The 57,671-nt window shown below is 54.4% G+C and carries 47 protein-coding genes (2 of these 47 running past the window's edge); 29 read left to right on the plus strand and 18 right to left on the minus strand.

Annotated features, from left to right (window positions below):
- The 4 genes from HG66A1_RS22885 to HG66A1_RS22900 form a co-directional block, all read right to left on the minus strand.
- Window positions 1-633: the 5' portion of a zinc ribbon domain-containing protein gene (locus tag HG66A1_RS22885; RefSeq protein WP_145189547.1), read on the minus strand. The gene continues 78 nt to the left of window position 1, outside the view; only the first 633 of its 711 coding nucleotides appear in the window; it begins with the start codon at window positions 631-633; its stop codon lies off the left edge, out of view.
- A gap of 224 nt (window positions 634-857) precedes the next feature.
- Window positions 858-2,540 carry an RNA polymerase sigma factor RpoD gene (rpoD, locus tag HG66A1_RS32675; protein ID WP_145189550.1) on the minus strand — a complete coding sequence of 561 codons (1,683 nt, stop codon included), beginning with the start codon at window positions 2,538-2,540 and terminating at the stop codon, window positions 858-860.
- A 25-nt stretch (window positions 2,541-2,565) separates the two neighbouring features.
- Window positions 2,566-4,482: a DNA primase gene (dnaG, locus tag HG66A1_RS22895; protein WP_197996758.1), complete on the minus strand. Its 1,917-nt coding sequence runs from the start codon at window positions 4,480-4,482 to the stop codon at window positions 2,566-2,568.
- A 461-nt stretch (window positions 4,483-4,943) separates the two neighbouring features.
- On the minus strand, window positions 4,944-6,584 hold the full coding sequence (locus HG66A1_RS22900; protein ID WP_145189556.1) for a hypothetical protein: 1,641 nt from the start codon (window positions 6,582-6,584) through the stop codon (window positions 4,944-4,946).
- A gap of 563 nt (window positions 6,585-7,147) precedes the next feature.
- On the opposite strand from HG66A1_RS22900, the gene HG66A1_RS22905 reads away from it, so the two are divergent.
- The 4 genes from HG66A1_RS22905 to HG66A1_RS22920 all read left to right on the plus strand — a co-directional run bounded on the left by HG66A1_RS22905 (window position 7,148) and on the right by HG66A1_RS22920 (window position 12,440).
- Entirely contained in the window at window positions 7,148-8,044 is an 897-nt protein-coding gene (locus HG66A1_RS22905; RefSeq protein WP_145189560.1) for a DUF58 domain-containing protein, read from the plus strand.
- A gap of 433 nt (window positions 8,045-8,477) precedes the next feature.
- The gene (locus tag HG66A1_RS22910) at window positions 8,478-9,383 is read left to right on the plus strand and encodes an ABC transporter ATP-binding protein (RefSeq protein ID WP_145042727.1); all 906 of its coding nucleotides are present in this window, start codon (window positions 8,478-8,480) and stop codon (window positions 9,381-9,383) included.
- Window positions 9,384-9,495: 112 nt separating this feature from the next.
- Window positions 9,496-11,118 (plus strand): ABC transporter permease, encoded by a 1,623-nt coding sequence (locus HG66A1_RS22915; protein ID WP_145189563.1) that lies wholly within the window; start codon window positions 9,496-9,498, stop codon window positions 11,116-11,118.
- Window positions 11,115-12,440, plus strand: coding sequence for a hypothetical protein (locus HG66A1_RS22920; RefSeq protein WP_145189566.1), 1,326 nt, complete (start codon window positions 11,115-11,117; stop codon window positions 12,438-12,440). Before HG66A1_RS22915 ends, HG66A1_RS22920 begins: the two co-directional genes overlap by 4 nt.
- 100 nt (window positions 12,441-12,540) lie before the next feature.
- Here HG66A1_RS22920 and HG66A1_RS22925 read toward each other — a convergent pair whose 3' ends face one another.
- The 3 genes from HG66A1_RS22925 to HG66A1_RS22935 form a co-directional block, all read right to left on the minus strand.
- Window positions 12,541-14,196 carry a LamG-like jellyroll fold domain-containing protein gene (locus HG66A1_RS22925; RefSeq protein ID WP_145189569.1) on the minus strand — a complete coding sequence of 552 codons (1,656 nt, stop codon included), beginning with the start codon at window positions 14,194-14,196 and terminating at the stop codon, window positions 12,541-12,543.
- A gap of 95 nt (window positions 14,197-14,291) precedes the next feature.
- The gene (locus HG66A1_RS22930) at window positions 14,292-16,259 is read right to left on the minus strand and encodes a DUF1549 and DUF1553 domain-containing protein (RefSeq protein WP_145189572.1); all 1,968 of its coding nucleotides are present in this window, start codon (window positions 16,257-16,259) and stop codon (window positions 14,292-14,294) included.
- Window positions 16,256-17,656: a DUF1501 domain-containing protein gene (locus tag HG66A1_RS22935; protein WP_145193878.1), complete on the minus strand. Its 1,401-nt coding sequence runs from the start codon at window positions 17,654-17,656 to the stop codon at window positions 16,256-16,258. The genes HG66A1_RS22930 and HG66A1_RS22935 overlap by 4 nt, the downstream gene beginning before the upstream one ends.
- Window positions 17,657-18,283: 627 nt before the next feature.
- Between HG66A1_RS22935 and HG66A1_RS22940 the strand changes: the two genes are divergently transcribed.
- The 9 genes from HG66A1_RS22940 to HG66A1_RS22980 all read left to right on the plus strand — a co-directional run bounded on the left by HG66A1_RS22940 (window position 18,284) and on the right by HG66A1_RS22980 (window position 26,530).
- Entirely contained in the window at window positions 18,284-20,023 is a 1,740-nt protein-coding gene (locus HG66A1_RS22940) for a DUF3300 domain-containing protein (RefSeq protein WP_197996760.1), read from the plus strand.
- Window positions 20,024-20,245: 222 nt separating this feature from the next.
- The gene (locus HG66A1_RS22945) at window positions 20,246-20,998 is read left to right on the plus strand and encodes a DUF1559 domain-containing protein (protein WP_145189577.1); all 753 of its coding nucleotides are present in this window, start codon (window positions 20,246-20,248) and stop codon (window positions 20,996-20,998) included.
- Between the two features lie 115 nt (window positions 20,999-21,113).
- The gene (locus HG66A1_RS22950; RefSeq protein WP_145189580.1) at window positions 21,114-22,475 is read left to right on the plus strand and encodes a radical SAM protein; all 1,362 of its coding nucleotides are present in this window, start codon (window positions 21,114-21,116) and stop codon (window positions 22,473-22,475) included.
- Window positions 22,472-23,437, plus strand: a complete 966-nt coding sequence (locus HG66A1_RS22955; protein WP_145189583.1) for an aminotransferase class I/II-fold pyridoxal phosphate-dependent enzyme — start codon at window positions 22,472-22,474, stop codon at window positions 23,435-23,437. Before HG66A1_RS22950 ends, HG66A1_RS22955 begins: the two co-directional genes overlap by 4 nt.
- The gene (locus HG66A1_RS22960; RefSeq protein WP_145189586.1) at window positions 23,430-24,209 is read left to right on the plus strand and encodes a class I SAM-dependent DNA methyltransferase; all 780 of its coding nucleotides are present in this window, start codon (window positions 23,430-23,432) and stop codon (window positions 24,207-24,209) included. The genes HG66A1_RS22955 and HG66A1_RS22960 overlap by 8 nt, the downstream gene beginning before the upstream one ends.
- A gap of 168 nt (window positions 24,210-24,377) precedes the next feature.
- Complete coding sequence (locus HG66A1_RS22965; RefSeq protein WP_145189589.1) at window positions 24,378-24,701, plus strand: hypothetical protein; 324 nt, start codon at window positions 24,378-24,380, stop codon at window positions 24,699-24,701.
- Between the two features lie 15 nt (window positions 24,702-24,716).
- Complete coding sequence (locus HG66A1_RS22970; RefSeq protein WP_145189592.1) at window positions 24,717-25,838, plus strand: hypothetical protein; 1,122 nt, start codon at window positions 24,717-24,719, stop codon at window positions 25,836-25,838.
- A 54-nt stretch (window positions 25,839-25,892) separates the two neighbouring features.
- A complete protein-coding gene (locus HG66A1_RS22975; protein ID WP_145189595.1) occupies window positions 25,893-26,201 on the plus strand; it encodes a hypothetical protein in 309 nt (102 codons plus the stop codon).
- A 20-nt stretch (window positions 26,202-26,221) separates the two neighbouring features.
- Entirely contained in the window at window positions 26,222-26,530 is a 309-nt protein-coding gene (locus tag HG66A1_RS22980) for a hypothetical protein (RefSeq protein ID WP_145189598.1), read from the plus strand.
- A gap of 75 nt (window positions 26,531-26,605) precedes the next feature.
- Here the strand turns inward: HG66A1_RS22980 and HG66A1_RS22985 are convergent, their stop codons facing one another.
- Window positions 26,606-28,879 (minus strand): bifunctional SulP family inorganic anion transporter/carbonic anhydrase, encoded by a 2,274-nt coding sequence (locus HG66A1_RS22985; protein WP_145189600.1) that lies wholly within the window; start codon window positions 28,877-28,879, stop codon window positions 26,606-26,608.
- Window positions 28,880-29,315: 436 nt separating this feature from the next.
- Here HG66A1_RS22985 and HG66A1_RS22990 point away from each other — a divergent pair, with 436 nt between their 5' ends.
- The 3 genes from HG66A1_RS22990 to HG66A1_RS23000 all read left to right on the plus strand — a co-directional run bounded on the left by HG66A1_RS22990 (window position 29,316) and on the right by HG66A1_RS23000 (window position 32,955).
- Window positions 29,316-30,569 carry a PQQ-binding-like beta-propeller repeat protein gene (locus HG66A1_RS22990; protein WP_232106651.1) on the plus strand — a complete coding sequence of 418 codons (1,254 nt, stop codon included), beginning with the start codon at window positions 29,316-29,318 and terminating at the stop codon, window positions 30,567-30,569.
- 27 nt (window positions 30,570-30,596) lie between these two features.
- A complete protein-coding gene (locus HG66A1_RS22995; protein ID WP_145189603.1) occupies window positions 30,597-32,090 on the plus strand; it encodes an FAD-binding domain-containing protein in 1,494 nt (497 codons plus the stop codon).
- Between the two features lie 85 nt (window positions 32,091-32,175).
- Window positions 32,176-32,955 (plus strand): class I SAM-dependent methyltransferase, encoded by a 780-nt coding sequence (locus HG66A1_RS23000; RefSeq protein ID WP_197996761.1) that lies wholly within the window; start codon window positions 32,176-32,178, stop codon window positions 32,953-32,955.
- A 3-nt stretch (window positions 32,956-32,958) separates the two neighbouring features.
- Here HG66A1_RS23000 and HG66A1_RS23005 read toward each other — a convergent pair whose 3' ends face one another.
- From HG66A1_RS23005 to HG66A1_RS23025, 5 genes are all read right to left on the minus strand, one after another.
- Window positions 32,959-33,423 carry a hypothetical protein gene (locus HG66A1_RS23005; protein ID WP_145189609.1) on the minus strand — a complete coding sequence of 155 codons (465 nt, stop codon included), beginning with the start codon at window positions 33,421-33,423 and terminating at the stop codon, window positions 32,959-32,961.
- A 99-nt stretch (window positions 33,424-33,522) separates the two neighbouring features.
- Window positions 33,523-33,933: a VOC family protein gene (locus tag HG66A1_RS23010; RefSeq protein WP_145189612.1), complete on the minus strand. Its 411-nt coding sequence runs from the start codon at window positions 33,931-33,933 to the stop codon at window positions 33,523-33,525.
- Window positions 33,934-33,947: 14 nt separating this feature from the next.
- Window positions 33,948-34,172, minus strand: coding sequence for a helix-turn-helix domain-containing protein (locus HG66A1_RS23015; protein WP_145042764.1), 225 nt, complete (start codon window positions 34,170-34,172; stop codon window positions 33,948-33,950).
- 79 nt (window positions 34,173-34,251) lie between these two features.
- Window positions 34,252-34,785, minus strand: a complete 534-nt coding sequence (locus tag HG66A1_RS23020; protein WP_145042766.1) for a DUF2975 domain-containing protein — start codon at window positions 34,783-34,785, stop codon at window positions 34,252-34,254.
- 114 nt (window positions 34,786-34,899) lie between these two features.
- Window positions 34,900-36,345, minus strand: a complete 1,446-nt coding sequence (locus tag HG66A1_RS23025) for a sulfatase-like hydrolase/transferase (protein ID WP_145189615.1) — start codon at window positions 36,343-36,345, stop codon at window positions 34,900-34,902.
- Window positions 36,346-36,594: 249 nt separating this feature from the next.
- Here HG66A1_RS23025 and HG66A1_RS23030 point away from each other — a divergent pair, with 249 nt between their 5' ends.
- Together HG66A1_RS23030 and HG66A1_RS23035 are read left to right on the plus strand one after the other, a co-directional pair.
- Window positions 36,595-38,781 (plus strand): hypothetical protein, encoded by a 2,187-nt coding sequence (locus HG66A1_RS23030; RefSeq protein ID WP_145189618.1) that lies wholly within the window; start codon window positions 36,595-36,597, stop codon window positions 38,779-38,781.
- A 168-nt stretch (window positions 38,782-38,949) separates the two neighbouring features.
- Window positions 38,950-39,411: a hypothetical protein gene (locus HG66A1_RS23035; RefSeq protein WP_145189621.1), complete on the plus strand. Its 462-nt coding sequence runs from the start codon at window positions 38,950-38,952 to the stop codon at window positions 39,409-39,411.
- 84 nt (window positions 39,412-39,495) lie between these two features.
- On the opposite strand, the gene HG66A1_RS23040 is transcribed toward HG66A1_RS23035, so the two are convergent.
- The 4 genes from HG66A1_RS23040 to HG66A1_RS23050 form a co-directional block, all read right to left on the minus strand.
- Window positions 39,496-41,121 carry a calcineurin-like phosphoesterase C-terminal domain-containing protein gene (locus HG66A1_RS23040; RefSeq protein WP_145189625.1) on the minus strand — a complete coding sequence of 542 codons (1,626 nt, stop codon included), beginning with the start codon at window positions 41,119-41,121 and terminating at the stop codon, window positions 39,496-39,498.
- Between the two features lie 222 nt (window positions 41,122-41,343).
- Window positions 41,344-42,321 carry a DUF1559 domain-containing protein gene (locus HG66A1_RS23045; protein ID WP_145189628.1) on the minus strand — a complete coding sequence of 326 codons (978 nt, stop codon included), beginning with the start codon at window positions 42,319-42,321 and terminating at the stop codon, window positions 41,344-41,346.
- A gap of 84 nt (window positions 42,322-42,405) precedes the next feature.
- On the minus strand, window positions 42,406-42,534 hold the full coding sequence (locus HG66A1_RS32680) for a hypothetical protein (protein WP_261344694.1): 129 nt from the start codon (window positions 42,532-42,534) through the stop codon (window positions 42,406-42,408).
- 106 nt (window positions 42,535-42,640) lie between these two features.
- Window positions 42,641-43,630 (minus strand): DUF1559 domain-containing protein, encoded by a 990-nt coding sequence (locus HG66A1_RS23050; protein ID WP_145189631.1) that lies wholly within the window; start codon window positions 43,628-43,630, stop codon window positions 42,641-42,643.
- 434 nt (window positions 43,631-44,064) lie between these two features.
- Here HG66A1_RS23050 and HG66A1_RS23055 point away from each other — a divergent pair, with 434 nt between their 5' ends.
- The 7 genes from HG66A1_RS23055 (at window position 44,065) to HG66A1_RS23085 (ending at window position 52,429) form a co-directional block, all read left to right on the plus strand.
- The gene (locus tag HG66A1_RS23055; protein WP_145189634.1) at window positions 44,065-44,907 is read left to right on the plus strand and encodes an endonuclease/exonuclease/phosphatase family protein; all 843 of its coding nucleotides are present in this window, start codon (window positions 44,065-44,067) and stop codon (window positions 44,905-44,907) included.
- Between the two features lie 4 nt (window positions 44,908-44,911).
- Window positions 44,912-47,389, plus strand: coding sequence for a c-type cytochrome (locus HG66A1_RS23060; RefSeq protein WP_145189637.1), 2,478 nt, complete (start codon window positions 44,912-44,914; stop codon window positions 47,387-47,389).
- A 23-nt stretch (window positions 47,390-47,412) separates the two neighbouring features.
- On the plus strand, window positions 47,413-48,282 hold the full coding sequence (locus tag HG66A1_RS23065; RefSeq protein ID WP_145189640.1) for a hypothetical protein: 870 nt from the start codon (window positions 47,413-47,415) through the stop codon (window positions 48,280-48,282).
- A gap of 26 nt (window positions 48,283-48,308) precedes the next feature.
- On the plus strand, window positions 48,309-49,427 hold the full coding sequence (locus HG66A1_RS23070; RefSeq protein ID WP_232106652.1) for a hypothetical protein: 1,119 nt from the start codon (window positions 48,309-48,311) through the stop codon (window positions 49,425-49,427).
- Between the two features lie 91 nt (window positions 49,428-49,518).
- Complete coding sequence (gene yaaA / locus HG66A1_RS23075) at window positions 49,519-50,310, plus strand: peroxide stress protein YaaA (protein WP_145189643.1); 792 nt, start codon at window positions 49,519-49,521, stop codon at window positions 50,308-50,310.
- A gap of 27 nt (window positions 50,311-50,337) precedes the next feature.
- Window positions 50,338-51,345, plus strand: coding sequence for a methyltransferase (locus HG66A1_RS23080; RefSeq protein ID WP_145189647.1), 1,008 nt, complete (start codon window positions 50,338-50,340; stop codon window positions 51,343-51,345).
- A 76-nt stretch (window positions 51,346-51,421) separates the two neighbouring features.
- The gene (locus tag HG66A1_RS23085) at window positions 51,422-52,429 is read left to right on the plus strand and encodes a methyltransferase (protein WP_145189650.1); all 1,008 of its coding nucleotides are present in this window, start codon (window positions 51,422-51,424) and stop codon (window positions 52,427-52,429) included.
- A 17-nt stretch (window positions 52,430-52,446) separates the two neighbouring features.
- On the opposite strand, the gene HG66A1_RS23090 is transcribed toward HG66A1_RS23085, so the two are convergent.
- Complete coding sequence (locus HG66A1_RS23090; RefSeq protein WP_197996762.1) at window positions 52,447-53,406, minus strand: transporter; 960 nt, start codon at window positions 53,404-53,406, stop codon at window positions 52,447-52,449.
- 841 nt (window positions 53,407-54,247) lie between these two features.
- Here HG66A1_RS23090 and HG66A1_RS23095 point away from each other — a divergent pair.
- The 4 genes from HG66A1_RS23095 to ectB all read left to right on the plus strand — a co-directional run.
- The gene (locus HG66A1_RS23095) at window positions 54,248-55,057 is read left to right on the plus strand and encodes a glycerophosphodiester phosphodiesterase (protein ID WP_145189656.1); all 810 of its coding nucleotides are present in this window, start codon (window positions 54,248-54,250) and stop codon (window positions 55,055-55,057) included.
- Window positions 55,058-55,234: 177 nt separating this feature from the next.
- Window positions 55,235-55,780 carry a MarR family winged helix-turn-helix transcriptional regulator gene (locus tag HG66A1_RS23100; protein WP_145189660.1) on the plus strand — a complete coding sequence of 182 codons (546 nt, stop codon included), beginning with the start codon at window positions 55,235-55,237 and terminating at the stop codon, window positions 55,778-55,780.
- A gap of 462 nt (window positions 55,781-56,242) precedes the next feature.
- Window positions 56,243-56,776, plus strand: a complete 534-nt coding sequence (gene ectA / locus HG66A1_RS23105; RefSeq protein WP_145189663.1) for a diaminobutyrate acetyltransferase — start codon at window positions 56,243-56,245, stop codon at window positions 56,774-56,776.
- On the plus strand, window positions 56,773-57,671 hold the 5' portion of the coding sequence (ectB, locus tag HG66A1_RS23110) for a diaminobutyrate--2-oxoglutarate transaminase (RefSeq protein ID WP_145189666.1). It continues 397 nt past the right edge of the window; only the first 899 of its 1,296 coding nucleotides appear in the window; it begins with the start codon at window positions 56,773-56,775; its stop codon lies off the right edge, out of view. Before ectA ends, ectB begins: the two co-directional genes overlap by 4 nt.

The following is a 57,671-nucleotide window of genomic DNA, read 5'->3' on the forward strand; positions in this document are numbered from 1 at the left end:
CCGCAGCTGAGGCTCGATCATGACATTACAGGCAGAACAGAACTTGCCTGCCACATTTGCCAATGCACCTGCACCGTGAGAGCGAGTCAGACGGGAAAACTGAACTTTGAGATCAGCGGGGATAATCTGCTCGGCATCGGTGATCGCTGCCTGGCATTCCTTGATTTCTTCATCGAGCGATGCTTTGGCAGATTCAAAGTCCTGTTCGACTTTTTTGGCATCAGCGTAAGCAGTTTTGATTTTCGCTTCCCAGTCTTTCGCTTCCTGATCTTTCGCGTCGATTTTATCCATCAGTTCGAGGATTTCATCTTCCAGTACGCTGTTTGCCATCTGGTCAGCGGCGATCTGCCCTTTAATAATGTCAAACTCTTTGTTGGAAGAGGCCGTATTGAGTTTTCCCTTCAGATCCAGAATTTTGGCTTCATTCGACTGTAAGTCGAGATTCTTCTGCTGGACCTGTTTCTTTAACTGGGTAATCTGCTCCTGGACGGTTTTGAGGTGCTCTTCCTGCTTTTGTGCAAACTGTTCTTTCAGCTTGATGCGTTTGGGGCCTTGTTCCAATTTCAGGTTCACATCATGCATTCTCAGATAGAGATGATGTAAGGCTTTCAAACTGGCAGCAGTTGTTGACATGTTAAAGAACTCCGGAATCGCTTTGAAAAGTCGCCTCAGGCTCTGGAAACCATCAGGCTCGATGCGTTTAGTTTGTTATAAAGTTTTCGACAGCAAATAGCCAGACATACGGCAGAAAACTGTCAGATCTTCGCTTTCCCTGCTGCAAAGAGCATTGCTTTCGAGCAAATCGTGCCCTGCAGCAAAAAAAAAAACGCCGATCAAAACTGATCGGCGTTGTGAATTCAGATACTGGCTGAGGCCGTTGTATCCGCGGATTCCTCCTCGGACTCCGTCTGGCCCCAGTCGGGGACCAGACCTTCAATAAAGCCCTGCAGCTGTTTGCTGCGAACCGGATGTTGCAGCTTGCGTACCGCCTTGGCTTCGATCTGGCGGACACGTTCGCGGGTCACTTTGAAGATCCGACCGACTTCTTCCAGCGTGTAGGTGTATCCGTCTCCCAGACCAAACCGCAGTTTGATGATCTCCCGCTCACGATAAGTGAGGGTCTTCAGGACATGATCAATCTTGTCCTTGAGCATTTCCTGGCTGGCGGTGTTGACCGGGCTGTCCGAATCGGAGTCTTCAATGAAGTCACCGAAGTAGCTGTCTTCGCTCTCGCCGACGGGACGGTCCAGACTGATCGGATGTCGCGAAATCTTGAGTACGCGGCGGGTCTCTTCCAGGCTGATGCCGGCGACTTCTGCCGTTTCTTCCAGGGTGGGCTCACGTCCATTTTCCTGCAGCAGCTGTTTGCTGACTTTACGCAGTTTGGACATGGTTTCGATCATGTGCACAGGAATACGAATGGTTCGTGCCTGGTCTGCAATCGCCCGGGTAATGGCCTGACGAATCCACCAGGTGGCGTATGTCGAGAATTTATAACCGCGACGATATTCGTATTTGTCGACCGCACGCATGAGGCCGGTATTGCCTTCCTGAATCAGGTCCAGGAAGCTCAGGCCACGGTTGCGGTATTTCTTGGCGATTGAAACCACCAGACGCAGGTTACCGCCGGACAGTTCACGCATCGCGGTTTCGTAATCGAGGTACCGCTGCTTGACCGCTTTGATGCGTTCCCGCAGGGTTTCCGGTGTTTCCATTGTCATCATGACCAGATCCTGCAGTTCCCGTTCGAGGTTTGCACGATCGTCTTTGGAGTTCTTGACGCGGAGATCATCGAGATCCCGGATCTGATCTTCCAGTTCGGTCATTCGCTGTGAAATCTGTTCGAGACGCTTCATGCCGATCTGCAGACGTTGCGTCCGCAGGCTGAGTTCTTCGATCAGAGTTGCCATTTTCCGGCGGCGTTTCATCAGCGTCGCATACGCTTCACGCCGCTGAGTCTTGGTCATTTCCGGATCGATGAACCGCTGGAAGTCAGCATTGTTCTTACTGCTGAGGTATTCCAGGGTTTTCAGGTTGTGAGGCATCCGCCCCAGGATCTGATTCTTTTCCAGACCTTCGGTAACAGACACTTTAATCGTCCGGTCGAACGGCAGCTCGGTTTTGTGAACCTTGTCCAGAATGTCGATGGCCTGCCGCATGGCGTAGTCGCTGCTGAGCAGCTCGCGGCGGAAGCGACGACGGGTGATTTCGATTTTCTTCGCCAGGCGAATTTCTTCGTCCCGGGTCAGCAGCGGAATTTCACCCATCTGTGTGAGGTACATCCGAACCGGATCATCGATTTTCCGGGAGAGGTCATCGGAACGGGTCCGTCCCTTCGGCTTCTCCGGCTGGAGCACCGTGATGACCTGATCGGGAATAATGTCTAAGTCGATTTCCTCAATGGTCAGCAGGAGGTTATCCAGCTTCTCAGGATTCAGCGCTTCATCGGGCAGATAAGCGCTGACCTGATCATAAGTCAGATAACCCTGCTTTATTCCATTTTCAATCAGTTCATTCAATCGGGCGTCGAGTCGGTGCACGTTGCTTCTCCCAATCTCTTTTAAGTTAATGAGTCTCAAGTGAATTCTTTTTATGTCGTTTCTGGTGGAACTCGGATGCCTTCTTCAACAGCTCCTTGGCATCGGAACTCAAAGTATTGTTCTGAACGTTCTGGACCAGAACTCCTTTGGTCCGTTCATGATGTTCCCGTTCTTCCCGCCATTTGAGATTCTGAATCGAATGTTTCAGAAAATGGGGAATCCCTTCATGGGGAACAGGCGAAGAGTGGAGTTTGGTGTGAATCGCTTTTTCGTGGGCCTGAAAGTCGATTTTGACGACCAGCTGCTTCATGTCCGGATCGTCAACACGATCCAGAATACGATTCATTTCCGGGACGATCCCCTCTTCCGTTAAGTCGATGCTTAACTGGTAAAGAAAGCGTAGACGGGGATCTTTCAGGTTGGCTGGTGATATATGTTGATGAATCTGGGGAACACATTCGGGGTATACAAAGATGATTTCAAGAAGTTCGCTCTCAAGTTGATTATCTTTCGCTGAATTTTCTGAAGTTCCACCGATTCCGGAGGTGTGGTCTGCACTCGGAGTTGAATGGGGGTCGTTTGAAGGGACACTCGGATTCAGACTGGGGTTTTGCTTCTGTTTGACTTCACTTAATCGTTTTCGGACAACAGTTTCGTTTAAGCTCAGTCGATCTGCTAACTTTCTTAATATGATATCTTCACGTATTTTGCCGGTTAAGTTTGGACTTGCGGCCAGAAGCTCCAGCATTTCTTCTAAAATTCGGTGTTGTCCATCAATTGACTCCAGTCCAAATTTCTGAACACAGAGATTCAATTTAAAATTCCAGGCTTCCGGGGCTTCTGCGATCAACTGCTGCAAACTCTTTGCCCCCTGCTGTTCCAGAAAATCTGCCGGATCCTGGCCTGCCGGCAGCGTTAAAATACGTAAATCTACTTCCTGAGCGATGAATTTCGTTAAAGCCCGCTCCGCAGCCTGCTGTCCTGCGGTATCACCATCAAATACCAGTACGACTTTACGTGCCAGCCGTTTGAGATAAGTCACATGAGATTCTGTCAGAGCCGTCCCCAGTGTGGCTACGACATTGGTCACTCCAAACTGATGCGCTGTAATGCAATCAGTGTACCCTTCGACTACGACAACTGTCTCCGTTTCGCGAATTCCCTGTCGCGCTTCATCCAAGCCAAACAGCAGTTTGCTCTTAGTGAAAATCACACTTTCCGGACTGTTAAAATATTTCGCCAGTTTTGCTGAATCGGCTCCGGGCAGGATACGTCCCCCGAATGCAACAACCCGCTTTCGCTCGTCGTGAACCGGAAACATCACCCGATTAACGAAATAATCAGAACAACGTGACTGTCCCTCTTTTCTGAAGATCAGTTTTGCTTCCAGCAGCAGCTGTTCGGGAAAACGATTGCGTGATCGATTGACCAGCCATTGCCAGTCATCCGGATGAAAACCGAGATTAAACTGCCGCATGGTCTCTTCGGTAAAGCCCCGGTCTTCCATCAGGTAACGGCGGGCATATTCTCCCACCGAAGTCTCCATCAGACATTCATGGAACTGTGCTTCCGCCCATTTCATGACGTCATACAGACTCGACTTCTCTAATGGCTGCTGTCCACCCTGCGAATGACGGGGGGTAAACTTGGGAACTTCCAGATGGGCCTTCTCGGCCAGAATCTTGAGTGCCTCGAAAAAGTCGACCCGGTCGTATTCCATCACCCAGGAAAAGCAGTCTCCACCGAGGTTACAGACCCAGCAGCGCCAGGTTCCACGTTCGGGGGAGATGACCATGGACGGATTGTGGTCGTTATGAAAAGGACACAATCCTTTGAAATCGCGTCCATTGGGAGTCAGCTGAACCGACTCTGCGACCAGTTCTACCAGGTCTGTCCTCTGGCGGACCAGTTCTTTGAAATGTTGATCAAATCCTGGCGACACCAGTTTCTCCTGAACAGTTAAGAAGCAGCCCGAATGCCAGTTTCCATCAACAGCTGGAAAGTGAACATTTTTACATAAACCTAGAGTGCTTCCCTGCTCAACTCCGTGTCCTCAAATTCTACACCATAGAAGGAGAGGGTCAAGAAAATGCGAATCTGGATTGTTCAGACTCACCGTCGCTTAAGGTCAAAATTTGTATAATGTTACAAAAATGCCTCATCGCGCAACTTCAACGGATACCTTAAACTGACCTCTACTCCCCCTGTCTGCTTAACCCGAAAGGTTGTGATGCTTTCACACCACAGCCCCCGTAGCATTAGACAGTTGGTTTGTATGAATTATCCTTATTATACTCCCCGGGTGAGTGTCTGCAATCTTTCTGAGAAAGAAACCTGACCGGTTGAGGGACTCCCCCTGCGCAGAATGATGCGATTCGCGACAAACGGCAGGACAGCAGACTGCTAACTGGCAGCTGCTTCTTCCTGCGGTTCTTCTGTCGGGGCATCTGCCTGTTTAATCTGCCAGAGAGAGATATTGCCGAACTTCTCGCTGCACTTGGGGCATTTTGCCTTGGCAATCGCTTTGCCGGTTTTGCCGCCGATGCGTTCCTTCTTGCGTGAATCTTCGCTGACGATTAACTGGCAGCCCTGACATTGTCGGCCTACCAGGGTCAGCTCGATTTCGGGATCGGCTTCATAGAATTCGAGATTCTCGTTCTCAAGTGCTTCGAACTGCTCTTCGCTGTAGTGACAGGTGACCTGTCGCGTTTCGTCGGTCAGCGGAATTCCAGAGTCAGGACCGAGGTCACTGACGCTGTGCAGTTCCTTGAGTGCTTCAGCAAACTTACGATATTCGGTCAGACTGAACGTCAGATACTGATTTTCCTTGCTGTCTTCCTGTTTCGGCAGGGCGATCGCAATGCGACCATTTCCGAAGACGGGAACGCCGGCAAAAATCGATTCGTGATCGTACATCGTCGGGAAGACGACTTTCAGCTTCGAGATCTGATCTGCTGAGAGGGTCTGCACGCTGGCGGCTGGAATTTCCGCATCGTCCTTTTCTTCGCGAAGATGCTGGGCGATGTCGATGCGGGCTTTATCCTGTTTATCCTTGGAGCCCCCTCCGAGGAGACCGGCTTTCACCAGACCGAGCAACAGCATGCGATCCTGGGAAATGGCCACATCGACGGTGGTAAAGGTCTTTTCCAGACTGTTGGGTTTCAGCTTGAGCTTGGTCGGATCGACGGCATGCAGTTTCAGATTCTGGAACCAGTGCTTATAAGCACCAGGATCGAACGACTCGGCTCCTGCTGCGGCTTCTTTCTCTGCACCGGAGTCAGCTGATTCCTCATCTGTCGCCTTGGGAGATCCCATTGGTACCAGGTACATGACATTACAGGCAGGACATTTTCCGGCTGAGCCGCGATATTCCTCGCGGACACGGATCCGATGTCCATTCGGGCAGTAAACGACAATACCGCCTTCGATTTTGGCAGCACGTCGACGACGACGTCCCCCTTTCCGGCGACGCTTTTCTTCTTTTTCTTCCTGCAGAGCGACATCCAGCAGCACGTCGCCGCCGGTCGCTACAGAATGATCTTCATCGGGCTCTGAGGGCGCTGCTTTTGGCTTGGACTCGTCTTCAGCTTCCGCTTGTTCGGCTGCTTCCTCTTCGGCGGCATGCTGCTGTGCTTCTTCAGCAGACTCTTCGCGTGCCAGAGGGATCGTTGATGATTCCTGTTCGCTGACCTCAACGCCACCTGCCAGCTGAAAGTCGTCGTCGCTGGCTTCATATTCGGTGACGGAGACACTCTGATCGAGTTCGAAGTCGTCGTCGTCGCGATCGGAATAAGCGGTCATGGTGGCGGTAGAAGCGTTCGATTCTTCCTCTGCGGACTCGTCAGATTCCTCTGGAAGCGGACTGAAAATCATCGGCGGCGGATTTTCCTGCATCTTGCGATAGGCTTCCGCTATATCTTCCCGCATGAAAGAGCCACAGTTCCAGCAACGGACCAGACCGACGCGAACCATTTCATTACACAACGGACACGGTATTTCATTGGAATTGGTATTCTGTTCATCCGGAGTTATGTCGTTGGACATAATAAATCCCTGTACCTGGATAAAAACGTAGATGATGACTGGGAGATAAACAAATCATAATTACTTCATCACTTCTGAGCTGAGTATAAAACCCGAAAAGAATACAAATGAAGAAATTCAGAAGTTCGTTTAATTATGACCTGAAACGGTGAATATATGAAATTTTGTTAGAAAACCACACAGACTGTGGAGCAACGCCAGATTAACATAGCACTCAAGCAAATGCAGTAATGAATTGTCCTTTTATCAATTTTAGCGCTTTACTGGAATCAGTCTGAGCTTTTTGTCGGAAATGTGTCCGTTTTGCAGACAGGCTCTGTCATAAACCTAGTTCAATCTGTCTGTAATGCAAATGACTGCTCAGGATAAATAGAACGATCTGCGTTGGGTAATCATTATTATAATGACTAGTGCAAGAAGTATTCAAGAGTATACAGAACAGTACGCAATTTTCCGGGGCGGAATGCGCGTCTGAAAACGGGAAACCGCGTGAATCTGAGGGGACTTCGGAGCAGCAACCTGTTATACTGCCCGCATTACAGGCCCGTCGGAGCAGCAAATTCATGCCGAATGCAGAACAATACCTCAAACCGGAAGTCATCCAGACCGTGGCCCGGCTCGATCTGCGGGCCAAATTCATCGTGGAAGGCTTTCTGAGCGGCCTGCATGCCAGCCCCTATCACGGTTTCAGTGTCGAATTCAGCGAACACCGACGCTACACCCAGGGGGACGACCCGCGCGACATCGACTGGCAGGTCTACGCCAAAACCGATCGCTACTACATCAAAAAGTACCAAGCAGAGACGAACCTGACCGGTTACCTGGTGATCGATCTTTCTGAAAGTATGGCTTATACCTATCGCCAGCAGCTCTCCAAATTTGATTACGGGATCTGCCTGGCCGCGTCGCTGGCCTACATGATGATCCACCAGCAGGATCCGGTCGGCCTGATCACCTTTGGTGACAAGATCCGGGATTTCCTGCCTCCCCGCAGTAGACGGGGACAGCTGGGGAACATACTGGCGATGCTCGCCAACTCCCAACCTGTTGGGACGACGGAGGTTTCACAAAACCTGCAGCAGATCGCTTCGATGGTCAAACACCGCAGTCTGCTGATGATTTTCTCGGATCTGCTGACCGATCAGAAGAGCGTGCTCGACAGTCTGCAGCGTCTCCGTTACGCCGGCCACGACGTCATCCTGTTCCACATTCTGGACGAAGCAGAGGTCTACTTCCCTTTCGAGGGGATGGTCGATCTTCAGGAACCCGAACAGGGCGAGTCCATGGTTCTGGATGCGGAGGGCATGAAAGCCGACTATCTCGAGGCGGTTCAGGAAATGCGGGAGACCTATCGCGAGAAACTGTTCGCGATGGGCGTCGATTACGTTCCCCTGGATACCAGCATGCCGTTTGATAAAGCGCTGATTGAGTATCTTTCCCAGCGAAAAGCCCGTTTTTAACTATCCTTATGAACACAAACCAGCTTTTCAACCATGCGACTGAACGCAAGCAGAGGTTAAGTTATACGGATTCAAAGTTAAATACTGATTAGTACCTGTCCGTTCTTGAAATCTTAACTGAGTATGCGAGTCTAATAGCTTGCAAGTGCTCGCTGCCAAATTTAGAGTGTTACTCACTTTGGATCATTGTGTTTGAATGGAATCCTGAGTTTCAGGCCCCTGTAATGGATGCTGGCCGCTCGGTGATCTGCTACCGCCGCTGTTTTTCCAATTTCTTCTTAAGAAATTGAATTTTTTACAAACAGCGCACCATCACGAATCGTAGTAAGCTCGCAGAAATTCTAGCGTTAGCTTAGTCGGGCCCCTTTGGCTCGAAATACTGTTCTCATAACTGATTATCATTTTATTCACAGTGGGGAGCTGAGAACCGCCAATGGACAACGAGTCAGTCATTCAGATCAGCAATCTGACAAAGATCTATCGTGATTTCTGGGGCCGCAAGAAAGTTCGCGCTCTCAACTCTTTAAGCCTCGAAGTGAAAAAAGGCGAAATCTTTGGTCTGCTGGGTCCGAACGGGTCCGGAAAGACGACCACTCTGAAACTGCTGCTGGGTCTGCTGTTTCCCTCGGAAGGGGAAATCAAGGTTCTGGGCCAGCCTGCCTCGAACGTGGAGAAGAACGAGCGGATCGGTTACCTGCCGGAAGAATCCTATCTGTATCGCTTCCTGAATGCAGAAGAAACCCTCGACTTCTACGGGCGTCTGTTCAAAATTTCTCCCAAGGAACGCCGCGAACGCGCCGCCGAGCTGATCGAAAAGGTCGGACTGGGACACGCCAAACGTCGTCAGCTGAAAGAATACTCCAAAGGGATGACCCGCCGTATCGGTCTGGCTCAGGCCCTGATCAACAACCCCGACCTGGTCATGCTCGACGAACCGACGAGTGGTCTGGACCCGCTGGGTACCGACGACATGAAACGCATGATCGTCGAGCTGAAAGAACAGGGCAAGACCGTGCTGATGTGCAGCCACCTGCTGGCTGACGTGCAGGACGTGTGTGACCGGATCGCGATTCTCTACGGCGGCGAACTCAAAGTGATGGGCCGCGTGGATGACCTGCTGAAAGAACAGGAAGAGACCCAGATCCTGACGTCTCGCCTGAGTGATGAAGCCATCAAAGAGATCGAACAGGTCGTCGCCAAACACAATGGTAAGGTCGATGCCATCGATCACCCGACAGCAACTCTGGAATCCCTGTTCCTGAAAACGGTTCAGGAAAGTAAAGAACGACCGGGTCAGCGCTTTGTTCCCGAGACGGAAACGAAGAAGGCCGCTGAATAAGCAGCGGGCTGTGACTGGTTGTTATTACTCACGATCATTGACTCTGTCTCGGCTGGAAGGACTCAGCAGAGCCTCATATCCAATGAGATGTTATTCACAGAAGTAAATCATTATGTCTTTTGATCCAATTCCATTTAATTGGCTGGAAGCTTTAAAACATTTTGCATTCGTGTTTGGAAGCTCCATGGTCATCGCGCTGATCGTCTGCCTGGTGGTGGGTATCATCACCCGCGGGACGAAGGGGTTTGTGGATGTCTTTCGCGGCGTGCTGGACTTCTTTGTGCAGATCATCCATATCTCACCCCGCCGCATCTGGTCCTTATCGGTCCTGACGATCCGCGAATCACTGCGACAGAAAATTCTGTTCGTCTTCATCATCTTTGCGGTGCTGTTCATGTTTGCCGGCTGGTTCCTGGCGGGCGCTGCAGACAGGCCCGATCTCCAGGTGCAGTCTTATATTGACTTCGTACTCAAAGCCATCAGCTGGCTCGTGATTCCAATCATGCTGCTGCTGGCCTGCTGGTCGTTACCGGAAGACATCCGATTGCGCACCATTCATACCGTTGTTACCAAGCCGGTTTACCGAATTGAAATCGTCATGGGCCGCATGCTGGGCTTCACAGTGCTCGGCACCGCGATTCTGCTCGTGATGGGCGGCGTGGGTTATATCTGGATCAATCGCCAGGTGCCCGACACCGCGAAGGAGAGCCTGGTTTCCAAAGTTCCGATTTACGGCGATATCTCCTTCACCAACCGTGAAGGGGCTCCTGCTGCCTCCGGGATCAATGTGGGTGACATCTGGATGTACCGCAGCTACATCGAAGGTGCCACCAAGGCCCGGGCGATCTACAAATTCGAAGGGGTCGACGAAAGCGACGCCATTGATGACAAGCTGAATTTGCAGGCCTCGTTCGAAGCGTTCCGAACCCACAAAGGGGATATGGAAAAAGGTGGGATTCTGTACGAGCTGACTTTCGTCAATGAAGACAAAGGTCTCCGCGTCGATACATCCCCGATGATCAACAAGGAATACACCGAGAACCGGTTGCAGATCGACCGTAAACTCTCACAGAAAAAGAATGAAGGCGAAGCCGACCAGGAAGTCGTGACATACGATATTTTCGACGATCTGGTCGATAAAGACGGCAACCTGACCGTCGAAGTCGCCTGTCTGGAAGCAGGACAGTTGCTGGGGATGGCCCGTCCCGACCTCTTCATTCGTACTCCCGACCGTTCGTTCATGGTCGGTTACTCTAAAGCGATTCTGGGCATCTGGTTGCCGATGGTGCTGGTGATCATGCTGGGCGTGACCGTCAGCTGTTTCGTCAAAGGTCCGGTTGCCATCCTGACGACCTTCACCGTCGTGATGGTCGGATTCATGTCCAAAGAGTACATGAATGAAATTCTGAGCGGCAAAATGCAGGCCTCCGGTGCAATTGAAGCCTGGTATCGTCTGTTAACTCACATGAATTCTCAAACGGAACTGCCTAATGGTCCCGTAAAAGGTATAATCGTCGTCGTTGATGGTGGCATCCGGAACTTCCTCTGGCTCTGCCAGCAGATCATCCCGAACTTTGGCATCTTCTCGAACATGCGGGAATATGTCATCAAAGGGTTTGACGTCTCCTGGAGTGCAGCTCTGCTGCCGGGACTGTTGACGACAGCGGCCTATATTCTTCCCTGCTTATTGATTTCATTCTATAGTTTGAAGCTCCGCGAACTGGAGGCGAAATGAACAAACTCTCTTCCAAACATCGAAAACTGGCTTATGTCATCGCGATTATCATTCTGCTGATACCGGTGATCTGGCTGGGTATGCCTTCCACCGGTGAAGAAGGATCCGGAGGCGAACTGGCCCAGTTACGGGTGCAGTATGAACTCGGGGAAAGTACCCTGGGTGACGTCGATCCTTCCAGCGCGTCCATGAACTTCGTTCTGCTCGGTCTGCGGGGCATCGCCACCAACCTGCTCTGGATGGATGCTAAAGACTACCAGGAACGGAAAGAATGGGCCAAGCTGCGTTCCACCGTCGATTCGATCATTCTGCTCCAGCCGCACTACATGAAGGTCTGGGACTTCCAAGGGTGGAACCTGGCCTACAACGTTTCTGCAGAGTGGGACGCCGTCGAGGATCGTTACTTCTGGGTTAAGGAAGGAATCAAGTTCCTCAATGAAGGGGTTGCCCGCAACGAACGCTTCCCCGAACTCGACTGGAAAATCGGTAACCTGCACGGCCAGAAAGTGGGTCGTTCCGATGAATGGAAACAGTTCCGTCGCTTCTACAAGGTCGACCCGAATACCGAACGGTATGATGGCGGCCCCGATCCGGAAATCAATCCCGAGCGTCTGGATAACTACCAGGTTGCCAAGGAGAAATACCTGATTGCCAACGAGAAAGAACTCAAGCACAAACAGCACCTGCAGATGCGGATGCTCTTCCGGGCTGCTCCCTGGCACGCCCAGTTCGACTATGCCAACGCCATGCAGCGTGAAGGTAAGTTCGGTAAAGAACGGACCGATGCCTGGGCACAGGGCTTCAAAGAGTGGACTACCATCTTCGGTCGTGAAGAGTTCATGACTCCCAAGGGAGCCGTGGTACTCGAATGGACCGACGACGATATCAAGAACCTGGCCAAACGGGACAACGTCAGTGAGTCAGACAAGAAGCACTGGACCGACCGTTACCAGAGTACTGCCAACTACCGTTTCTGGCGAACACGAGCCTTGTCAGAATCTGAGCAGCAGACCATTGATGCTCACAAAGCGATCTACGACGGTGAAGTAGCATTCACCGAAGGTAAGTTCGACAAGGCACAGGCTGAACTCGAAAAAGGGATGTCCCTCTATGCTTCCGTCCTGAATAAGTACCCGAGTCTGATGGCCGAAGACCTGGCGATTGAAGAAGGTCTGAAAGCAGTCCTGCTCTGGCGTGACATTCATGACCTGAAAGGGATCCCTGCCCCAGAGAGCTTCCCGCTGAAGCCACTCTGGATCAAAGAACAGGGACGTGTCCCCGGTCTGCAGGAAGACCTGCGACGCGACCTGGGTATCCAGTAAGTCATCTGGAACTCAGCTGAAAACAGAAAGAGCCATCCGCGTTCACGGATGGCTCTTTTTTTATGCCGTTTTCATTCCTGCATTGTCAGCAGAGGGAACTCTAGTCTGCCTGCTGCTGAAAGCGTGTCTGGACCTCTTCCGCACTTAAAGCACGCTTAAAGAGCTGCACGTCTTTCATTTTTCCATGGTAATAATCATGGGCTCCGAAGCCGATCTTCAAAGGCTCTGAGTTGGACAAATCATATTCCGCGGGATCGAAGCTGGTCGACGACGCGACCAGGGCACCGTCCACATACAGCTTGAGTTGTGACTTCTCTTTGACGGCTACGATCTGACGCCAGCCTGGCTTCAAAGCGGTATCGTAGGTGGCACTCTTACCTGCTTCGATGGACTTCACCCGCCCGGCTGGTAGCGTACCAGCAAAGAGGCGTCCCTGATAGACGGCCATCGACCAGACACGGCGATAGCGGACATCAGGCGTCAGATCGATTTGCCCGAGGTTCTTCCAGTCGACACCGCCGTCATAACGATAGACCTCGGCCAGGGGAAGCGATCCGGAGTACATGGCACCGTTGTAAACAACCAGCGGCATGCTCTCCTTTTCCTCGCCCAGTCGTCCCGCCAGTTCCCAGCGTTTCTCGCCTGCATAACGATAGACTTCCGCATGCGGCCATTCGCTGACATACAGGTTCCCCTCGTAGACAGCAAAGCCGTAAGTCTGCGTGGCTTCTCCCACCTGTCCGGCATGCGTCCATTTCTTGCCGTCATAACGGTAGACGGCACCTTCATCATAGCCGGTCGCAAACAGGTCGCCGTTATAGATGGCCATCGATTCCACCCGCTTTCCGTCAGGCACATCACAGGCGGTCCAGGTAGTTCCCCCATCGTAGCGGTAGAAGGCAGCGGGGGCGTACATGGAGGAGGCATACAGCTTCCCTTTGTAAACCACCATCCCATTAATCGCTTCGACGCCGGACAGATTTCCACAGTGCTTCCACGTTCCGTCCCCGAGATACCGGTAGACGTTGCCCCCCATGTTCGGGTTTTCGGACTCTGCCAGCGAGGAACCTTTCAGCCGGTACTTTCCCGTTCCTGCATACAGGTGCCCCTGATAGACCGCCAGCGACGAGACGGAGTTACACTTGTCTGGCGTTCCACAGTCGATCCATTTTTTACCGTCCTCGTACTGATAAACGTGTCCGGCGGCTTTTGCACCGGGCACACAGGTTCCTGCATAGAGTTTGCCATCGTGCACGGCCATGCTGTAAATCAGAATGGCATTGCCCAGTTGCCCGTGATCGGTCCATTGAGAATCCACTTTGCCGTTATCGATGCCGAACTGCAGATGATGCCAGTTCGACTGGCTGCTGGTCACGCCGGCATTATTTTTGATGCTCAGCTGGAAACCCCGCCGTGATTTACGATCGTATTTACTGCACAGGGTACCGATGACGTCTCCCAGGTCGGCACTTGTATTCACGGTCAGTGCCAGCGAAAAGTTGCCCGTTCCTAAGGAGAGCGATTTTGAATCGGGAACTTCCAGATACGCGGTACCACCATCAAAGACGGCCGGCTGACCCGCTTTCAATTTCACGCCATGATTGACACCGTGATTCTGGAACGAACTCTGATCCCGGGCATCTCCCTTGAGCCGCCAGTTTCCAATCAACGCGTCTTCCGCATGCACATCGAGCGGCACATCACAGCTCAACACACTGAGTAACAGTAACGACCAATACCACTTCGCTCGCATCATCAGTCACTTCCCTTCTTGATTAGTCTGAATATCCAGGGTGCGCCTCGTTATTTAATATTATTAACAAAATAGCAGAACAAAATTTTTTCTAAAGATCAATCGACATAAATAAATTCATTTGAATTCAATACCGCCAGACAGAGGTCCGTGAGCGCCGCCCCTGCGTAAGGATCCCTTGTGGCCTGCTTACCGAGAGGGAGTACTAGTTGATCAGTCGTGCGTTGCTCCCGGCGCAATTCTTCGCGCTGTGCTTTCAGAAACTGAACGAGTTCGACCAGTTCTACTTTCCCCGGCTGACGTCCCAGCGCGCGTCGGATCAACAGGGTGACCTGCTGTCGGGGACTGGAACCGGCCTCGTCCTGAATCAGTCCCGCCAGCTCTCGTGCTGACTTGAGCGAACTTTCCGAGTTCAACATCAACAGTGCCTGTGGAGCCGTGGTTGAGTTGCCTCGCTGGGGACAGCTGTTATTCGCATCGGGCCGATCAAAGGCTTCGAACAGGGGATAGCGGAGGTTACGTCGCGCAAAGACATAGATACTGCGGCGGTAGTGATCCTCTTCGCGGGGACTGGTTTTCCACTGATCCTTGAGCAGGGTAGCCCTCAGTTCCTGAGGCAAGGGCGGCATGACACCCCGACCGCCGGTTCGCTCGGAGAGCTTACCGCTGATCAATAACAGCGCATCGCGGATCACCTCCGCATCCAGACGCTGACGCGGAAACCGCGAGAGCAGTGCAGCATCCGGATCATGTTCCAGGCTTTGTTTCCATTCGCTGCGCTGTTCTGCAGAAACTGATTCCACGTTCTGGGTCTGTAAGCTGCTGGCCTGTTGATAGACCCGCGAGGTTAAAATCAGACGATGCAGCGACTTCAGCTTCCAGCCGGTCTCAGTAAATTCGGCAGCCAGCCAGTCCAGCAGTTCCGGGTGCGAGGGAGATTCTCCCATCAGACCAAAATCACTGGGGGAGGCACACAGGCCCCGCCCGAAGTGATGCTGCCAGACCCGATTTACAATTACCCGCGACGTGAGGGGATGCGATTTCTGTGTCAACCAGCGCGCCAGAGCGAGCCGCTGTTGAGGCGTTTTCTGCGATTTAATCTGCTGCGCATGTGAATTCGCAATCCGCAAGAAGGCGGGTTTGACTTGAGGGCCGGGACGACGCCAGTCGCCGCGGAGCATCACGTGACTTGGTTTCCGTTTTTTATCCGTTGCAGCGAGTGTCGTTACCGAACGATTCTTCACCGGTTGCACCGCCGGTTCAAAGAAGGCTCGCAGACGATAAAAGTCGAACGTGCTGATCGGATCATATTTATGATCGTGACACTGGGCACATCCCAGCTGCAGGGCCATGAACACGGAACCGACCGTGGATGTCATTTCGTTGAGCAGCGTGTGGCGTCGCTCTTCCTGTGAATTGATGTCGGGCATATCGGGTCCGGAAAGACAGAAGGCCGTCGCCGTCCGGGCATCGGGATTGTCAGGGGCAATCACATCCCCGGCCAGTTGCCAGCGGACAAACTGATCGTAAGGCATGTCGGCATTCAGTGCCTTGATCACCCAGTCCCGGTACTTCCAGGCATCGGGGCGGATCTTATCGTGTTCGTAGCCGTCCGTTTCTGCAAACCGGGCCAGATCGAGCCAGTGCTGAGCCCAGCGTTCGCCATAGCGGGGCGAAGCCAGCAGGCGATCCACGAGTCGCGCATATGCATCATCAGACTGGTCTGCTAAAAACTGATCGACTTCCGCCGGCGTGGGAGGCAGGCCGATGACATCGAAGTAAACGCGACGGATCAGCGTTACCCGTTCTGCATCCGGAGCTGGTTGCAATCCCTCGGCTTCCAGCTTCGCGAGGATGCATCGATCAATGGGCGTCCGCGTCCAGTTGCTGCGTTTGACTTCAGGCAGCCCCGGTTTTTGAATTGGTTGAAACGACCAGTGATCGCGGTCTGACTCGGTCAGGGGAGTCTCGGTCAGTGCCTTTGGTTCTTCGGCTGATACACTGACGGGCAGTGACAGGCAGAGCAGACAACACCAGCAGCTGACATACTTACGGAATCCTTTCATGTGAGCAGTCCTTTCACAATCTCAACTTCCGCGGGACCGGTCAGACGCTCATCCAGGCCGTTATGAAAATAGGTCAGCGTTTCATGATCGAGTCCCAGCAGATGCAGGAGGGTCGCGTGAAACTGATTGACGTGCACGGTCTGTTCCGCAGCACGTAAGCCGATGGGATCGGTGGCCCCGTAAGCGCGGCCCCCCGTGATACCGGCACCGGCCAGCCAGCCACAATAGCCCCAGGGATTGTGATCGCGGCCTTTGCCCTGCTCGCTCATCGGCATGCGACCGAATTCGCCACACCAGACCACCAGCGTGTCTTCCAGGAGTCCCCGCTGCTTCAGATCCTTGAGCAGCGCTGCGATCGGCTGATCGGTCTTGCGGCAATAAGCGGTATGATTCTTCGTTACATCGCTGTGTGCATCCCAGCCCACGGTATCGCCGGAGTAAAGCTGAATGAAACGCACGCCACGCTCCACCATGCGTCGCGCCAGCAGACAGCGTTCGCCGAAATCACGCGTGTCTGGATCATCGAGTCCGTACATTTTGTGAGTTGCTGAGGTCTCCTGTGTCAGATCGACAATTTCCGGAGCCGCGGTCTGCATGCGAAAAGCCAGCTCATAGGCGGCGATCCGGGCCGAGAGTTCGTCGTCCCGATCACGGGCTTCCAGGTGGCGTCGATTCATGGATTGGACCAGATCCAGGGTCGCCCTTTGCTGGCGGGCAGAGATCCCGGCCGGAGGTTTGAGATTCAGAATCGGCGTCTGCCCGGGGCGCATGGTTGTTCCCTGGAACGTGGCCGGCAGGTAACCGCTGCCCCAGGCGGGCGGTCCCCCTTTTACGCCGCCCCCCGGATCCGGCAGGACCACGAAGGCGGGCATGTCTGCATTCTCGGAACCCAAACCGTAGGCGATCCAGCTGCCCACACTCGGATGCCCCATCAGGATGCTGCCCGTATTCATCTGGTAGACCGACTGCGGATGATTCACGCTGTCACCATGCAGCGAGCGGATGACACACAGGTCGTCTACAAGTGCGCCGGTGTGAGGCAGAAAGTCACTGACTTCCAGTCCCGACTCACCGCGTTTGCGAAAGGGTTTGATGGGTGCCAGCAGGGGATTCTGTGCCACCTTGCGGCGGGTCATGACTTTGCCGAAACTTTCGGGCAGTGGTTTGCCCGCGTATTTGATCAGATCCGGTTTGGGATCCCACAGATCGACGTGGCTGGGACCGCCGTGCATGAAGAGCCAGATGATTCGTTTGGCGCGCGGAGTGAAATCCGGTTTGCCGGGGGAGAGCGCTGAGTTCGCTGCAGCGTGCGCCGGCTGTTCCTGTTGCAGCAATGCGTTCAGAGCCAGCATGCCCATTCCACCGCCGGCGTTCTGCAGCAGCTCGCGACGGTTCATCAGACCGGAGCAGGCAGGGCCGTGTGAAACTTGTCTCTCATGTTGATTCTGACGCATGCAGACAACTCCCTGAGGATGAGGTGCAGATGACTGCTCCTACTATATCAGGGAGTGCGGGAGGCCTCGACTGAATTCAGAACGGAATTCGCATTTGTCGAAAAATGAATGTTCGCAGTCCTGCGACTTTTATTTGAGAGACCAGCGTGAAATTCGGCTTCTGGGACGCTGCTAATCGAACACCGGACCGCGGGTTCTGTTTCGTCATTTTTTTGAACAAAGCCGAACGGGATTCAAAATATCCTGACTTTTTTCTTTCGATTCTGAAACCAGTTCAGCGCTGCGGAAGTATTCCTGACGCGGGGTTCACCTCATGATTCTTCTTGAATCATGACTGTTTCTTTTTGGCATCATGTTGTTTTGCAGCATCGTTTGAGGCCTGTCTGGCTGGTCAGCAATAAAGAGTTCCCGGATTTTCGCTTTTTTCTGAAATCAGAAACAAACCGACTCCGGAAACTAAGCTATATGAATACTGACCAGGCGCACGCGAAGGTCATCAGCAGTCCTGCAGACAGAGTGTGAATCAGAAACAATCATTCACAGTATCAGTAAAAAAAGATGGGGAGATCAATGACTTCAACTTCAACGAGTTACCTGAAAGGATTCATCACCATCACCGCCGGCCTCTGTGTTCTGTTGCAGGCCGATCTGGCCAGCGCACAACAGCCCGGTCCCCTGGCAGCACAAAATAACAGAACGCTGTCACCGCGTGCGATCGAAAGCCTGGTGACCGGCATCGCCTTCTATCCGGATGAGCTGGTCGAGACCATCCTGCAGGCAGCACAACATCCCCTGGCAATCCGCCAGGCTTCCGAAAAAACAACGGGCCGGTTCGGCGGTCGATTTGCGCAACGGGTGCAACAATTCAATCAGAGTACAGACCCGAGTGTCGCGTCGCTCAAACAGTATCCCGAGATCCTGGCACAACTGAATGACAATCTTGCGACCACGACTTTACTGGGACGCGTGTATCAGACACAGCCCGACGATGTCTGGCGGGCGATTGATAAACTGCGAGCCGAAGTCGATGCAGCACTCGAAGCAGAACCGCAGCAGTTCGTCGATGCCAGTGGTGCACCGTTGACCGGTCAGGCCGCGTATGTAGCGGCAGCCGGTTATGTCGCCGGTCGGTACTTTGTGCCTGCAACCATGTCAGAACTCTACGTGGCTTATGCACATCCACAGCAAACCACGACGACCACCGTCTATGAAGGACCTTATGCTTCCGGATCGGCCACGCAGACCACGACCACGGGTCCTTACGGTCACGCGACCGCTTCGACCGGCAGCAGTTCCACCACTTACACGGGACCGAACGGGAACACCGTCACCGGAAACACCCAGGGGGGCAGCGTCGTTTACCAGAATGGACCGACGACCGCAGGTGCTGGTGCGGCGACCACTACGATCACTGGTCCCCAGGGAAATTCCGCCACCGCAACCGGAGCAGGTATCGCCGGCAAGACGACCGTGGGTGATACGACTTACTTTGGCGCTGCAGGAGGGGGGACCGTCAATACTTCAAACGGACTCACTGCCAGTGGCGCCGGGCAGGTCAATGGATCGATCACGCAGACACAGACCGGTGCGCAGTACAACACCCAGTCCAGCGGGGCGATCACTACGAATACCGGCGTCGACGCGTATGGCAGTCGCAATACAAGTGGCAGCGTTAACCAGAATGCCGATGGCTCTGTGAGCGGCGTCCGTTCTTCCTCGACTGCGATTCAGGGAAATAACGGCTACGCCAACGTGCAACACAACAGCTCCGGCACTGCCACAGGAAATGGTACGGGCACCTACAATGGTTCTACCACAGTTGATTCGAGCAAAGGATCGGCTGCGGTCAACACTACTGCGGGCGATGGTCAGGTCAGTTCGACCGTGACCACGCAGAACGGTTCCAAGACCGGCACTCTCGGAGATGGCCAGGTGGGCCAGGGGTCGTCTACAGCCAGCAGTCGTCAAGCGACAGGCAGTCAACAGGGCTCTTACCGGGCCAGCCGTCAGAAGAGTGCTGCAAATTCGCGTTACAGTCAATCCTCAAGTCAGCAGATTGCCTCGGGGCTGCAGAGCATGCAGAAGAACTGGGGACAGCTCAGCCAGCAGATGAACCGTTCTTCCCAGGCGGCAGCTTCACAACATAATACGCGAACTCACTCACAACAGCGACCGACGTCCAGCTATTCACGAAGTTCGGGATACGGTTCGAACTACTCGAGCCGGAATAGTTCCTCTTATTCGAGAGGCAGTGCTTCTCCGGGAAGTGGCCGGGGTTCTTCAGGTCGATCCCGCGGTGGTCGCAGATAAGCATAGCTGATGTCAGCATCAGCGGATCTACGGGCCTTTGTTCCTAAGCGAACCGAGGCCCGTTTTTTGACCATAAAAAAGAAACAGCATAAAATCTGCGGTCTACCCAGAAAAAAACGTTAGAATCAGCCTTGCAGTTCTGTTTAAACTACAGGAGGAATAATTCCTACGGTCAGATTCTGGCGCGCTAATCTGACTGTCACCTCAGACCGGCAGGCGACCATGGCGAAGCAGAAACGATTTCTGATCGGTGTCAGTGAGATCATCACTATCCTGGTGATTCTCGCCATCCTGACCATGCTGATCATTCCGGAGACAAAACAGTTTGTTAACGGGGGACACAGAGAACGTTTTCGCAATCAACTGAAACTGGTAGGACTGGCCTGTCATGAATACCAGGCTGAGTATGGATGCCTGCCCCCTGTGGTCATTTCGGACGAGAGAGGCAGGTCGATTCACAGCTGGCGGGCGATGCTACTGCCCTGGCTGGAATCGCAAGGCAGGACGCAGCCACCGGCTTATGTGTATACTTTCAACGAACCCTGGTTCAGCCCTGCCAACCGACAGGCGGCATTGGATAACGCCAATCTCTTTACCATGCTGGTCTCCACTGATGACAGAGAGGTTATTCAGAAATCAAAATTAGCGGCCGTGATCGGCGCGCAGACTTACTGGAGCCCCTCTGGCGAATGCCGTCGTCTGCCGCTGGAGGCGAATCAGGATGAACGTCACATTCTGCTGCTGGAAATCCCCAATCTGTACGGTGCATGGAGCCAGCCCAATGACGTCACCCTGGACGAAGTGCTGACGCTCAGTAAGAATCAGCAGTTTGAACCGGATGGTGCGCACGTTTTATTTGATGACGGCAGTGTCACCTGGTTCGCTCCTGAAGCACTGACCGAGGCGACTTTACGCCGCCTGCTCTGTCCGTTTGATGCAGTCAAAGCCGAGCCCGCAGTCGAAAATTCACCTTAACATCAGCAACAATTTCTACAAAAATGAACATCTCCCGTTGACTTAGTGTCTTTTAAACACTATCGTTTCAGTAATCAGGCAGAGATCCATCTGCCGATCTACAGGAGAGAGTTCGATGACGACATTAATCCAACTCAGCCAGTCAGCGCCGGCCCAAACCCGGTTAGAGTCACGTTATCACGTCACGGTGCTGTCCAATTTCGCCCGCGGGTATGACAAATACAGTCGCGCGTACTCCAAAGCCCGTATTGCCGAGAGCCGGTTTACCGATAAATTCCATCTACTGGAACGCGATCAGCTGCAGATTGGCATTGACAAAAACAAGCGTCTGCTGGAAAAACTGAAGCTGCCTGACAATCAGTTGCTGGTACTGGAGACGCGCGTCGATCCTCAGCAATTGCATGTAACGGAACAGACGGGACTGGGACACTACATCCAGAGTGATTCCATTCGCTTACACCGTGTCTACCTGATCCGCGCTGATCTGACACTTCAGGAAATTGCGATTGAAGAAGCGATAGCACGATCGCTGTCTATTCTGCAACGGAATCTGCCTGAGTTCAGCGAGTTAGCGCCCCGTTCGGTTTCGGTGTTACCGATTGCCATCGGCTGCCAGGCAAAATGTGCGTTCTGTTTTTCCAAATCCTCTGCCTCGGCCGAACAGGACAAGGGAACGCTCGATTTAGCACACATCGAACAAATTCTGAGGTCTGCCAAAGCCCGTGGCGCACAACGGGCTGTGATCACCGGCGGTGGAGAGCCGACGCTCTATCCGCGACAAAAACTGCTGGACCTGATTCGACTGTCCGCCGCCTGGTTCCCGGAGAAAGTAGTGCTGATTACCAATGGTTACGTGCTGACCGAGATGTCTCCCGTTGAGCGACTGGCTTATCTTGAGGAGTTGCAGGCAGCCGGACTGACGACACTGGCGATTTCACATCATCACTTCGATCCGGCAGTCAACCGTCAGATTATGAACCTGGAAATCGATATCGCCGGCATTGCAGAATGCTTCCAGCAACGGCCCGACCGGTTCCCTGCGCTCGCGCTACGGCTCATCTGCGTGTTACAAAAGGGAGGGATCGAGAACGGGGATGCGATCGAAGATTACCTGCACTGGGCGGCAGCGCTGAAGATCCGCGAAGTCTGCTTCAAAGAACTGTATGTCTCTTCGAGTGTCGAGTCCGTATACTATTCGCGTCCTGCCAACGAGTGGAGTGCCGACCACCAGGTACCACTCCAGGTCCTGCTGGATTATCTTCAACAGCATGACTGGAAACAGACGGGGGAACTTCCCTGGGGCGCTCCCATCTATACCGGCAAACTGGGGTCCGAGACACTGCGAGTTGCCGCGTATACCGAACCCAGCCTGCTCTGGGAACTGAAGCATGGTCTCTGCCGCAGCTGGAACATCATGGCTGACGGCCGCTGCCTGACATCGCTGGAAGATCGCAGGAGTGAAATTGAAATCCCATGAATTACCAGGAATACCGCGCGGCCAAAGAGTCATTTCTCCAGACCGATCCACTTCGACTGGACTGCATGAATACGCAGAAGGCGTTGAGCGGGCTGTTACCCGCTATCCCGCAGACAACAGAGGAATATTCGCTGCCAGAGGCACTCGCGGCCTGGCAGGAGGTTACGGGGTTTGAACTTCAGCAGTTGGAATCCATTCCCGGAACAGGAGTGCGTGAGCTGCTCGCGCAGCTGATCGAACAACTCAAACAGGCAGAGGCGGAATTTCTCTTCCCCTGCGACGTGTATCCCGTTTATCACCGTTTACTGGGGGACTACCCCGCGCGGACGTATCATACTTTTCCGGATTGGGAATGGGAGGCCCTGTCTGCAACATCACAAGAGCGTCAGGTTTTGCTGCTGACACAGCCTGCGGTTCCCGTGGGTCGGTACCTTTCCGCTGCAGAAATCACAACAGTCCAGAACTGGCTGGCTGCCGATGCCAGGCGACTGCTGATCGTCGATGCTGCCTACGCTTATGAACCGAATCACAGCATCTATGCGAAACTTCTGGCGTCGAACCAATGCCTGTGCCTGTTCTCGCTCTCCAAGCCCTGGCTGCTGCCCGAGCACTGGGGGCTGGCGGTCGGTCCGCCTGAACTTCTGGAGAGCGTGTCCCTTTCGCCCGGGGAATTCTCTACGAACTGGGTCCCTGCCTTGCTTCTAAATACCGGGCTGCCTGCTCGCTTACGGAATCTGTTTCATCAGGAATGGAAGCGACTGAGTGCCGCCATTCACGAATTTGCCCCGGACTGGAAGCCGCCTGAGTCCGGATATTATGCGACGGTCAACCTTCCGTTTGAGCAGTTATTGCAGAATCATAACGTGCTGGGGGTTCCAGCGACCGTGTTTGGCTCGGATCGATCGGACGTCACTGTGATCTCCTGCCTGTTCCACATCCAACGGGGGCTGACCGATGGATGAAAGCCTGGAACGCTGCCTGCAACTTTATGAAGATGCGGACTTTTACGATCAGGAGTTTGCAGATCGCACTTTCGAAATCCCTTTTTTTCTGGCTGCAGCGCAGCGTTTTGGCTCCCCTGTGCTGGAGCTGGGCTGCGGCTCGGGAAGGATCACGATTCCCCTGGCCCGCGCGGGGGTCGATATAGACGGCATCGATCTCTCAGAGTCGATGATCGACCGGGCCAGAGCCAGGGCAAAGACCTGTGAGTGTGAGCAGATCCGGTTCTTCCAGGGGGATTTCAGTCAGTTGGAGACGCCACGCACTTACCGGCTGATTTTCTGCGCTACCAATGCCCTGCAGCACTTGCTACACGATCAGCAGATCGACGACTGTTTTCAAGCGGTCCGTCGCTGCCTGGCACCTGCGGGTCTGTTTCTGATTGATGTATTTAACCCGGATGCTGCCCGACTGGCTCGTACCTGGAATCAGCGTTACCTGTTCAAGGAAATGCAGACTCGAACTGACGGCACGCTCTCTGTATTTGCCCGCAGTGAGTATGACCCGAAGAGTCGGGTACTCCGCTTTCAGCTCGACTATCGTCGACAGGCAGACGACAGACAGGTCAAAGTGAAAGACGTTGAGATGCGGTGCCTGTTTCCCACTGACCTTGCTGAATTCTGTCGACGGAATGGTTTCACTGTTGTCGATAAGTGGGGCAGTTATGACAGTGAGCCTTTCACAGAAAACTCTGCAAAGCAGATCCTCGTCTGTCAGGCAGCAGGCAATCCCTGAAGTGACCACCACATTCGGTGATGCGCAGCAGGCACTCAATTCCGAAAATCTGTGCGCACTATTTGAATGATTCCTGTTATACTGATCTGAAACGGATTATCAAATCTGTTGTGGAGAGACCATATCTGTGCTTACTCACAGTTCCTAGAGAGACAGAGCCTGACGCTGATGAAGTTTCCGCTGCATCGCATCGAAATTGAAACCGATTCCGAGAGACAACTTTCGGGGCAAGTGCAACGGGAACTCCTGAGTATACCGAAGATTGTAAAACAGGAATTCTCGGAACAGGAATGGTTCGCTTTCCAGCTGGTTTTGGAAGAGTACGTGGTGGAACTTTTAAAAGAGAGGCGATCCGCCGCCCTCCGTTCCCGGCACGGAATAGCGGGAAGCTGTCAACTGAGCGTCCTGTTTGAGCGGAGACAGATTTTGATCTCTTTTAACGGACAGGAAAAAGTGCTGCAGTATCCGGAAGATGGTCCGGTGGTTTCGTAAGGGGCAGACGGGGAAGTGAAACATCACAGTCAGCTCAAATGGTTTTTATTGCTCTTGGTCCTGCTGGGAGGAGCGGTCTTTTTCCGGTACTTCACTGATGATCCGCTGACGGCCGCCAAAGCACAACTGAGAGCAAAAGGCTATAAAGTCAAGGCAATTCATTACTCCAATCCCATCGACGACTCGCTCGGGAAACTTAAAAAGATTCTCAACAGGGAATCACTCAGAGTGACCTGCATCGAATGGTATACTCCCCGGGAATCCCTGGAAATCACGGAAGAACTTGACAGGCTTGCTCCCTATATAGAAACACTCCAGTGTGGCTTAACCAAAGTCTCCGACCAGGATGCCCTGATCCTCGGAAAGATGCATCAGTTGAAAAACCTGCAGGTTTATGGCCCGGACCTGTCGGCGCGGGGAGTCTCGCAGCTCTCCCAGCTGAAGCACCTGACCTGGCTGGAACTCTATGCGCCTCAAGCGACCGACGAATCACTCCGCTGGTTAGAGCAGAACGATCAATTAAGCTGGCTCTATCTGTCTGATTCCCAGGCAGGAACTGCAACCATGCAACGCATTGCCCATCATCGAGAGATGGTGCGTCTCGATTTGCAGGGAACCAGGATTGAATCTTCTGACCTGCAATATCTAACGGGCTTTCCTCGACTACACATGCTGGAATTAAACAGGACCTTCATTGATGATCGGGCTGCGGCTTATCTCGGTCAGATGCAGTCTCTCGGCACACTCTATTTGAGTGAGACGGAAGTGGGTGACGAGGTCTGCAGAGCACTTGCGGAACTTCCTGAGTTGACATCATTAAAACTCAACGACACCCTGGTGACCGATCAGGGTGTGCAGGCTCTGCTGGAAGGGCGTGCACCGCTGAAAGATCTTTCGTTGTGGCGTTGTGACGTCTCTGCCAAAGCGTTCATGGAGGCCAGATCCTGGCCTGCCGAACTGGAGACACTGTCAGTCCGCGGGACGTCGATTAATGGGAGAGAGATCCTGGCAATGATCGAGAGTCTTCCGTCTCTGATCACTGTCGGCTATAATCATCGTGATACTGACTCAGATATTATTGAACAAATCGATGCAATGCTTAAGAAACGCCGCGCGCATAATCGAAACAGCAGATAAGACGTTTGACGGCATTACCAGTCAACCAGCTAACAAAACATAAGGAGCCTGAGCATGTATAAGTCTCTCGCAATTTTTTTCCTGGGCCTTTGCCTGTCACTGATCACTCCTTTTTCAACTTCAGCAAAGTTTCAGGCTCCCCAGCTTCCCAAAGAGGTGGCTACGATCAGTGTGGTGCAGACTCCCGATGGTCCCCAGCTGAAAATAGAAGCGGGCGATCTGGTCTGTACGACAAAGGAACTGAAAGCGCAACACAAAAAAGAAGAACCGTGGACCGTGAAACCGGTGGGGGGCCAGGTTGAGATGCGGCGTGGTGATAAAGTCAATCAAGGCCCCATCATCAAAGTGTTACTCCGTTTCTAAGTCATGCAAAGGAACCAAGGATGTTCAAAGCCAAATCGATCTTAGCCCTGGTAAGTTGCCTGCTCCTGATGTGCGCACTCCCCGCTTCGGAAGGAAACCAGAAACCGAAAGGCGGGAATGAACTGGTCCGTCTACGGGCGGTTCAGACCAGTGCAGGCCCGCAGTTGGAGATTAAGGCTGGTGACTTTACCTGTACCACTTCAGAATTGACGGTCCGCCGTAAACAGGGGCAGCCGTTTACGGTCAAGCCAGCTAATGGGAAGGTGCAGGTCCATCGTGGGGGAACGATCTCGCAAGCGGGACAGATTGAAATCGCACTCCGGTTTTAAGTCGAGCAGTGTTGATCCCCGATCGCGTTTTCAATAGTGCGATCGAGGACCTGTAATGCCGGTGACAGAGCCCCTTTAATCGGTGACACTGCCTGCTTCGACGGTGGAGAGTTCCTCTGTCAGGAATTCCATCTTGCCGCTTTTGACGTCGTAGAGAGCACCAACGACCATCACCTTGCCGGTCTGAACCAGATCCCTGATGACCTGGCTGCGGGCGGAGATTTCGTGCACGCTGCGGTAGACGTTGCGGCGGGCGACTTCATCGACGAACTGCTCCCGCTCTTCGGGGCTCATTTCATCCAGCCGCTCACACGCTTCTTCATCGACACAGGGGATAACTTCATGCACGATGGAATCCAGGTGCGCACAGCCCGTGACTTGGGTAGGATCGCTGTGATCGCACATCAGTTGTACGGTGGAAGCGACGGCGCCGCAGCGGGTATGCCCCAGCACCAGTACCAGTTTGACTCCTTCGACCGAGACGCCATATTCGATACTGCCCAGGGATTTGTTGCCGATCACATTGCCGGCAACGCGGACGCTCAGAATATCCCCGATGCCCAGGTCGAGAACCAGTTCCGCAGGCACACGCGAATCGATACAGCTCAAGACGACCGCCAGCGGGTGCTGTTCTCCTGCCGTCGCGTTGACCTGGTGGCCGAGATCGCGAGAGAGCCGGTTTCCGGTGTGGAAGCGTTCGTTGCCATCCTGCAGAATCTTGAGTACTTGTGCGGGAGTGATCTGGTCTTTGAGATCACGGGTGGAATAGTCGGCAAACTGAATTTCGTTTTGCAGTTGATACTTGCGTTTGAAACCACGGAGGCTGACCGAGATGCCGCGTGCAGGACCGATTTTGGTCTTGAATTCCTGAATCAGGCTGAGAATATCCGGGTCGATGTAATCGGTGTTGCTGGCGTCGATCAGCATCTTGCTGCCGGACTCTGCTTCGTTGAAGATCTGGTCCAGTGCCGCCCGGTTCAGGAAGCTGACCTGGTTGGCCAGCTCGATATGCAGGACATCGCCGCCGGCATGTGTTTCGAGAATACGGCGGATGGGCTGACGCAGGCTGCTGTTCAAAATGAAGAGCAGACTGACTCCCAGGCCGATCAGAATCCCGATCAACAGGTCGGTGAAGACGATAGAGAGCAACGTAATAATAAAGGGGAGGAACTGATAGCGTCCCTCAGACCACATCTGTTTGAAGAGGGTGGGGCTGGCGAGTTTAAAACCGGTGACCAGCAGAATCGCCGCCAGTGCTGCCAGCGGAATCAGATTCATATACATGGGGAGCAACGCGACCGCGATCAGCAGCAGGACCCCATGGAAAATACAGGAGATTTTGGTTTTGGCTCCCGAGTTGACGTTAACCGAACCACGGACGATCACGGAGGTAATCGGCAGACCACCGATCAGACCGGAGACCATGTTGCCGACGCCCTGGGCCACCAGTTCGCGGCTCGGCGGGGAGTTGCGGTTTTCGGGATCCAGTTTGTCGACCGCTTCCAGGTTGAGCAGCGTTTCCAGTGATGCCACGATGGCAATCGTCGCCCCTGCCAGATAGACGGCGGGATTCAGAAACTGCGAAAAGTCGGGAAAGGTCAGGAAGGTCAGCAGATCTTTGGCTGACTCAGCGACAGGAATCTGAACCATGTGACTGGCTTCAATCGCCCAGGGCCCCCCCAGACGCTGGAACAGCAGATGCATGGACACGCCCAGCAGAACGACGATCAGCGGACCGGGAATCACCGAGTTCTTCAACATCTTGACCCGTCCCCAGACGACGAGCAGCAGAATTGAAGTCAAACCGACGGCAGCGGCTCCGTAATGGAAGTCTCCTTCGAAGACGGTCAGCAATTCGGAAAAGGTGTTCTGTTTATCCGGCTGGGTGAAGGACATTTCCCCTTCCGGGTCGGTATCGTGGCCGACAACGTGGGGAATCTGTTTCAGAATCAGAATCACACCGATGGCAGCCAGCAGGCCTTTAATCACGCTGGAAGGGAAAAACGCCGAGAGTGAACCGGCACGGACCACTCCCAGAATGATCTGAATCACGCCGCCGACCATGACGGCCAGCAGGAATGCCTCAAAAGATCCCAGGGTGGCGATCTGGGCAACAACGATGGCTGTCAAACCGGCAGCAGGTCCACTAACGCTGGTACTCGATCCGCTGATGGATCCGACGACCAGACCGCCGACAATTCCGGCCAGCAGTCCTGAGAAGAGGGGGGCTCCGGATGCCAGGGCGATTCCCAGGCAGAGCGGCAGAGCCACCAGAAACACAACGAGACCTGACGTCAGGTCACGGGGTAAATACGAAAGCGGATACCCAGCGGCGCGCGCATCATTCATGGCAGTCAACTCAAACTCAAAAACTCGATTGGCGGGTAATTTGTGGAAGCGGCCCCGTCTTCCCGGCATCTGAGAGCCAGGAGAGAGACAGCGTCCCACAGTGATGCTGCAGGACGGGTCCTGAAAGCATCAGACCGGGCTCGGAAGAGCGGTAGTCATGGGGTTTATTATATGATCCAAACTCGTTTTACAATCGGAATTTAGCTTTTTCTCTGAATTTGAACTGCAGAACTTTTTTGCCACTTTAAATCTGAGCTGTTTGTCTATAACTAGACAGAATTCAGAGGCAGCTGCCTGAGAGATCCACGTTTTTTTATCCAAGCTCTATTTTCGCAAGCTAAGTCATTCCTTGATATAAGTTTACCTCAATTTTTCCGAATGTTGCACCTGTTCTCTCTCAGTTTTCATTTCGGTCCCCTGCAGGAAAGTGTCGCCCATGCATCAACTCAGACTGATATCACTGTCGCTTGTTTTTATGTTCGGATTCACGGCGAGTGCCACCAGTGCGGATCAGACACTTCCCAATCAGAGCTGGTCTCAGTGGCGCGGCCCCCAGCGGGATGGCACGCTTCCCGGAACGGCTCTGCCTGATTCACTGAATGAACAGAATCTGAAATTACGGTGGGAGCTTCCTCTGAGTCCGGGGTATTCGGGACCGATTGTGACCGCGGACCGGGTGTTCGTGACGGAGACTGTCAATGAGGAGACCGAAGTTGTCCGGGCCCTGGATCGCCAGACCGGAAAGGAACTCTGGAAACAGTCCTGGCCTGGTGCGATCAGTGTTCCCTTTTTTGCGAAAGCGAATGGGGACTGGATCCGCGCCACACCCGCTTTTGATGGAGAGCGACTGTATGTCGCCGGCATCCGGGATGTGCTGGTCTGCCTGGATGCGGCCAGTGGCAGCATTCTCTGGCGACTCGACTTCGTCGAGCAGCTCAAATCCTCGCTACCCTCGTTCGGCTTTGCTTCGTCTCCCCTCGTGACCGATGAGGCGGTGTATGTGCAGGCCGGTGGCGGTTTCTGCAAAGTCAACAAGTTGACGGGAGAAGTCATCTGGCGCGTGCTGGAAGACGGGGGCGGCATGTTCGGCAGTGCATTCTCTTCTCCCTGCCTGGCAGAACTGGATGGCGTGCAGCAGATTCTGGTTCAGACCCGGACGACGCTGGCGGGTGTCGATCCGGAATCGGGTCAGGTGTTCTGGGAACAGAAGATCCCCGCGTTTCGAGGTATGAATATTCTGACGCCGTCAGTTGTGAATAACACCGTCTTTACCAGCAGTTATGGCGGACGTTCGTTTCTGTTTGACATCACCCGCAACGATGGTAAGTGGCAGGTCAAGGAACTCTGGTCGAATGCGATTCAGGGTTATATGTCATCGCCGATCATTCTGGACGGGTACATTTACCTGCATTTGAAAAATCAACGTTTTACCTGTCTCGACCTGAAAACAGGAAAAGCGGTCTGGACAACAGCCCCATACGGTAAATACTGGAGCATGGTCACCGATGGTCAGAAGATCCTGGCGTTGGATCAGAAAGGGGAACTGCTGCTGATCAAAGCCAGTCCGAAGAAATTTGATCTGATCGATCAGCGCAAAGTCGCCGATGACTCCTGGGCATACCTGGCTGTCAGCGGGAAGGATCTGTTTATCCGCGACCTGAAGCAGCTTTCTGTTTACCAGGCAGAGTAGGACAGTCTGAAGAACGAAGAGGTTAACATGAGCGTTCCTGAAATTCGAATCCGCCAGTTGAATAAGGCTCCGCTGAAGGGTGATGGAGACTACGTTCTGTACTGGATGATCGCCAACCGCCGCACCCGTTTCAATTTCAGCCTGGAGCGGGCGGTCGAAGTGGCGAAGGGTCTGGATAAACCGCTGGTCGTCTTAGAAGCGCTGCGCTGCGGTTACCGCTGGGCCAGCGACCGGATGCATCGTTTTGTCCTGCAGGGCATGGCGGATAACCGAGCGAACTTTGAAGAGACTGTAGCGACCTACTATTGTTATGTGGAACCTGAGGCGGGTCACGGCTCAGGACTGTTAGAAGCTCTGGCCGACAAAGCGTGCGCGATTGTTACTGATGATTTTCCCTGTTTCTTTCTGCCGCGGATGCTGGACCACGTGGCCCCGCGCTTGCCCGTCAGCCTGGAAGCCATCGATTCCAATGGACTGCTGCCGCTGCGGGCTGCCTCCCAGGTTTATCCCACGGCGTATGCATTTCGTCGCTTCCTGCACAAGGAACTGCCGCCCCACCTGCTGGAGATGCCTAAGACGAATCCCCTGGCGCGTATTAAACTGCCCGAACTGAAATCGCTGCCCAAAGAGATTATCGACCGCTGGCCGATGGCGACCGATGAAATGCTGACGGCCACACCTGAAGTGCTGGCGGACCTGCCCCTCGATCATGGTGTTGGACCAGCATCCTTTGACGGCGGGGAGGAAGAAGCACTCAAAGCGCTGCGACGTTTCTTTGATACCCGCTTCGAACGCTACGCCGACGAACGGAATCTGCCTGAAGAAGAAGTCACCAGCGGGCTCTCCCCTTACCTGCACTTCGGTCACATCTCGGTGCACGATGTGTTTGATTCCATCGCCCGCCGGGAAGAGTGGTCGGTCGAAAAGGTGATGGATCAGAAGCCGACCGGTAAACGAGCCGGGTGGTGGCAGATGAGTGAGACGGCGGAAGGTTTTCTGGACGAACTGATCACCTGGCGGGAGCTGGGTTACAACATGTGCTGGCAGCGGGATGACTACGACCAGTACTCTTCCCTCCCCGACTGGGCGCAGACTACGCTCGACGAGCACGCGTCCGATCCGCGCGAATATACTTACTCGCTGGAAGAGTTCGAACAGGCGAAAACACACGATCCCCTCTGGAACGCAGCGCAGACGCAACTGGTGACCGAAGGCCGTCTGCATAATTACATGCGGATGCTGTGGGGCAAGAAAATCCTGCACTGGTCGGACTCTCCGCAGGACGCGCTCGAGATCATGATCGAACTCAACAACAAGTATGCGGTCGACGGGCGAAATCCGAATTCGTATTCCGGCATCTTCTGGTGTCTGGGCCGTTACGATCGTGCCTGGGGTCCCGAGCGGGAGATCTTTGGTAAGATCCGTTACATGACCAGTCAAAACACGGCCCGCAAATTCAGCGTCGATGGCTACCTGGAACGCTACGGTAATCAAAAACGCCAGGGTGCGTTATTCGATTGAAGTTTACAGCTGCCCTGCACTACACTGACTCCCTGTCAGCCTAATCAATCACTTTTGTCAGTGCGCAAGACCAGGGAGCCCGGTTGTGGCCAGAGATCTTTTTCAGGGAACGGTACCTTATTACGTGCGTTATCGCGTGCCCTACCCCGAGGAACTGCTTACCCGGATCCGGGACCGGGCTGCGATTTCGGGAGAAGATTGCCTGCTGGACCTGGGCAGCGGCACCGGTGAGATCGCATTACGGCTGGCGCCTCACTTTCGCGAAGTGACAGCCGTCGAACCCGATCCTGCGATGCGGTCTGCGGGACTGACGAAGATGCGGGAACAGCAGATCGATAATGTCAGCTGGCGTTCCGAAACCGCGGAAGCCTTTTCTGCGGACGAGAAAACATTTGAGCTGGTAACGATCGGCGCAGCCTTCCACTGGATGGATCGCGGATTGATGGCACGACGGATCCGAGGCTGGCTGCGTCCTGAACAGCCGCTGGTGATCCTGGGATACACGAGCATCTGGAGCGGGACTACGGACTGGCTCCCACTGGTGCGGGAAGTTCTGCAGCGCTGCCTGGGAGCAAAACGGCGTGCGGGTTCGGGCAACTTCCCCGAACTCTCCCAGCCTCACGAACAGGTCCTGCAGGAAGCGGGCTACCAGATCGAGGAACTCAAGACCCGGATCACACAACAGTGGACGCTGGAGACACTGATTGGCAATCTCTATTCAACGTCCTTCGCCTCCCCGGCCGTCCTGGGAGAAAAGCGGAGTGCCTTCGAAGCCGACCTGAGGCAGACACTACTCGACTTTGACTCCCGCGGCACGTATTCCGAAGAGATGACCTTCTATGCCCTGCTGGCATGGCCGGAGTAGTGCTTACCGCTGACGGAAGCCGTGGTAGAGGTTGAGCAGACGAAAGTCTTCCTGTTGCCGGATTCGAGCGGCGCTCAGTTCTTCGGCCTTGGAAAGCAGGAGTGCTCCGCCTGTTTCAAGGATGTGGCGCGGATTCTGCTTTTGTTGTTCGGCCATCGCCTGAGCGGCTCTTTCCATTACCAGTTGATGGTCCCACTCGCGCAATAACCGGTAATACTCGTCTGAATTTGAAGACGGATCTAAGGGAAGAAACGGGGCGGCCTGTGTGTGAAAATAAAAGTGGTTTGTCTGCGCCTGTTTCGGTGCTGCCTTGTCTGGTTCCCAAACGGAGACCAGCGGCTCGACTAAGGCAGCAGGAGTGGCAAGCTCGATGGTTCGGAGTTCGTAAATACTTCCCTGCTTTTCGGTTGCAGAGACGAGAGAACAGGTCAGTCCCCAGATGACGACGGTGAATAACAGCTGACGCATGGCAGGCCCCCTTTCCGGCTCGATAAGTGAACGCGTTCCTTCAGTCGTGGTTCTTATCAGAACGAAGCCCATGTGTCGAGGCCTTTTGTCCAGTGCTGCTCAGTAAACAGGCCAGATGCCGGGGGTGGCGAGTTCGAGCACGTGGTCGTCGGGATCGCGGAAGTAGAGACTTTCGCCGCCGCGGGGCCAGCTCATGCGGCTGATAATTTCCACGCCTGCAGAGACGAGGCGTTCTTCCCATTTGGCGAGGTCGTCCCGTTCGATGGCGAAGGCGAAGTGGACCGGGCCATCGCCGTCGTGGGGTGGAATCACGCCCCCTTCGAGATGGGCTGCGGTATGCGTGGCGCCCCGTTTGAAGATCAGAAACACGCTACGGTCGCCGGCGTTCATGGCGCAGAACCGCTGGTCCTCCGCCATGATTTCGAATTCGAACAACTGCCGATAAAAGTCGACTGCGGTCTGCAGGTCATCTACGTAAATCGACGTCTCCAGTACGCCATGCACTTTCACTCTGGTCTCTCCTCTCAGGCTGCCTGACTCTGTGCTTCCGCTTCATAACGCAGGATATCACCGGGCTGACACTCCAGGTATTCACAGATCTTTTCCAGCGTCGCGAAGCGAATCCCTTTGACTTTCCCCGACTTGAGCAGCGATAGATTCTGCTCGGTGATCCCCACGTGTTTTGCCAGATCACGTGAGGTGACTTTGCGTCGGGCCAGCATGACATCCAGTGTTATACAAATTCGCATCGATTCCTGCTTCGCTCGCTAAAACTCGTGTTAAGCTCTGGTTCTACTATAGCTGAATTCCCGGCGGGTCACCAGACGTCTAAATGATCTGGGCGTGTTCTTCCGCGATCAGGCTGGCCCGCTTTAACAGATTTGCCAGCAGAAAGATCAGTGCTCCGACTCCCGCCAGGATGAACTGATTCGAACCGATGCTGATCGCCAGCATTTTCTGTCCGGGCGGATTATGCATCGTCAATACCACACTGAGCGCCGCTCCGCAGATGGGAGATAACAAAGCAGAGCCCATCAGCCCCAGGGCAAAACGTTTCAGCAGCCGACTGTTTTGTGTGCCCAGATAATCTTCGGCACAACAGGCTTTGAGAAAACGACGTAGCGAAATCAGCCCCCAGTACGTGGGTGCGATCAGCAGGGCTGAGAGTAAAACCATGCCCACTTTAGTTGATACCGGCAGCGGAAAGGGAATGGCCTGGACAGGAATCCTGCCATTCTGTTTCGCGATCAGGTCGGCACAAAACCAGACCCAGATTAAAAATGCGGGCATCACCCAGAGGGACAAAGCACACAGATAATACAGAATACGGCAAATGACACTGGTACGATCTTTACGAGCCATCTCAGGAATCCTTTCCAAAGGGTTTGTTGTTGAACGGCGAATTTTTATCGTTTTACGATAAACAGCACAACCCCGGTTTTTGAGAATTTAAGTCGCTTCTGTTTACTGCCGATCTCAACTCCCCTGCGACAGCCAGCCTCCCGGCTGAGGTGTCGCGGTGGACTGCGTATCGCGATACCAGGCTTTGAGCTGCTTGAGCATTTTCGCTGCCTGAGCGGGTTCGGTTGACTGCAGGTCTTCTTTCTCGCCCGGATCGCGGTCGAGGCGATAGAGTTCAACCTTTTCATTTTCGAAGGTGCCCGGTTTTGCGCGGGGATGCTGCACGACCAGTTTCCAGGGACCGTCCCGCATCGCTTCTGCGCGTCCGCCCCGATTCGAAAGTGAGGCCCAGAACAGCGGACGTGACGGGAGCGATTTCTGTTCAAATAGAACCGGAGAGAGATCGACGCCATCCAGGGGACGCTCCTGAGGTGGAGTCACCTGGGCGATTCCCAGCAGGGTCGGCATGACATCAATGCTGATCGCGGGGAAATCCGAGACGGTGCCCGCCTCAATCTTACCAGGCCACCAGGCGATGGCAGGCACGCGATGTCCGCCTTCATAAACCGAACCTTTGGCGCCCCGCAGCGCGGGACTGCCACTCGGGAAATCACGCGAGGGACCATTGTCCGAGAAGAACAGCACGAACGTATTTTTATCGAGTCCCGATTTCACGAGGAACTCACGAATCTGCCCTACGCCTTCATCGACGGGGAGCGTCATCCCTTTGAACTTCTCGATGCGTTCCCCTTCATGGGCCGGCTTCCAGCGTTTCCAGCCTTCGGCTTCGGTACGCCGAACCGGATCGCCGGGGACCTGTACCGGGTTGTGAATGGCTTCATGCGCCAGGTAGAGGCAGAAGGGACGGTCCTGGTTTTCCTTGATGAACTGCAGGGCGTACTGGTTGATCAGGTGCGTCGAGTAGCCGGGTTCTTCGGTCTCCTGGCGTCCGTGCCACCAGTCGTGTTTGACGTGGTCTCCTACATGACTGATGAAATCGATATTGCCGCTGTGATAACCGACGAAGGTATCGAACCCGTGATTGTCAGGATGATACTCAGCGGAATTGTGCGGGTAGCCCTGGTGCCATTTTCCGATCAGGCCGGTCTGGTACCCCGCCTGTTTCAACAGTTCGGCGAAGGTGTTTTCGCTGCGTTTCAAACCTTTTAGATGCTCGGGATGATCGCTGACCGGATGGATGACCGCTTCAATGCCAGCCCGCTGCTGATAGCGACCGGTGAGCAGACCGGCCCGCGTGGGCGAACAGACGGTGCCCGAAGAATGAAAGTCGGTCAGTTTCAGACCTTCCTTAGCCAGCCGATCGATCTCGGGAGTTTTAAAGTAGGGATTGCCGAAACAGCTGACTCCCGCGTAGCCCATATCGTCGACCATGATCACGATCAGATTAGGGCGATCTCCCGGCGTCCGCGGGGCCGCGGCTGTGGTGCTTCGTGGAACAGACTGGGAGAGACAGAGCGTCAACAGGCACAGACATAAGCTACGCATCCCGGAATTGAGCACGATTCGATTCCTCTTTGATTACAGGTAGAAACGGGAAGATCAGGCGGGTCGTGTATCGATTATAACAGACCCGAGAGGAAAAGCACGGTTGCACTCCCAGACCCTGCTATGACAGTCTGACCGGCGTGCTTTGAATTCTGAATTTTCTGCTTGCGTTCCTGTAAACAATTCCGGAATATTGTACTTCAGATCAGTCGATCCAATTTCATTTCTTCTCATTCTGGATCTCTTAGCTGGCGGGACCAAACCATGATTCAATTCCAGTGTGAACACTGTTTTCAGGATTATAAAGTCCGCGATGACCGTGCGGGGCAGACTCTCAAGTGTAAATCCTGTGGAGAGCGGATGCAGGTCCCTGCAGGCGATGATGACCTGCTGGACGATTTCTACGAAGACGACGAGGAAGTCTACGAGAGCTCGGCGAGGCCGGCACGTAAAAAGACGTCATCCAAAGGGGGCAAACAGAAAAAGCAGTCAGGGAACAGCGCCAATTCGCCGGTGACCCTGATTGCTGGTATTGTGGCCTTCGTGGTGATGTTCTTTGTCTCTTATACACTGGTCCGTTCCCTGATGGGAGGGGGAGAACCGGAAGAGATCGCACAGCCGCACCAGGAACTGGCTCCCGCTGGAGTGACACCAGCGCCCGCTCCCGCGCCTGTTGAGGAAAAAGCCGAGTCAGAACCACCGGCGAAACCGATGGAGATCGCGAACACCAAGCCGGTGAGCGGTCAACCGGCGGCGAAGAAAGCGACGCCGGCTCCCACGAAACCGAAACCCCAGCCGGAACCGGAGCAGAAGTGGACCTCCCTCGTCGATCCGCCGCTGGTGACCGCGGACTGGCCGGAATCGTCACGCTTGAAAATTGACCTGAAGAATGCGGAAGAGAAACTGGTGGTGCCCAGCGGGTCCGGCCCGGTGGTTGCCGTGCAGTATAAGAACCGCAGTCTCTATCACTTTGACATCTGGAACCTGGCGACGGAGAAGAAAATCGGTGAGATCTCGATCACGCCTCCCCAGGAATGGATGATCCTGACGCCCAAATTCAAACTGAGTGCAGACGGGAAATATCTGCTGCTGAATATTACCGAACGCACATCGAAAATCCCCAAGCTGGTCTGCTGGGATACCACGACCGGAAAAATCGTTTCCGAATGGCAGGTTGATGCGCCCGGCAGCGTGGTCTCTTTATATGAAATCTGCGGGAACAACGGCGCGTTCGTGCAGTTGATCCGCAAAGACGGGGGCAAGTACAAAACGATTCTCAAACGCTGGGACCTGCAGACCGGAAAGCTCGAACAGGAAAGCGAGATCAAATCCAGCGAGTTCGCGAGCCACAGTTACCTGGTCAGCCCGGGGGGCAACTACCTGGCGACCAACACGAGTAACAAAGTTTTCTTCTACGACCTGCGTACGCTGAAACTGCTCTATCTCATGGAGCTGGATGGTCACCTGGATCCCCGTGCGAAATATTATTCGCTGCAGGCTCTGGATTTTTCGCGGGACGGGAAACAACTGGGGATGCTGGTCACCGAATCGGGAAAAACCGAGATCTGGCTGGTGAACCTGGAAGATGGCAAGCCGGAACGGGCGTTCGAAATAGCTGGCAACCTGAGCGATCAGTTCAGTCAGCCTTCCTACGAAGGGAACAAGCTGGAACTGACCCCCTCCGGCAGAAGTTTTCTGCTCTACGGTGCCCTGCTCGTCGATCGCGAGAGCCGGCGGAGTGTGTGGGTCCTCGAACCGCCGCCGAACGTGATTATCCGCCGCCCCCTCTACCTGACTCCCCATTACCTGTTTGCGAACACCGACAGTGCGCTGACCGATGACAAGGGACGTTTGCGACTTAACCGTAAGCCTCAACTGGTGACGGTACCTCTGCCGGAGAAACAGATCACGGATGGTCTGGCTGCTTATCAGAGCGAATCGGATGCGATTCTGAGGACCGGTTCGAAAGTCAGTATCAATGTCAACGTGGTGAATATCAAATTCGGCAAGGAGGACGAAGTCAAAGAAGTTCTGCAGGAAGTACTCAAGGATCGCCTGGAAGCAGATGGTTTTGAAGTGGCGGAAGACCAGCCGCTGATCTTCCAGATGGAGTACCAGGAACAGGCGGGTAACAAGCTGCAGATGTCGAAACGGGGTCGGCCCTCACCCGGCAATCCGTTGGGCCGCACTCCCACCGGGGAAACACTGCAATCGACGGCAGCCGCGTTTAAGCTGTCGTGGGTGCAGAAGTCTCCCAAGCGCACGCTCTGGACGAAACAGGTGCTGGTCAATCCCCGCTTTCTGATTCTCCGCAATGCCACCGAACAGGAGGCCCGCGAGCAGATGTTTGAGGGACTGCAGAACCGGTTGATGGGAGAACTGATCCCCTACTTCATCCCGAAAGAAAAAGGACTCTCGATGCTGCCCGGCGAGACACAACTGCCGGAGTAATTTTCGCTTTCCGACTCATTGTGTTTCATCCATCACGGTTCAACCGAGACTTCTCTCGAAAGCGGTATTGAACTGCGCGTGATACTCGGATTACAATACAGGACATGCACGTCCATTAATAAAATGGTGCACTGAATTAGTCTCTGTATTCAATTGAAGGATGAATCCATGCGTAAACTGGTATACGGCTTGATTTGTGGTCTGTTCATCATGGGACTCGGTACCGATGCGGAAGAAATCCAGACAGCGCGTGCCGACGATGCGGACAAATGCGAAAGCAAGCCGGGCGATGAAAAGGATCTGGAAGGTGAGAAGCGACTCAGCAAGTTCATGCACGAAAAACTGACCAGCTCGCAACTCGTACTCGAAGGACTGATGATCGAGGATTACGAGAAGATGCAGAAGGGGGCCAAGCGCATGATCGAGATGAGCAACGCCACCGAATGGCAGGTGGTCGAGGGGCCCATCTTTGCCCGTCAGAGTGAAGAGTTTCGTTCCGCCGCCAAGCAGGTGATTAAATTCGCCAAAGAGAAAAACATCGACGGTGCCTCACTCAGTTATCTGCATCTGACGATGACCTGCATTAACTGCCATAAGAAGGTCAACAAAGTGCTGATTTCGCAGCGATAAGCTTTCACAATACTTAAAAAACAACGGGACCTGTGAAGCGAATTCACAGGTCCCGTCAGATCAATGCAAGTGATCCTCACAGTGCTACTTTTCAGTAGACGCTGTCTTCTCGGATGGTTTCGCGGGGGTGATACGAATCACGCGTCCCGCAACGTGTTCATCGCCGTCCATCTCAACCGTGCGGATCCGCAGCAGATGCGTACCCGGCTTCAGACCATCGGGCAGCTTGGCCTGCCAGAGATGGGTTGAATTCTTGGCCTTGGGGAGATTGCGATAAGATTTCTCTTCGACGCCGTTCTCCGTTTCGGACAGCTTCTTGAAGCTGGGATCGACGGCGACAATCCGCTCCATGGGAGCCCAACTGCCGGACTCGCCAATCTGCATTTCCACCTTCGATTTTTCCGAACCGTTAAACACGTTGACCATCACGTTGGTTTCCGCGACCTTGTCAACTGTGACCGCTTCGGGGGCGATGATATTCATCTGGTATTTCGCAGCACGACCGGCGGCTCGAAAGTCCAGGTTATATTCTTTGCCGTCAAAGGTAATGATGGAATAACCGTTGGGAGCACCGTCGGCCATCATCGTATGCGGAATACCCCGTTCATCCGGCGCACCGGACCACCAGCTGCCGCTGACGGTCACGTTGATGATGTGATGGTGCGGCTTGGCGCCCCGCCAGCCATCTTCTTTAGTGATGAAGCGGTGTTCGTGATGATGGGTGTGTCCGGAAATGGACATACAGAAGGGGCGTTTTTCGATCAGGCGATACAGGTCCTGGCGATCTTCCACGCCGACTAGCGGGATGTGCATCATCAGTACGACCAGCTGATCTTCGGGGATCTGCTGCAGATCGTTCTTAACGAATTCAATCTGCTCTTTGCCGAGACCGCCCTGGTATTTGCCTTTTTTCTTTTTGTTCTTTTTTGACTCTTCGGTGACAATCCACTCGATGTCGTCCAGCACAATGAAATGCACGGTGCCGTAATCAAAGGAGTAATAAGAGGGACCGAAGGCCCGCTCGAAGGTTTCATCGCTCAACTTATCGTTGGGGGCATCGTAGTTGATGTCGTGGTTGCCGATCACGTTGTACCAGGGAATTCCCAGGAGAGCGATGCCCCGTGCCTGCGATTCAAATAGCGACAGATCGTCAAACAGAATGTCACCCAGCGTAACGCCGAACGATGCGTCGGTGCCGACGAGGTCTTCGATTACATCATGGGCGATGTAGTCGATCTCTTTCTGATCACGTGGCTGTGGATCACCGAAAAAGAGGGCGCGGAACTGGTTGGGCTCTTTTTGCGGATAGAGGGGAAAGTCGACCGATTCCGGCAGTGGTCCGGTCGGGGCGACGCCGGCGAAGTGAGACTTGGGTGATCCCTTGGGCTTGTGGATGTAATAGAACTCGGGTGTGAGATTCTTGCTCAGCGGTGTCCGCCAGTTGCGGGGTTTGATGACGAACAGAATGGTGTCATCGGTAACGGGCAGTTCATACTTTCCGTTTTCATCGGTGCGAACTACCTTGACGCCATTTGAGACGGCAACGCCCGGCAGCGTTTTCTCGCCAGCATCGAACTTCCGATTCTGGTTGGCATCATGAAATACGTATCCGGTGGCAGTTTTACCTGACGATTCCGCCCGGCTCAGCCCCTGCTGGGTCAGCAGGAACATTCCTGCCAGCAGCATGGTAGTCAGTGTGAAGCGACGCATTGAAATATCCTTGTGAAGAATCCCGTAATCTAATCAATATTTAGTAATATGTTACGTCCTCGAGGGACGAGACAAAACCCACAACCCCGTTTTTTCAGCAGAGTTCCGGCGGACTATACAAACAGCACGTAATCAAACAAAACAACCGGAGGATGCGATGGGCGTCAGATCCTCCGGTTGTGAACAGTCAGTAAAACAGAGTCAGTTTATTACCAGCCTGTCTTAGAAGTTATCAATTACTTCCCGGTTGGCGCGGGTGCCCAGGGCCTGGTAGATGGTCTGACTGATATTCTCCGAAATGAATCGGCAGGAACCGTCGGCCAGTCCGACCTGAACGCCCCCGGTATGCTGGCTGCGGGCGGCGGCGATCTGGGTTCCGTCGTTCGCTTCCGTACAGGGCAATTCGGCAGTGTTGGAGCACTTGGGCAGAATGTCTGCCACAGTGCTGTTCGGGTTACGGCCGGTACTGAAGGCGGAGCCCCCCATGCCGGAATAGACCCAGGCACCACGGGCATCGGAGGTATTATCGTTGAGGTAGTTCAGTTCCCCGGTCAGCAGGGTGTTACTGGTACCATCCTTGATGTCTCGGATGCTGATCGAAGAGTTGATCGTAAAGATGCCGCCATGAGTATTGGTGTAGGATTCGGTCAGATTGCCGTTTCCGTAGTTGGCAGCGTAGTTACCGCGGGACATGTGCTCCAGCGAACGGAACGCGACATTGCTGCGACGATCCCAGGGATGACTGGGGCAACGGTAAGCCGCAGGAGCATAATGGCCGAAAATATTATTCATGTAATCCAGGGGATCGCGACCGTTCAACACGGGCGCGGCATTATCCCAGAGCGAGCTCTGTTCCATTTGTGGCAGGATGTAAACCAGCCAGTTACCACCCAGGCTGTGCTGATCGGTACATTCCTGGAGACCGGTCAGGTTGGTGGGGGGAGTACCGCCACACAGACCAATGACACCACCAGGAGGGAAGACACCATGTGTGTCGTGGTAGTTCTGCAGGGCCAGGCCCAGCTGTTTGAGATTGTTTTTACATTGACTGCGGCGGGCAGCTTCGCGGGCCTGCTGCACTGCGGGCAACAGCAGCGCGATCAGAATAGCGATGATCGCGATGACCACGAGCAGTTCGATCAGAGTAAAACCACGACGGTTTTTTCCGGTGACGGACTCGGACGAAATCAGACGTAACATCTTCTTCTCCTTGATATGTAAATGAAAACTATAAGACAGACAGGCGGAGTAAATCGTGATGAATCGTCTTGCCTGCAGGGACGATTAAGGGTCGGTGTATTCCGGTGTCGGTGTGGAATCGCCGGGAACACCTTCTTCGGGTTCTCCTGAGCAACCGGTAATGGACAGAGTCAGACAGAATACACAGCACAACAGCAGGTAGTATTTTTTCATGAGAATCAGCTCCTCTCATTCAGGAAACAACAGCTCAGCCGAAGAATGGGTTCAAACGCGCCATTCTCCGGCTGGCTCGTATAACAGCATTAAATCTGATAACCGCTTAGAAATTATCAATCACTTCCCGGTTGGCACGGGTTCCCAGAGCCTGGTAGATGGCCTGGCTGATATTTTCCGAGATGAACCGGCAGGAACCGTCGGCCAGTCCGACCTGGACGCCCCCGGTATGATGACTGCGGGAAGCCGCAATCTGGGTTCCGTCGTTTCCGGCGGTACAAGGCAGCTCGGTAGTGGTGCTACAGCTGGCCAGAATGTCGGCGGTTGTTGAATTGGGGTTCCGACCTGTACTGAAAGCGGAACCACCCATGCCGGAATAAACCCAGGCACCGCGGGCATCGGAGGTATTATCGTTGTTGTACATGAGCTCGCCGGTCAGCAGCGTATTGCTGGTACCATCTTTGATGTCCCGAATTCCGACTGCAGAGTTGATGGTAAAGACACCAGCATGGGTATTCGTGTAAGACTCTGTCAGGTTGCCGGAACCGTAGTTGGCAGCGTAGTTGCCGCGTGACATGTGCTCCAGAGCACGAAACGCGACGTTTGAACGACGGTCCCAGGGATGGCTCGGGCAGCGATAGGCTGCAGGTGCGTAGTGACCGAAAACGTTATTCATCGCGTCCAGGGGGTTTTTGTCTCCACTCAAAATCGGAGCTGCTTTTTCCCACAGTGAACTCTGTTCCATCTGGGGCAGGATATACAGCAACCAGTTGCCGCCCAGGCTCAAACCACTGCATTCCTGGCTGCCGGAAATGTTAGTCGGAGGATTTCCGGCACAGGTTCCAATCACGCCACCGGGAGGGAAGACGCCGTGCGTATCGTGATAGTTCTGCAATGCCAGTCCCAACTGCTTGAGATTGTTTTTGCACTGGCTGCGACGTGCGGCTTCACGAGCCTGCTGCACAGCGGGTAAGAGTAACGCAATCAGAATGGCGATAATCGCAATTACCACCAGCAACTCGATCAAAGTAAAACCACGACGATGTACTGCAACGGCAGTACGCGCGCCGGCAGGGCGCGAAAAGCGAAGAAGCATCAAAGCAACTCCCAAAAAACGAAGAGAAAAACAGATTGACTTGGCGTTTCAAGGCACTTTGATGCCGAGGATGGTCTTGACTGACCGTTTTGTCGGAAGGATAGGCAGGAAGGATGCTCCGCTACTCCGAAGTTGCGGGAATCCTACAAGGTGTTTATTAAGATTGAATGTCGAATAAATGAAATGTCGTTTCTAATCCGCCGGTGTGTTCTCATGCATACCATTCTTTTTTAAAAAAATTGTCTGATTGCCAAAGAAAGTCTGTAACACGTGCCAGAATCATCGTGTGAGCGGCGGTCTCAGTCTGGGCGGTGTAAAACCGGGCCCGGGATTGACGCGGCACAATGGTTGTCTCATAGTAAATAGAAACACTTTCCGCTCTGAACTCCTTTGCAAGAGCACCTCGACACCAGAAACACTCAGGAACCGACACCATGCTGCAGTCTTGCCGTTTCTCAATCCCCTCTTTTTTAAATTGTTCGCTCTGGCTGGCAGTCATCTCTCTCGTCTTCAGTAACAGCCTTGATACACAGCGTGCGCACGCCGCCGATTCTGTGCGTGTACTCTGTTACAACATTCATTACGGACAGGGAACTGACGGCAAATACGATGTAGCCCGGCTGGCGAAGGTGATTGCACAGACTAAGCCGGACCTGGTTGCCCTGCAGGAAGTCGATGTGGGTGTGAAACGATCCAGCCGCGTTCACGAAGCGCAGCGTCTGTCGGAAATGACGGGACTCGAAGTTCGCTTCGGACCGACGCAGCATTACGAAGGAGGGCTGTTTGGGAATGCAGTGCTGACCCGGCTGCCCATTCTGGATGTGATGATTCAGCCACTCCCCTACACCGAAAGTACGCCCGAACGGGTGACTTATCCACGCGGTGCAATCGTGGTGACCGTGAAGGGTCCCGATGGGAAGCCACTGCGATTCATCAGTACGCACTTTCAACATAATGTGCCTGAGGATCGGGTCGCGGAAGCCAAAGCCATCAATCAGTATTTCGCGTCTGAGTCTGAAGTCCCCACGATCCTGGCGGGAGACATGAATGCCCGCCCGGAAGAAGAACCGATTCAGGTACTGCTCAAACGCTGGACCAACGCCATCGATAAAGACGCGACGCCAACCGCGCCTGCGACGAAGCCCCGCTCCCGGATTGATTACATCTTTTATCGACCGGCGGCCCGGTTTGAAGTCAGCGAAACCAAAGTCATCAATGAACCGCTGGCCTCGGATCACCGTCCGGTGTTTGCCATCCTGAAACTCACACAGGAGTAACCCGATGCGAAACTGTCTTTTCTGGATGTGCCTTATCGCACTGCTGCTCACGAGTGTCACTCAGAGTGTGCGCGGCGCAGAACAGCAGGCGACGCCGGTGAGTTCGATCCGCGTACAGCCCGGTTTTCAGGTGGAACTGCTGCGTTCGGCGCAGGCAGGAGAAAGCTCCTGGATCAGCATGACCTTCGATGATCGGGGACGCGTGATCCTGGGACTGGACGATGTCGGCCTGGGTCGGCTCACTCTTAAAGACAAGACCGGTAAGGTCACATTCGAAAAAATCGACGACAAGTTAAAACACTGTCGCGGCGTATTGTATGCCCACGACAGTCTGTATATCAGTGAGACGAACGGCGAGGGGCTGCATCGATTCCAGGATACGAATGGCGACGGTCAGTTCGATCAGCGGCAGTTGCTGAAACCACTGGATTACCGCAGCCGGTTCGGTCATGGCAGTAATCAGATCGTACTTGGCCCCGACAAAAACATCTATCTGGTCGTCGGCAACGATGTGTCGTTTCCTGAGGGAGTCTCCCCCCAGTCTCCCTATCGCGATCCGCAGAACGATCAGTTGCTGCCTAACCCGCACGACGCCGGCCAGGATGATCGCGTCGGCTACATTCTCAAGACCGACCCGGCTGGGAAAACCTGGGAGATTCTCGCGGGGGGATTTCGGAACCAGGTCGACATCGCCTTTAACCCCGAAGGAGAGATGTTTACTTACGACGCCGACATGGAATGGGATATCGGCCAACCCTGGTATCGCCCGACCCGCATCAATCATATTATTCCCGGCGGTGAGTATGGCTGGCGGTGGGGAACCGGTAAATGGCCCGAGTATTATGCAGACAGTCTGCCCAGTACGCTCAATACGGGGCTGGGTTCTCCGACCGGGATGGTCTTCGGCACCGAGAGTCACTTTCCGACCCGCTTCAAAAACGCCATGTATATCGCTGACTGGCAGAATGGACGCATTCTGCTCGTGGATCTGATTCCTGCGGGAGCCAGCTATCAGTGCCAGTATGAAGTCTTTCTGGAAGGGGGACCGCTGAATGTGTGTGACATGCAGTTCGGGCCCGATGGTGCGCTGTATTTCATCACCGGTGGTCGCGGCTCACAATCGGGCCTGTATCGCGTGACGCCACGAGCCGACCAGAGTCCGACTTCCCAGGCGCCCGAGATCAGTGTGCAGGACCGTCAGCAGGGAGAAGCCGCCCGGCAGTTGAGGCGGAACCTCGAACCATATCTCAACTCCTCAGTACCTGAGATCGACGTGCTCTGGACGCCTCTGAGCAGCGATGACCGCTGGCTACGGTTCACCGCCCGCAAGGCACTGGAACATCAGGATGTCTCCCGCTGGCGTGAACGGGCACTTTCAGAAACAGCGCCGGTCGCAGCGATCGAGGCGTTGATTGCCCTGTGCCATCAGGGAACCCCTCAAGATCGAGACGCGGTCCTGACAGCGTTAAATCGGATCGAGACCAGCGCGCTATCGCAGGAACAGTTACTGGCGTTGCTCCGCGCGTATGAACTCTGTTGTATTCGACTCGGCAAACCGATGTCAGCCCAGGCTGCGACAATCAGGGCGCGACTGCGGCCCCTGTTTCCGCATGCGACCAGCAGCGCGAATCACATGCTGTGCGAACTGCTGGTCTATCTGAACGATGATTCTGTCGTTCCCCGAGCCATGACGCTGCTCGCAGATACGTCGCCCCAGGAAGATCAGATCCGCACCGCCCGCGCCTTGACTCAGGCGTCCCAAGGCTGGACTCCGAAAACTCAGCGTCAGTTCCTCGCCTGGCTGGGAACAGCCCGCCACTTTACGGGAGGCAAGCAACTGACCGAACGGCTCCGCGATATTCGTGTCGACTTCCTGAAGTTACTCAGCGACAAACAACAGCAGGAGTTCAGCCAGGAGATCGCTGCCCTCGATAAACCGCTGGAAGTGGAAGAAGTGGTTCCCGCGCGGCCGGTGGTGAAAGACTGGCAACTGACCGACCTCGAACCGCACCTGCCCGCGGTGACACAGAACCGTTCCTTCAAAAATGCGCGACAGGCGTTGCTGGCGGCAAACTGCCTCAAGTGTCATCGGATCGGCTCTACGGGAGCGCAGATCGGTCCGGATCTCTCGAATGTCGGCAAACGCTTTGACAGCCGGGCGATTCTGGAATCGATTATTGAACCGTCCAAAGTGATGGATCCGAAATACCTTTATACTGTCTACGTCCTCAGCAGCGGGAAGATCGTGACCGGCAGGCCCGTGGGAGTCAGTAAGACCACCATCACGGTTGAAACCGATCCGATTCGTCAGACCACGGTGCCGGTGCTTCGCGAGGAAATCGAGGAAGCCGTGCTTTCGAAGACGTCGCCGATGCCTGCCAGCCTGATCAATGTGCTCACGCAGGAAGACATTCTGGATCTGCTGGCTTATCTCAAAGCAGGCGGCGATCCCGGGGCTGCTGCGTTTCAGCAATCGAATTGAGTGAATTCAGAAAGGACCATCGCATGCCTGTGCTCAAGACATTGCTGATCCTGATCTGCAGCACGCTCAGCGTCGCGGCTGCGGAGCCGGTCAATCTCAACAGTCTCCCCTCTGACCTGTCGGTGCCTGAGGTCACGCGGGGCAGACCTGCTCCCGGCCAGCGGGTCTGGCAGACGAATCAGGGGTTTGAAAAAACCGAAATCGCTCATGCACTGTATCTGCCCACTGACTGGCGACCCGGGAAGAGGTATCCCGTCATTATGGAATACCCGGGCAACGGCGGTTATCGTAATGCCCTGAATGACGTCAGTCGAGGCCGAGTGCAGGACTGCAAACTGGGTTATGGTTTGTCCGGCGGTGTCGGTATGATCTGGGTCAGTCTCCCCTTCGTTGATCCGAAAACGGGTCAGCATGCCGTCAAATGGTGGGGCGATCCGGACGCGACGGCCGACTATTGCAAACAGACCGTGGCCCGCATCTGCAGGGAATATGGCGGCGACGCGGACAATGTCATCCTCACCGGCTTTTCGCGGGGTGCCATCGCCTGTAATTACATCGGGCTACGAGACGCGGAGATCGCCAAACTCTGGAAAGCGATGCTGCCCCACAGTCATTACGACGGCGTGCGCAAGTGGAATTACCCCGACAGTGACGCCGCGTCTGCCCGCCAGCGACTGGTGCGGCTCGGAACGCGTCCCCAGTTCATCAGCCATGAAAAGAGTACGCAGCAGACAGAAGCGTATCTTAAAGAGAGTGACATCTCGGGGCAGTTCACGTTTATGGCACTTCCCTACCCCAATCATTCCGATGAATGGGTGTTAAAAGATATTCCCCAGCGGAGCCGGGCGCGTGAATGGCTCCAGAACATTGTACAACCAACGGCAACCGACTGAATCCTTCCCCGAAACGAGGCACTCCCATGCACCGCATTGCTCTCTGGATGCTCTGCTCTTTCTCTGGTCTGCTCCTGCAGAATGTCACTCTTCGTGCAGCGGAACCGGAGCCACAACCCCGACCGCATATCGAGATCCGCGGGATCTACGGCGGTGCGCCGACTCATCTGCTGGAGCAGAACCGCAGTCTGCCCGAACTGGGAGTGAATGCGATCTTCATGGGCTCGGGCAGTCTGACAGCTGAAAGGATCGCTCAACTGAAGCGACAGGGGGCGCAAGTCTTTGCCGAGTTCAACACGCTGCATGTCGCCGGCTATCTCAAGGAGCATCCGGATGCGGCTCCGATCGGTGTGGACGGGAAGGTCTCGCCTCCTCCGCACGGCTGGCAGGGCATCTGTCCGACTCATCCCGGTTATCGGAAATATCGGATGGAGGAATTTCGTCGCGTGCTCAAAGAGTATGAGATTGATGGCATCTGGCTCGATTATCATCACAGCCATGCCAGCTGGGAACGGGCCGAGCCGGACATGCCGGACACCTGTTTCTGTGAACGTTGCCTGAAACAGTATCAACAGGATACGAAAACCAGTCTGCCCGAGGCACCGACGGCCGAACTTTCGCAACTGCTGCTGGGAGAACAGAAGGCGAAGTGGACACAGTGGCGGTGCGACGTTTTCACCGACTGGGTCCGCGAGTTTCATTCGATCATCGAGGAGACACGACCGAAAGCACTGCTGGGCACGTTCCATTGCCCGTGGACCGACACCGAATTCAACGGGGCGCTGAAAAACAAGCTGGCCATCGATCTCAAGGCCCAGGCGCAGTACATCGATGTTTTCAGCATCATGCCGTACCATGCCCGCTTCAATCACCCCGAGGACCCGGCCTGGATTTCCCGCCAGACGGCCTGGCTGGGAAAGTACCTCGGTATCAAAGGGCAGCCTGGCGAGCGGCACAAGATCTGGCCCATCGTGCAGCTCTCGGACTGGGGCGAAGCGGTGCCCGTTAAACAGGTGCAGCCGGTCCTCGACCATGGCACGCGTCTCCCCGCGACCGGGGTGATGGTCTTCCGCTGGGGTTCTTTGCATCCCCAGACCGACAAGGTGGAGGCGATGATCGAATACTATCGCGCGATTCAGCCGTGAGCCGTGCGGGAATGTGTTTATTGACAATCCGACAGGCGCGGTCTATAACCAACGCGAACTGAAATCACCTGCAGATAGACGGATTGCGACCATGCTGACAGTACTTTCCCCAGCCAAATCACTGAACCTGGATCCCCAGAAACAGACGACCAAATACTCGGCTCCCGAATTCCTCGAGGAAGCCGAAACACTCGTCAATAAACTGAAGCGGATGTCGCGGAAAGCGCTGGGCGAACTGATGAGCATCAGTGACGATCTGTCCGAATTGAACCATGGTCGGTTCAATGAATGGTCGCGTCCGTTCACGACGAAGAATGCCAAGCAGGCCGTGCTGACGTTTAACGGGGATGTTTACCAGGGCCTGAATGCCAGTCAGTTCAAAGCCCGCGACCTGGCGTATGCCCAGGATCATCTGCGAATCCTGTCCGGTCTGTATGGCGTGCTGCGTCCGCTCGATCTGATGCAGGCCTATCGGCTGGAAATGGGAACCAGTCTGAAGACACGGCAGGGGAACTCGCTGTACGATTTCTGGGGCGATAAAATCACCGAGTCACTCAAGGCGGATCTCGACCAGCAGAAACAGCGGGCCCTGGTGAATCTCGCTTCGAATGAATACTTCAAGTCGGTCAAACCCAAACAGCTGGGCTGTCCGGTGATTACGCCGGTCTTCAAGGAAATCAAGGATGGCAAATCGCGGACGATCGCCCTGTTTGCGAAGCAGGCCCGCGGTCGGATGGCGGCCTGGATGATACAGAACCGCATTGATGCCCCGGAGGATCTGACCGGTTTCAACCTGGATGGCTACGAGTACCAGCCCGATGAATCGACTGACAGCAAACTGACCTTTTCCCGCCCGCAACCACCGCCGGTCGGAAAAAAATAACTTCCACTTTCTCAGGATGAAAGCACAATGACGGAGCAGGCACTGCATCAGCAACTGGACCAGATGATTACCGGCTACTGGACGTCCCAGGCCATTTATGCAGCGGCGAAACTGGGAATCGCCGACCTGCTGGTCGACAACCCTCAGACTGCGGCCCAACTGGCGGCTGCTACCGACACGAATGCCGGCGCCCTGTATCGGGTGTTGCGTGCCCTGGCCAGCATCGGGATCTTTGAAGAAAACGAGCAGCAGGAATTCACGTTGACGCCGATGGCGGAATTTCTGCGGAGTGATGTCCCCGGTTCCAAGCGGGCGCTGGCGATGATGTCGGGGGATGAGCAGTTCCAGTGCTGGAGCGAGATCATGTACAGCGTAAAGACCGGGAAGACCTCATTTGATAAGGTCTTTGGGCAGCCGATCTTCGAATACCTGTCTCAGCATGAAGACAAAGGCCAGATTTTCGACCAGGCGATGATGGGCATTCATGGCCGGGAAACTGGAGAGATCATGCAGGCCTACGATTTCTCAGGCATTCAAACCCTGGTTGACGTGGGCGGCGGAAACGGATCGAACATTGCCCACATTCTGCAGCAGTACCCCGAGATGCAGGGTGTTCTGTTCGACCTGCCCCACGTTGTCGAACGGGCCCAGCCACATATCGAGGCAGCGGGACTGAGTGAGCGGTGCGAAATTGTGGGAGGCAACTTCTTTGAAGCGGTTCCCGGGAACGCGGATGCCTGGTTCATGCGGCACATCATTCATGACTGGGACGATGAAAAGTCGCTCACGATTCTCAAAAACTGTCACACCGCGATGCCGGCAGACGCTAAACTGCTGGTTGTGGAAAGTGTGATCCCGGCAGGTAACGAACCGTTCGCCGGCAAGTTCCTGGACCTGGTGATGCTGATGATTCCCGGTGGCAAGGAACGGACGGCCGAAGAGTATCGCAGCCTGTTCGCCGAGGCGGGCTTTGAGCTGACGCGCGTCATCCCGACAGAATCCGAGCTGAGCATTATCGAATGTGTTAAGCAATAGATCTGGAATACCGGTTGTCTGTCGGTCGATGCGATTCGTTCCGAATTGATGTGAGCTGAATTGAGGAGACGCTGAGATGACCGACGAAACCCATCCGCAACAACTGGAGCGGATGATTACCGGCTACTGTATTTCCCAGAGTATCTATGCCGCTGCCAAACTGGAAATCGCCGATCAGTTGGCCGCGGGTCCCCGGACCGCGGCACAACTGGCGGAGGCGACGCAGACCGATGCGGACTCGCTGTACCGTCTGCTCCGCGCCCTGGCCAGTGTGGGGATCTTTGCGGAAAACGAACAGGGGGCCTTCTCCCTCACGCCGCTGGCGGAACCGTTGCGGAGTGATCACCCGGAATCCAAACAGGCCTGCGCGATCATGAATGGCGAAGACCAGTTCCGGCCCTGGTGCGAAATCATTTACAGCCTGCAGACCGGGAAACCGGCTTACAACAAGATCTGGGGAACATCGGTATTTGAGTTTCTGGCCGAACACCCGGAGCAGGCGCAGATCTTTGACCGGGCGATGACCGGCATCCATGGTCGCGGGAACGATTCGATCCTGGATGCCTATGATCTCACTGATACCCGGGTTCTGGCGGATGTCGGCGGGGGCAATGGTCTGCACCTCGCTGGAATTCTGCAGGCGAACCCTCATCTGCATGGTCTGCTGTTTGATGTTCCGCATGTCGTCGAACGGGCCCAGACCCAGATCGACCAGGCCGGTTTGTCCGATCGCTGCCAGCTGGTCGGTGGTGACTTTTTCCAGTCACTGCCACAGGGACCAGATGCAATTCTTCTCCGGCACATCATTCACGACTGGAACGACGAACAATCACTCCGCATTCTCAAGAACTGTCATGCGGCCCTGCCGGACGGGGGTAAGCTGTTGATCCTGGAGAGTGTCATCCAGCCGGGCAATGCACCTTTCTGGGGGAAGTTCGTGGACCTGATCATGCTGCTGGTCACAGGGGGCAGAGAACGGACGGCCAAAGAATTCCGTCTGCTCTATGAGCGGGCCGGCTTTGAACTGACGCAGATTGTGCCGACTTCGTCCGATCTCTCGATTGTGGAAGGCGTCAAACGCTGATCGCTGCGATTGGGGGATCAGGGAAAGCGGACAGAAAGACCGGCACCGGCGAAGAAGTCGGACGCGCCTTCGCTCAGACCGACGCCCGCACTCCAGTCGAGCTGCACATTGTTATTGATCAGGAAGGTGAACCCGGCATCAAAATAGTGTTCCGTGCGGGCGGTACGGGCGCCGCTGGGAATCAGCACGAACCATTCGGTAAATGCGCTGAGTTGACTGTTCAACGTATAATTGACCGAGCAGGACTGGGCCATCTCCAGGAAGTACTTGCCGCTGGTGTCGATATCTGCATAGCCCTGCGTGGATGCAGCGACGGAGACAATCTGGTTCAGTTGCCAGGCATAGATCAGATCGACGCCCGGTTCCACATGCTGAGACGTAAAGGCCGGGCTCCCGGTCGGCACACTCATCGATGTAATCAGCGCCATTTCGGGCAGAATGCCTGCCTGAGGGGTTAAGGCAAACTGCAGTGCCAGATCCAGATCCTGTGTGCCGAAGGTGCTGTTATGGTACGTGCCGATCTGTGCTGTTTGTTGCAGGGGCGAAAAGCCGACGCGAAACTCCAGCCAGTCTGCCAGGATTCCCTGTCGCCAGAGGAACTCGCCAAAGGACTGATAGCGGACGTCCTGTCCCCCCTCGTTACTTTTCAGGTACGTGTAACCCGATTCAATCTGGGTTACGCCTTTTCCAACGGTCACCGAAGTGGAGGTGAAGTTGGGGCGATCGGTCTGCAGCGGTTTGTCCAGCTGAGGGCCGCCCGAACATTCCGGGCCCGCGTTCCACTGAAACAGGGTGCCACAACAGGGGGCAAAGTAGAGCCCCGTGACCGGCGCGACCGGCAAGGCCGCTGATTCTGTCTCGGTGAGTGCTTTGCCGAATTCACTCTGCTCGATGAGCAACGGCTCAGCTGCGGCATCACCTGCCTGTGCGCAGCAGAAATCGAGACACAGCAATATCAGGCAGGGTAAGCTGCGCAAGATTTGTGCCCTGATCGGTGTCAGACTGGTTCGCGAAATCGGCATAGAAGATTTATCGGAAAGCCTGCCTGACAGCGGTCAGGATTTCTGGAGAATCGCCGTGTGGCCCATATCTTCAGTGATGAAGGAGACACTGTGGTTGAGACTTCTCTTTCCGGGCTGACGCCGATCCGTAGGATGGTTTACCTGGAATGGGACACTGTTGGACGAAAACTGCGTGATTTTGCTGGAGAACGGCAGACGGTGGTTCTTTATTTGAACGATGCTTACCTGAATTCTTTCAAGCGGGGCTAACACCCTGCGGCTCATTTTTTTCTCTGGGAGGTCTTTCAGCATGGTTATGTATTTTGCGGAAGGGCGCGTGGGGGTCAAGCGGAGATTGTGCTCCTGGTCGGTGGTGAATGGCTCTGAATTATCAGTGAGATGCATTTCAAATGCGTTGAGTGTGCTGCGAAATGATTTGAAATTGTACGACACAGAACGCACTGGTTCGGATTGTTCCGGTGAAAAGCGGACGAAATCGACGGCGATTCAGGTGTTTCTGAATCAGTTATGGTCCGTGTTCCAGTGCACGCATCATCCGCCTCGCGCGCGAAGCAGAATTACACAAGATAGGGTTTGGCAGAAGCCGATCAAGTTCAGTTTCTTCAGTGAAAAGAACTGAACCGTTCCAGTGCTCAAAACGGAGTAGTGAATTCAACAGAAAAACGCGTTTACTCTGAATGTGAAATTTTCGGACCAAGCGCAGCCGGTGATTGACCTGTTGAAGGAGTTCCTTCAAAATCGAAAAGATCAATTCCATGTGTCTGTTTAGCCGGTGCCTGTTTAGAAAGAGAAGACAATGTTACGCCCCTGCCGACTGCTGATGATGACTGTGCTGTTGTGTCTGACTCTGTTTCACTGCGTAACGGGAGCCGAACCGCTGATTGTGGCTCACAGGGGGCTGTTGAAAGTCGCGCCGGAAAACACGCTGGCCAACTTCCGGGCCTGCCTGGAACTGCGACTCGGTTTTGAATTCGATGTGCAGCGAACCCGAGACGGCCACCTGATCTGCCTGCACGACACGACCGTCAACCGCACTACCGACGGCACCGGAAAGGTAGCGGACCTGACGCTGGCGGAGATTCAGAAGCTGGACGCAGGCAGCTGGTTTGACAGTCAGTTCACGGGCGAACGGGTGCCAACGATTGATGAAGTTCTGGAGCTGGTTTCCCGCTATCGTCAGCACGAGATTCTGGTCGCCGTCGACTTTAAAGATGCGGACGTGGAACAGGATGTGGTACGACTGGCCGAAAAACATGCAGTACTGTCAAAGCTGATCTTTATCGGTAGAACGATTCAGGAATCTGAGGTCCGCGACAATCTCAAAGCGGCTTCCCCGAAAGCGGAGACCGCAGCAGTGGCTAATAATGCGGGCGAATTCAAAGACGCGCTCGGTGCGGGTAATGCAGACTGGGTTTACCTGCGGTACCTCGCACCGGCCAGTGAAATTCAGCAGGTACACCAGGCGGGCAAACGCACGTTTATCGCTGGACCGACGGTCAGCGGCGATCTGCCTGCCAACTGGCGGCGGATCACCGCGGCGGGCGTGGATGCGATTCTGACTGATTATCCACTTCAGTTGCGACTCGCGTTGAAACAGCAACAGTGAATCGGAGTCAGTTGGAGCGCAGCTGATTCTCTCGATCTTTGACAATTTGATTATGAACAGAACGGGCAGCAGAACAGGGGCTCTGGAGGAGATCTGGTTGAAATCGTGTGCGGAGTATGCATAATGGATTGATATCACAGCGTCTCTGAGCTCTTTCTAATTAAAGTCGAGAATCCCATGTCGCCGTTAGGACTTGAGGATCAGGTTATCGTGGCCCTGCGTCGCATCACGCGTGCGATCGATTTGCATTCGCGAAACCTGATGCAGGAAATCGGACTGACTGCCCCGCAACTGGCAGCGCTGCAGACGATTGCGCGGCGACAGCCGATTACGGTTGGGGCGCTGGCGAAATCGATTCATCTGAGCCAGGCGACGCTGACGGGAATTCTGAGTCGACTGGAATCACGGCACCTGGTCTCCCGCTCCCGTCGTGGAGCGGATAAGCGGACCGTGGTGGTGGAGTTGACAGACGAAGGCCAGGCAATGCTCAAGAACGCGCCGTCGCTGCTGCAGGATCGCTTTCGTCGTGAACTGTTGACACTGCAGCAATGGGAACAGACGCAGATGCTGGCTACGCTGCAGCGGATCGCTACGATGATGGACGCGGAAGATATCGATGCTTCTCCCGTGCTGTCGGCGGGTGATGTCTCGTCTCATACCGGACCGGCAGAACCGGATACCGACGCGTTTCACGAGCAACAGAACCTGGATTCCCACTCCTGAGGTCTCTGGTTTACAGGTTTATTATCAAATAGTCGGAATTTTCGACTAAAACCGGTTCTGAGGGTCGCAGCAACGACTGCTAAACAGAGTTGAGCCTGTTCACGCAGGGGCAAACCGAGCTTGCCTTTGAGAACGATTTGAGCCCTGACAAGACCAGAATCGTGATCAAGGAACAGGGAACCCCCAATCCACCTGCATTTCCAAATCTGGGGGTTGACATTTTGATATATATTGAGTACAAAGTATTGAACACTAACTAATTCTGCCAAGTGATGTCGTTTCACCACTGAGCCACGCGTTTCAGAACACAAGAAATCGTCTATATTAAGTTAAAATTAAGACACCAATGTGAAACTTGACAATCACATATGACTCGCAGTTTCAAAATAATGTATTTTGAATTTACTTTGTAGTCTAATCATTTTCCTAGAGCGACTTGCTCGGAATCCCATAAAAAGCCAAATGGATACGGCCCAAAAACTCATTTTTCGCGAGCCCCGAGTGGAAGATGCGCTCGCGATTTCCCGCCTCATTAAACGCTGCCCTCCTCTGGACGTAAATTCCACTTACGCCACCATGCTGCTATGTCGTGACTTTCACGATACTTGCGTTGTTGTGGAGCAGGACTCGGAAGTCCTGGCATTTCTATCCGCTTATCGACCTCCACAGCGAGAGAATACGATCTTTATCTGGCAAGCCGCCGTAGACAGTCGCCTGCGTTCCCAGGGAGTTGCCTCCCGAATGCTGGACGACCTGCTGTCGCGGGAGTCGCTCGCCGACGTTAACCACCTGGAGACGACGATTACACCTTCGAATCAGTCGTCCCAAAAACTGTTTCGCTCACTGGCGAAACGTCTTAATACGGAATGTCGATCGGTAGAAGGATTTCCTGCTGCACTGTTTGGTGAAGTCGAAGAACACGAAGCAGAAGATCTCTACCAGCTTGGTCCATTCACACTTAAACCCGTTCATGGAGAGAAACCAGTAATATCATGAGTATATTCAAACGACTCGAATCAAACGTTCGAGGTTACTGCCGCTCGTTCCCAACCACATTCACCAAAGCACAGAACGCAACTTTGCGTGATGACAAGGGAAATGAATACATTGATTTCCTGGCAGGAGCCGGCTCACTCAACTATGGTCACAACAACCCGCAGCTGAAAACCAAGCTGCTGGAGTTTCTGGAACGGGACGGCATGCTGCATGGTCTCGACATGCACACCGATGCCAAAGAACGCTTCCTGGAAGTCTTCGAAAAGCGGATTCTGTCCCCACTGGAACTGGATTACAAGCTGCAGTTCACCGGCCCCACCGGCACCAATGCTGTGGAAGCTGCATTGAAGCTGGCACGTAAGGTTACCGGACGGACCAATATTGTTTCGTTCACAAACGGTTTCCACGGCGTGAGCCTGGGATCGGTCGCCGCGACCGGCAACAGCCACTTCCGCGATGCAGCCGGCACGCCTTTGAACAACGTGACCTTCATGCCTTACTACGGCTACCTGGGTGACAACATCGACACCCTGGAATATTTCGAAGCCCTGCTCAAAGACAACAGCAGTGGTCTGGATCTCCCCGCAGCGGTGATTGTGGAAACCGTGCAGGGTGAAGGCGGCGTGAATGTCGCTGGCATCGAATGGCTGCAGCAGTTGGAAACCCTGTGTCAGGAACATGGCATGCTGCTGATCGTCGACGATATTCAGGTCGGCTGTGGACGTACCGGTGACTTCTTCAGCTTTGAACAGGCTGGAATCGTGCCGGATATCGTGACTCTTTCGAAATCACTGAGTGCCTACGGACTGCCGATGTCACTGGTACTGATGAAATCCGAACTGGACCAGTGGGAACCCGGCGAACACAACGGTACCTTCCGTGGAAATAACCTGGC

Source organism: Gimesia chilikensis, assembly GCF_007744075.1.
In the GTDB taxonomy this organism is placed as follows: Bacteria; Planctomycetota; Planctomycetia; order Planctomycetales; family Planctomycetaceae; genus Gimesia; species Gimesia chilikensis_A.

Bases quoted from the DNA above. Each gene is read 5' to 3' on its own strand.
- HG66A1_RS22905 (WP_145189560.1), top strand. From the start codon at position 7,148: ATGCCGAATGCAGAACAATACCTCAAACCGGAAGTCATCCAGACCGTG.
- HG66A1_RS22920 (WP_145189566.1), top strand. From the start codon at position 11,115: ATGAACAAACTCTCTTCCAAACATCGAAAACTGGCTTATGTCATCGCG.
- HG66A1_RS22930 (WP_145189572.1), bottom strand. From the start codon at position 16,259: ATGAAAGGATTCCGTAAGTATGTCAGCTGCTGGTGTTGTCTGCTCTGC.
- HG66A1_RS23040 (WP_145189625.1), bottom strand. From the start codon at position 41,121: ATGCGTCGCTTCACACTGACTACCATGCTGCTGGCAGGAATGTTCCTG.
- HG66A1_RS22955 (WP_145189583.1), top strand. From the start codon at position 22,472: ATGAATTACCAGGAATACCGCGCGGCCAAAGAGTCATTTCTCCAGACC.
- HG66A1_RS23005 (WP_145189609.1), bottom strand. From the start codon at position 33,423: ATGCGTCAGCTGTTATTCACCGTCGTCATCTGGGGACTGACCTGTTCT.
- HG66A1_RS22950 (WP_145189580.1), top strand. From the start codon at position 21,114: ATGACGACATTAATCCAACTCAGCCAGTCAGCGCCGGCCCAAACCCGG.
- HG66A1_RS22960 (WP_145189586.1), top strand. From the start codon at position 23,430: ATGGATGAAAGCCTGGAACGCTGCCTGCAACTTTATGAAGATGCGGAC.
- HG66A1_RS23035 (WP_145189621.1), top strand. From the start codon at position 38,950: ATGCGTAAACTGGTATACGGCTTGATTTGTGGTCTGTTCATCATGGGA.
- HG66A1_RS23055 (WP_145189634.1), top strand. From the start codon at position 44,065: ATGCTGCAGTCTTGCCGTTTCTCAATCCCCTCTTTTTTAAATTGTTCG.
- HG66A1_RS23085 (WP_145189650.1), top strand. From the start codon at position 51,422: ATGACCGACGAAACCCATCCGCAACAACTGGAGCGGATGATTACCGGC.
- yaaA (WP_145189643.1), top strand. From the start codon at position 49,519: ATGCTGACAGTACTTTCCCCAGCCAAATCACTGAACCTGGATCCCCAG.
- HG66A1_RS23095 (WP_145189656.1), top strand. From the start codon at position 54,248: ATGTTACGCCCCTGCCGACTGCTGATGATGACTGTGCTGTTGTGTCTG.
- HG66A1_RS22995 (WP_145189603.1), top strand. From the start codon at position 30,597: ATGAGCGTTCCTGAAATTCGAATCCGCCAGTTGAATAAGGCTCCGCTG.
- HG66A1_RS22980 (WP_145189598.1), top strand. From the start codon at position 26,222: ATGTTCAAAGCCAAATCGATCTTAGCCCTGGTAAGTTGCCTGCTCCTG.
- HG66A1_RS22945 (WP_145189577.1), top strand. From the start codon at position 20,246: ATGGCGAAGCAGAAACGATTTCTGATCGGTGTCAGTGAGATCATCACT.
- HG66A1_RS23020 (WP_145042766.1), bottom strand. From the start codon at position 34,785: ATGGCTCGTAAAGATCGTACCAGTGTCATTTGCCGTATTCTGTATTAT.
- HG66A1_RS23045 (WP_145189628.1), bottom strand. From the start codon at position 42,321: ATGTTACGTCTGATTTCGTCCGAGTCCGTCACCGGAAAAAACCGTCGT.
- HG66A1_RS23050 (WP_145189631.1), bottom strand. From the start codon at position 43,630: ATGCTTCTTCGCTTTTCGCGCCCTGCCGGCGCGCGTACTGCCGTTGCA.
- HG66A1_RS23080 (WP_145189647.1), top strand. From the start codon at position 50,338: ATGACGGAGCAGGCACTGCATCAGCAACTGGACCAGATGATTACCGGC.
- HG66A1_RS23060 (WP_145189637.1), top strand. From the start codon at position 44,912: ATGCGAAACTGTCTTTTCTGGATGTGCCTTATCGCACTGCTGCTCACG.
- HG66A1_RS22915 (WP_145189563.1), top strand. From the start codon at position 9,496: ATGTCTTTTGATCCAATTCCATTTAATTGGCTGGAAGCTTTAAAACAT.
- HG66A1_RS23030 (WP_145189618.1), top strand. From the start codon at position 36,595: ATGATTCAATTCCAGTGTGAACACTGTTTTCAGGATTATAAAGTCCGC.
- HG66A1_RS22975 (WP_145189595.1), top strand. From the start codon at position 25,893: ATGTATAAGTCTCTCGCAATTTTTTTCCTGGGCCTTTGCCTGTCACTG.
- HG66A1_RS22900 (WP_145189556.1), bottom strand. From the start codon at position 6,584: ATGTCCAACGACATAACTCCGGATGAACAGAATACCAATTCCAATGAA.
- HG66A1_RS23065 (WP_145189640.1), top strand. From the start codon at position 47,413: ATGCCTGTGCTCAAGACATTGCTGATCCTGATCTGCAGCACGCTCAGC.
- HG66A1_RS22940 (WP_197996760.1), top strand. From the start codon at position 18,284: ATGACTTCAACTTCAACGAGTTACCTGAAAGGATTCATCACCATCACC.
- ectA (WP_145189663.1), top strand. From the start codon at position 56,243: ATGGATACGGCCCAAAAACTCATTTTTCGCGAGCCCCGAGTGGAAGAT.
- HG66A1_RS32680 (WP_261344694.1), bottom strand. From the start codon at position 42,534: ATGAAAAAATACTACCTGCTGTTGTGCTGTGTATTCTGTCTGACTCTG.
- HG66A1_RS22985 (WP_145189600.1), bottom strand. From the start codon at position 28,879: ATGAATGATGCGCGCGCCGCTGGGTATCCGCTTTCGTATTTACCCCGT.
- HG66A1_RS23070 (WP_232106652.1), top strand. From the start codon at position 48,309: ATGCACCGCATTGCTCTCTGGATGCTCTGCTCTTTCTCTGGTCTGCTC.
- HG66A1_RS22910 (WP_145042727.1), top strand. From the start codon at position 8,478: ATGGACAACGAGTCAGTCATTCAGATCAGCAATCTGACAAAGATCTAT.
- HG66A1_RS22935 (WP_145193878.1), bottom strand. From the start codon at position 17,656: ATGAACCGTCGCGAGCTGCTGCAGAACGCCGGCGGTGGAATGGGCATG.
- HG66A1_RS22965 (WP_145189589.1), top strand. From the start codon at position 24,378: ATGAAGTTTCCGCTGCATCGCATCGAAATTGAAACCGATTCCGAGAGA.
- HG66A1_RS23100 (WP_145189660.1), top strand. From the start codon at position 55,235: ATGTCGCCGTTAGGACTTGAGGATCAGGTTATCGTGGCCCTGCGTCGC.
- HG66A1_RS22990 (WP_232106651.1), top strand. From the start codon at position 29,316: ATGCATCAACTCAGACTGATATCACTGTCGCTTGTTTTTATGTTCGGA.
- HG66A1_RS23015 (WP_145042764.1), bottom strand. From the start codon at position 34,172: ATGCGAATTTGTATAACACTGGATGTCATGCTGGCCCGACGCAAAGTC.
- HG66A1_RS22925 (WP_145189569.1), bottom strand. From the start codon at position 14,196: ATGATGCGAGCGAAGTGGTATTGGTCGTTACTGTTACTCAGTGTGTTG.